Genomic DNA, 55,499 nt, shown 5'->3' on the forward strand with positions numbered 1-55,499 from the left:
TCGGTGTACAACTCCATGCCCTTGCCGGAGGTGCAGATGAACCCGTCCCCCGCCCGACCCGCATACCGCGCCACCACAGGGCCACCCGCGGCGATGTACACCGGGATGCCGCCCTCGGGCACGTCATAGATCGACGCCCCCACCGTCCTGTAGAACTCACCGTCGAAATCGACACGCTCACCGGTCCACAACTCCCGCATCAACCGCACCGACTCCCGCAACCGCGCGAACCGCTCCTTGAACTCCGGCCACTCACCCGAGTAGCCGGTGGCGATCTCGTTGAGCGCCTCACCCGTCCCCACCCCGAGCATGACCCGCCCCGGATACAGACACCCCATCGTCGCGAACGCCTGCGCGATCACCGCCGGGTTGTACCGGAACGTCGGCGTCAACACCGACGTCCCCAACTGCAACCGACTGGTGCGCTCCCCCACCGCCGTCATCCACGCCAACGAAAACGGCGCATGCCCACCGTTGTGCCGCCACGGCTGAAAATGATCCGACACCGTCGCCGAATCCATCCCCCGCTCCTCCGCCAGCACCGCCAACTCCACCAACTCCCGCGGACCGAACTGCTCCGCCGACGCCTTGTACCCGAGCTTGAGTGCCACCGTTCCTCCTGGGTGTGATGCAGATTGCAGACCGTCCCTCGCGACGCTAAACGAGATGGGCGCCTCGTGGTGCGGCGGGGTTGCCCGGGCGCCGCAGGTCCCTCACGCCCCGAGGACGGTGACGACGGCGGCGAATGCGGCGACCAGGGTGATCGCGACGGCGAACACCCACAGGTCCCGCTCCTCGGGCATCGGTGCACCGGATTCGAGCGCGCGGCGCACCTGCAGCCAGCGGCGCAGGCCGGCGATCGGGGCGGCAACGGCGAGCAGGATCAGCGTGAGCCCCAACAGGGTCCGCACCCATCCGGTGCTGAACTCGGGGACCAGATGCACCATCGCGATTCCCCCCGCCAGCAGACCCAGGGACGTGCGAATCCACGCGAGAAAGGTCCGCTCACTGGCCAGGGTGAATCGTTCGTCGGGGCGGTCTTCGGGGTCGGCCACGGACTCATCCTCACACCGCGATGCGGCGATGTCCGGCAGGCGCAATCGGGCCGGACGTCGTGTCCACCGCCACGGAGACCGTTCGGTGTCCGAAAGGTAACCTCCTGTCGACCTGCCTCCACCACCGCTGCCCGCCGGGAAGGACACCGCCGATGCCCTCCACGATTCCGGCGGCCCGCAGTCGGGTCCGCGTCGGAACCGTTCTCGGCGGGGCGGGACTGACGGCCCTGGTCGCGTGCGCGGTCGCGCTGCCCCCGATGCTGTCGAAGTCGACGGCGGATCGGCTCCACCGGTTCGCCGCGACCGAGCCGGTCGTCCCGGCAGCCGCGGAGGTGCCGCCACCCGAGCCGAGCCCCGCGGGCCTGATCGCGCTGGCCGCGGCGTACACCCAGGCCGGCAAGGCGTACGAGTGGGGCGGCACCGGACCCGACACCTGGGACTGTTCCGGGCTGGTGCAGTGGGCGTTCCGGCAGGCGGGGGTGGAACTGCCGCGGGTCAGCGAGGATCAGGCACTGGTCGGCGACCCCGTCTCGGTCGCCGACATGGCACCGGGCGACGTGATCACGTTCCGGGACGCCGCCGACCACGTCGGCATCTACGCCGGTGACGGGCAGGTGTTCAACGCCTACGACGACACCGTCCCGATCGGGTTGACGGCGCTCGCGGACCTGCCGCCGATCCACAACGTGCAACGGTTCTGAAACCCCTTTACCTGGCGAGGGGCCCGGTTCGAGCCGTAACGGAAAGTGATCTGTAACACTTTTCCCTCGAATCGTGATCTAACCTCCGACCGCTGCCCGAGGCCGACCAGGAGGACCACGCTCGTGAACTCATCGACCGCACGCGACCAGCGAACACCCCGTCTGCGCCGCGCCCTCGTGGCCGGCACATTGACCGTCTGCGCCGTCACTCTCCCCGCGGCGCCCGCGCTCGCCGTCGGCAGTGCAGGCAGTTCGACCGGTTCGGTCAGCGCCGGCAGTTCGGCGATTCCGCTGCCGATCTCGTCGCCCGCCGGGCTGACCGCACTCGCGGCGGCGACCACCCAGACCGGCAAGCCCTACCTGTGGGGTGGGACCGGCCCGAACTCCTGGGACTGCTCCGGGCTCACCCAGTGGGCGTTCCGGCAGGCCGGCGTGCAGTTGCCGCGGGTCAGTCAGCAGCAGGCCTGGGTGGGAACGCCGATCCCGTTCGCGGCGATGGCGCCCGGCGACATCATCACCTTCCGTCCCGAGAACGATCACGTCGGCATCTACGCCGGTTTCGGTCAGGTGTTCAACGCGTACGGCGCCGGGGTGCCCATCGGGTTGACACCGCTGTCGGAGATGCCGCCGATCAACCAGATCCGTCGCTTCTGACTGGACGCGATTCTGACTGGACGCGATGAGTTCGGGCGACGACCCTGGTCTGTACGTGTGAGGACATCCACCCGAGAGACCGACACGTCATGGAGGACCGATCCGTCATGCAGAAGATCACGCCCTGTTTGTGGTTCGACTCGCAGGCCGAGGACGCCGCGGCCTTCTACACCGGCATCTTCAAGAACTCGTCCATCGGTGAGATCAGCCGGTACGGCGAGGGCATGCCCAAGCCCGCCGGTACCGCGATGACGGTGGCGTTCACCCTGAACGGTCAGGACTTCACCGCGCTCAACGGCGGACCCGAGTTCTCGTTCACCGAGGCGATCTCGTTCCAGGTCGACTGCGCCGATCAGGCCGAGGTCGACGAGTACTGGGACGCCCTCACCGCCGACGGCGGGCAGGAATCCCAATGTGGTTGGCTCAAGGACAAGTTCGGGGTGTCGTGGCAGATCGTGCCGTCGGCACTGCCCGTCATCCTCGGTGGCCCCGACCCGGCCGGGGCGCAGCGCGCGGTCGCCGCGATGATGCAGATGCGCAAGATCGACATCGGGGTGCTGCAGAAGGCATACGACGGCGAGTAGGCGAAGCCACACACCTTTTCGCGCGTCCGCAGAGGCGATCGAGGTCGAACGCCCCTGTGCGAGCGGGTGAGGGTGTGTGCACGCCCATCCCGGCGCGCTGCGACCGGGCGCGTCAGGCCGCGCGCAGCCCGAGTCCCCATTCCCGCGCCAGCAGCTCGTACGACCGCAGCCGGTCCTCGTGCCGGTGGGTCGCCGACGTCACGACGAGTTCGTCGGCGCCGGTGACCCGCTGGAGCGCCGCGAGCCGGTCGGCGACCGTGTCAGGGGCGCCGACGAACTGCGTCACCAACCGGTCCTCGACGAGTTCGCGTTGGCTGTCGGTGAGTGCGGGGGTGGTGACCGGGTCCGGGTACGGGATCGCGCCCTGCCCCGAGCGAATGCTGTGGGTCCAGTGCCCGTACGTGGAGGCGAGATTCCGCGCGTCCCGGTCGGTGTCGGCCACCACCGCGTCGGCGGAGACCACCACGTACGGCTCGTCGAGCACCGCGGACGGCCGGAACGCGGCCCGGTACGCCTCGACCGCTTCGACCGTGGTGCCCGGGCTGACGTGGTAGTTCGCTCCGAACGGCAGTCCGAGGCGGCCGGCGAGTTCGGCGGACGGCCCTGCGCTCGAACCGAACACCCAGGTCTGCACGCGGGCGCCCGCACCGGGGACGGCGTGCAGGTCGATCCCGTCGGGCGTGGTGTAGGTGCCGTCGAGCAGGGCGAGGATCTCGTCGACCTGCTCGCCGAAGTCCGGTGACTGCGCGCCCGGCTGCTGCAGAGCCGCGAATCCTGCCACCAGTCGTGGCGACACGAGCAGTGCGTCCGGGAAGAACGGCGGCGGAATGACCAGTCCGTCACGAACTTCCGTGGTGGTGCGTCGCACCGGCGCCGCCGGTCCGCCCTGCGCCGCCTTCAGTGCATCGGCGCGCCGCTGCCCGGACCGCCCGATCCCGAGGTCGATCCGACCCGGGTGCAGGGCGTCGAGGGTGCCGAACGCCTCGACCACCGCGGCGGCGGTGTGGTGTCCCAGCTGCACGGCGGCGGCGCCGACCCGGATGGTGTCGGTGGCGGCGGCGATCGCACCGATGAGCACCGCCGGGGACGACGACGCGACGGCGACGGCGACGAAGTGGTGCTCGGCGACCCAGTAGCGGCGGTAGCCCCACTGCTCGGCGTGGCGCGCGAGGTCGATGGTGTTGCGCAGGGCCTGTGAGGCGGTGCTGCCGGCGCTGATGGGCGACAGGTCCAGTACCGACAGGGGAACGCGGCTCATGCGGTCAGCTCCTGGCTCTCGGGACGACTCGGGATACGCGGGTTGCGCTCCCCCGCTTCGACGGCGAAGGGCAGTCGGTTGTCTGCCGGCGCGATCGGGCAGGTCGCGGCGTCGGTGAACGCGCAGGGCAGGTTCTCGGCCCGGTTGAAGTCGAGGATCACCGTGCCGTCCCCGGCCGGCGCCGCGATCTGCAGGATGCGGGCCGCCGGGTAGGTGGTGACGCCGCTGGTGGCATCGGTGAACAGCACCCGGGTCGGACCGCTGCCGTCGCCGAACACGGTGAGGGTGTGCTCGGCGCCCCCACGATCGAAGCTGACGGTCCCGACCGCCGGGTGGTGGTGCTCGAGCCCGTCCACGACGGCGCCGGTGGTGACCGTGCGACGCTCGGGGAACGGGGCGAGCCGGGCGGGGACCACCCAGCCGGGATCCGGCTCGTACGTGGGAATCCCGGTGAATTCCGCGAGGGCGGGCGCCTTCGGATCGTGGATGCGGACCGCGAATCGGCCGGTGCGGCGGATGATCTCGGCGTCCCGGTCGCCGAGGCGGATCCGCACACCGGGTGCGCCCTCGGCGGGTGTGAGGATCCCGGCACCGGATGTGCCGCTGTGCACCACGGTGTCGCCGTCGACGTGCCACAGGCCCGGAACCTCGTCGAGCACGGCCGGGTGCTCGTCCAGCCAGTGCAGTGCCGTCAGGCCGAGCCAGCCGTCGGGGTCCGACAGTGCCGCCTCGCGGGCCGCGCGCCAACGCTGCCAGTCCTCGTGGAACCGGTCCTGCTCCGATGCGGTGGTCATGAGGCTCGAACTCCTTCGGTGTGGGTGTGCGTGTCGCTTTGGGTCGCGGGACGCGGTACGTCGAGACCGAGATGGCCTCGCAGGGTGGTGCTCTCGTATGCGGTGCGGAAGCTGCCGCGCTCCTGCAGCAGCGGCACCACTGTGTCGACGAATTCGTCCAGACCACCCGGCGTGAGGTGCGGGACGAGAATGAAGCCGTCGCTGGCGTCGGTCTGCACGTAGGTGTCGATCTCGTCGGCGACCTGCTGCGCGGTGCCGACGAACTGCTGGCGGGCGGTGACCTCGATGATCAGTTCGCGAATGCTGAGGTTCTCGGCCTCCGCCTTCTGCCGCCACGCCACCGCGACGGCTCGAGGGTCCTTGGCGTGCCGGACACGTCCGCGGGTGATGTCGACGTTGTCCTCGGGCTCGACGTCGGGCAGCGGACCGTCGGGGTCGCAGCCGGACAGGTCGCGGCCCCAGACCTGTTCGAGGAAGGCGATCGCGGTCTGCGGACCGACCTGCTGCAGCCGGATGTGGTGGGCACGTTCTGCGGCGTCCTCGGCACTGTCCCCGAGGACGAACGTGGCCGCGGGCAGGATCTTCAGGTCGTCGCGGCGCCGCCCGTACCGGGCGAGACGGCCCTTCACGTCGGCGTAGAACGCCCGCGCGTCCTCGATCGTCCCGTGCCCGGTGAAGATGGCGTCGGCCTTGGCGGCGCCGAACTCGCGGCCCTCGTCCGAGTCCCCGGCCTGCAGGAGCACCGGGTGTCCCTGTGGGCTGCGCGGCACCTCGAAGCGTCCGGCGATGTCGAACTGGGTGGTGTGGATGTCGAACGGGGCGATGTCTTTGTCGGAGGCGAAGATCCCGCGTTCCCGGTCCACGAGCGGGGCGCCGGGGCGCCAGCTGTCCCACAGGGTTCGGGTGGCGTCGATGATCTCGTTGGCGCGCACGTACCGCTGGGAGTGGTCCAGGAAGCCACCGCGGCGGAAGTTCTCGCCGGTGAACGCGTCCGACGAGGTCACCATGTTCCATGCGGCACGGCCACCCGACAGGTGGTCCAGCGTCGCGAACTGCTTTGCCAGTTCGTATGGTTCGTTGAAGGTGGTGTTGATCGTCCCGGCCAGCCCGAGGTGCGTGGTGGCGCCGGCGAGTGCTTCGAGGACGGTCAGCGTGTCGGGCCTGCCCACCACGTCGAGGTCGTGGATCCGGCCGCGGTGTTCCCGCAGGCGCAGTCCCTCGGCGAGGAAGAAGAAGTCGAACAGTCCGCGTTCGGCGGTGCGGGCGAGATGCAGGAACGAGTCGAAGTCGATCTGACTCTTGGACTCCGGGTCCGCCCACACAGTCGTGTTGTTGACGCCGGGAAAGTGCGCGGCGAGGTGCACCTGCTTGCGGGCAGTGGTGCGTGACATCGTGATCGATCCCTTCAGTGAGTGGTGGCGTAGCGGCTGGCGGGACGGGGCAGGCCGAGACGCTCCCCCACGGTCGTGCCGCTGTCGCGTGGGGTGGTCCGCAGCGCGGGCAGTACCCGGGATGTGAGCAGGTCGAGCGTTGACGCCAGCGCGAGCGGCCGCAGGACGACGCCGTCGATGCCGTGCAGACCGTCGAGCACGGCGACGAGCCCATCCGCTCCCCCGCGGTGGAACAGTGAGCGCGGGCGGTACGCGGCTCCCGCCCAGTCGTCCAGCCGCGCGAGAGCTGTCGCAGCCGCCGCGTCGTCGTCGGCGAGCAGGATGTCGATGTCGAGAAGGACGGTCACGGACCGGCCCGCGGCCCGCGCCCGCACCCGATCGGCAAGAGCGGACGCGGATTGCGCGTCCGGAGCGGAAACGCGTACGAGATCGGCTCGGGCGGCGGCGAATCCGAGCGACTCCTCGTCCTCCACCGAAACCGCCACGACCGGCCGCCCCTGCGGGGACCGCGGGGTGATGGACGGACCCTTGACAGAGAAGTACTCGCCTTCGAAATCGATGTAGTGCAGCTTGTCGCGGTCGACGAAGCGCCCGGTTGCGACGTCCCGGATCTCGGCGTCGTCCTCCCAGCTGTCCCACAGCCGCACGGCGACCTCGGCGACCTCGTGCGCTTCCTCCCACAGCGATACCGGGTCCTGGGACTGCTTGCGCCCGAACAGTGCTGCCTGGTCCTCCCCGCTGGACACCGCGACCTGCCACCCGGCGCGACCACGAGTGGTGTGATCGAGGCTCTGGATCGCCTTGGCCACGTGGAACGGCTCGGTGTGGGTCACCGTCGCGGTGGGGATCAGGCCGATCCGGGACGTGACGGCGGACAGGCGGGCGGCCACCCCGACGGCCTCGAGCCTGCCGCGGACGGTGTCCCGGGCGGTGGCCACCCCGAACCGGTCCGGCAGGAACGCCAGATCCGCTCCCGCGCGGTCGGCGGCGCCGATCAGGTCGGACCAGTAGCCGCCGGTGAAGAGATCCTCGGCGCGCGAGTCGTCACGACGCCACGAGGCGGGATGCGCGCCGGTACCGGCGAACTCGATTCCCACCAGCAGTTCCGAGGTGGGCAGTTCTGAATTATCGGACATGTCGAACCTTCCCGGGGATCGCATCGAGCAGCACCCTGGTGTACTCGCGTTGCGGGTTGTCGAAAATATCTGCGGTGGAGCCGGATTCGACGATCTCACCGGACCGCATCACGGCGACGTTGTCGCTGATCTGCCGGACCACCGCCAGGTCGTGTGAAATGAACAGGTAGCTCAGCCCCAACTCGTCCTGCAGGTCGGTGAGCAGGTCGAGGATCTGTGCCTGTACCGACACGTCGAGTGCGGAGACGGGCTCGTCGAGGACCAGAAGTTCCGGCTGCAGGGCGAGTGCACGGGCGATCGCCACCCGCTGGCGCTGGCCGCCGGAGAGTTCGGCCGGGCGACGGTCGAGATGCGCCGCGGACAGCGCCACGTGGTCGAGCAGTTCCTCCACTCGGCGGGCACGGTCACGCGTGGTGCCGATGCCGAAGGCACCGAGCGGTTCGGCGACGAGGTCCCGGATCCTCAGCTTCGGATTCAGTGCCGCGTACGGGTTCTGGTGCACGATCTGCACCCGCCGCCGCAGGGCCCGCAGATCCCGTCCCCGCAGCCCGGTGATGTCCCGGCCGTCGAACCGGACCGTCCCGGACGTGGCGGTCTCGAGCCGGATCGCGATCCGCGCGACGGTCGACTTCCCCGACCCCGATTCGCCGACCAGGGACAGCGTCCGCCCGCGCGGAACCTCGAAGGAGACGCCGCGCACCGCGTCGAGCGAATGGCGGCGGTCGATCCGGAACGTCTTCGACACCCCGGACACGCTGAGCAGAGGTTCGGCCGCACCTCTCTCCGGGCGCACCGGCCCGTCGGCGAGACTCGGTGCGGCGGCGAGCAGCGACCGTGTGTACTCGTGCTGCGGGTTGTCCAGGACCTGCGAGGCCGGTCCCGTCTCCACGACCCGGCCCCGCTGCATGACGACGATGCGGTCGGCGCGGTCGGCGGCGACACCGAGGTCGTGGGTGATGAGCAGGACCGCGGTGCCACGCTCGGCGATACGTGCCTCGAGGTGGTCGAGGATGCGACGCTGCACGGTGACGTCCAGCGCGCTGGTGGGTTCGTCGGCGATGACCAGGTCGGGGTGGCAGGCCAGCGCGATGCCGATGAGCACACGCTGCCGTTGGCCGCCGGACAGATCCTGTGGGTACTGACCGGCGCGCAGTTCGGGATTGTCGAGGCCGGCCTCCTCGAGGATCCGCAGCGCCTCGATCTTCGCGGAACGGCGGTCCGCGAGGCCGTGGATGCGCAGCGTCTCGGCAATCTGGTCCCCGACGCGGATCACCGGATTCAGCGACGTCGTCGGGTCCTGCGGGACCAGACCGATGCGGGCCCCGCGCACCTTCTCGAACGCCCGGTCGGGCAGGGTGTCCAGGCGCTCCCCGTCGAACGTGACGGCGCCGCCGGTGACACGGCCGCTGCCGGAGAGCAGACCGAGGATTGCGTGCGCGGTCGTCGACTTGCCGGAGCCCGACTCGCCGACCACGGCGACGACTTCGCCGCGGGAGACGGTGAGGCCGACCCAGTCGACCGCGACGACGGGGTCGTTCGCGTCGCCGTACGCGACCCGGAGGTCGTCGACCCGCAGGAGCGCTGACCCGGTTCCGGCGGTGTCGGCGCTCATCGTCCGCTCCGATCCTCGATCGCGTGACCGATGCGGTGCGCCGCCAGGACGACGGCGATGATGACGAGACCGGGCAGTGTCGTCATCCACCACGCGGTGGCCAGGTAGTTGCGGCCCTCGGAGATCAGCGACCCCCATTCGGGTGTGGGCGGCACCGCTCCGAAACCGAGGAAGCTCAGGGAGGACACCGCCAGCACGGCCATCCCGAATTCGACTGCCGCCAGCGCTATCACCGGGGCATAGGCGTTGCGCAGCACGTGGCGGTACAGCACGGTGGGCCAGCGGACGCCGGAGGCGAGGGCGGCCTCGACGTACAGCGCCCGCCGCACCCGCAGCACCTCCGAGCGCATGACGCGGGCGAAGTTCGCGACGAGTCCGACACCGACGGCGATCGCCACGTTGACGGTGCCGAAGCCGAGTGCGGTCACCAGGGCGAGCGAGAGCAGCAGCGCCGGAATCGACAGCAGCACGTCGACGATGCGCATCAGCACCGCGTCGACCGCTCCCCCAGCCGCACCCGACAGCAGGCCGACGATCGAGCCGACCACCAGGGCGATCCCGACCGCGAGGAACGTCGCGGTGAGCGAGAGCCCGGCGCCGTGCACGACCCGCGTGTACACGTCGCGGCCGATGTTGTCGGTGCCGAACCAGTGCGCGGCGCTCGGGCCCTGCAGCTTGTCCGCGGGCACGCCCTGCAGCGGGTCGCCGGACGCGAACACCGACGGGAACAGCGCGAACCCGATCGCGAGGAGCAGCACGACCGCGGAGAGCGCCACCACCCAGTTGCGGCGGAGCCCGCGGACAGCGGTGCGGAGCGCCGCGGTGCGGCCGGGCGCAGCCGACTCGGCGGAGCCACGGCGGCGCACCGCGGTGGCGGCCGCGACCTCGACAGGTTCCCGGATCAATGTGTCAGACATGGGCCTTCACCTCCACGGTCTCGTCCTGCGATGTGGCATTCGGGTTCGTGGTGTTCGGCGACGGGGAGTTCGGGGCGCCGCCGGCGGCCGATCCTCGCCTGCCTGCCGCTCGGCGGCCGCCGTCGACGATCCGCGGATCGATCAGCGGATACAGCAGATCGACGGCGAGGTTGACGAGCACGAACACCAGCGAGCTGAACACCACGGCGCCCTGCACCACCGGTATGTCCTGGGCCATCACCGACATCTGGGTCAGCCGGCCGAGCCCGGCGCGGGAGAAGACCGTCTCCACGACGACTGACCCGGCGAGCAGCGTCCCGACCAGGACACCGGCGATGGTGAAGGCCGGGATGCTGGACAGCCGCAACGCATGCCGGGTCTGGATCTGCCAGCGGGACGCTCCCTTCGCCCGCGCCGCCTCGATGAACGGCTGCCGCCAGGTGGTCTGCAGGCTGGCCGCGAGCACCTGCGCGATGACCGCACCCGTGGGCAGGGCCAGGGTGATCGCGGGCAGCACCAGGTGGGAGAGGCCGCCGTCGCCGAACGCGGGGAACAGCGTGAGGGCGAACGAGAACACCTGCAGCAGAATCAATCCGACCCAGAATGTGGGGACCGCGACACCGAGCGGCGGCAGCGAGAACAGGAGGCTGCGCAACCGGGTCGATCGCGTGTAGGTGGCGAGGAACGCGACGGTCGTGCCGAACACCACGGCGAGCACCAGGGCGGTGAATGCCAGCGCCAGGGTGCCCGGAACCGCCGAGGCGATCGCGTCCGTCACCGACTGGCCGGTGGAGATGGACGTGCCGAAGTCACCCCTGACCGCGGCCGTGAGCGCGTTCCAGTACTGCACCCACACCGGCTGGTCCAACCCGTATCGGGCCTGCAGCTGCGCGACCGCGTCGGCGTCGATCGCGGCACCGCTGGCGGCGGCGGAGTCCACGGCCATGCTCACCGGGTCGGACGGCAGCAGGTACAGCACGACGAACGACACGGTGAAGGCCGCCCACAGCACGCCGATCGCCTGCAGCACACGGGATCCGAGATATCGAGTCATTGGTTACTCGCTGAGCCAGGTGTCGAAGAATTGCAGGCGTGCGGATGCCTCGAACTTGAGGTCCTGCACGGTGGCACCGGCACCGATGGCCTGGGACAGCTCGACGGTGGGAAGCCACAATCCGTTGTCGAGGACCAACTGCTGCGCCCTCTCGATCAGCTCTCCCCGCTGCGCCGGCTCGGTGGTCCGCAGCTGGGCGGCCAGCACCTCGTCGAGCTCGGGGATCGGGCCGCGGGCGTTGAGGTTTCGGCCGTCGATGCCGAAGGCGGTGCGCAGGATGTCACCGTCTGCGCGGGTGCTGTTGTAGTAGGTGGAGTCGTAGTCCTTGGTCGACTGCCGTGCCGTCTGCTCCGCGGTCGAGACAAGTTCGAGTCGCAGGTCGACACCCACGGCCCGCAGCTGCTGCTGGACGAGCTCGAGGATGGCCTGGTTGCCGGCGAACACGCTGCTGAAGGTGACCGAGAAGCTCAGCGGGGTGCCGTTCTTGACGCGGATGCCGTCCGGCCCGGGCGCCCAGCCGGCCTCGTCCAGGATCTTCTTCGCGGCATCCGGGGCGTAGGTGACCTCCGAGAGCTGGACGTAGTCGGGTGTGCGGGAGGCGAGCGTGCTGGTTGCGGGCCGGAAGTCCGGGCCGAGCACCGTGTCCACGAGTTCCTGCCGGTTGATCGCGGGGACGATTGCGGCGCGCACCGCCGGGTCGGCGAGGACGCCGCGGGTCACGTTCGGCTGGAATCCGAAGGGAATACCCGGGTTCGACGTGGTGAGGATCCGGCCGCCGGCGCCCTCGATCTGCGGAGCGTCCTGGGGAAGGGCATCGGAGACGGCGTCGAGCTGGCCGGACGCCAGCGATCCACTGCGCACGCCGGATTCGGGCACGATGGTGAACTCGATCTTGTCGAGATAGGCCTCACCGTCGTGCGCGAACACGTCCGAACCCCAGGCGTAGCCGGCGCGCTTGGCCAGGGTTGCCGACTTGTCCTGGACGTAGCTCTCGTAGACGAACGGGCCGGTACCGGACAGATTGCCCGCGCACCGCTGCTCCGCGGTCTTCGCGACGTCGGTGTCGGACAGGAAGCCGAGCTGCACCGTGGAAGTGGCCTGCAGGAACTGCGAATTCGGCGACGAGAAGGCGACTTGCACAGTGCGTGGGTCCACCACGGTGGCGCCGGTGTAGCCCGACAGGTAGCTGGCAGCCAGAGGCGCCTTCGCCCCGGTCAGTGTGTTCAGGATCGAGTCGAAGTTCCTCTTGACCGACTCCGCGGTGAACGCGGAGCCGTCACTGAAGGTCACCCCGTCGCGCAGGTGGAAGGTGAACGAGGTCGCGTCGGCATTGACGTCCCAGCTCTCCGCGAGCCACGGCTTCGGTTCCCCGGTCTCGGGGTCCTGGTCGGTGAGCGAATCGACGACCTGCCGGGCCACGTAGATCGTTTGGTTGGAACCGGATTGGGCCGGGTCCGCGCAGGTCGGGGCGCCCGAAAGCCCGTACCGCAGGGTGCCGCCCGCATGTGGGGTACCGGCATCGGTCCCGCCGGCCGCGTCGGCGGACCCGCACGCGGTCAGGCCCGCGGTCAGTGCCGCGGATGCGGCCAACGCGAGCGCGGCTCGACGCCGGCGATGGGCAGAAGTTGACGACAAGAACACCGAGGGCTCCATTTTCTCTACACGCACAGATCGCTGCACGGCGCCGGGGCACCGCGTGTGCGGTGCCCCGGCACCGAAACGGGGGCTGATCCGATCAGGACTTCGGGGCGAACGAGGCTGTGGACGAACAGGTTCCGGAAGCGACACGGCACAGGTCGATGTGCAGCCGCGCCCATGCGGTCACGAAGCCCATGCCGATCATGCCAACGCCTCCATCGTTCCCGGCGGTAGCACCCTCTCCTGACGATCAGGGGGTTGCTGCGACGTCGTCGAGCCGGGTCTCTCGGTCGCTCTGGATGGTCGATGCCGATGTTAATGATCCACCTGTCCCTGACAAAGCCTTAACGTCAGCGCGATCGAAACCCTTCTCCGAGATGCCATGTCGATACGTTGGGGTCGGTTGATCGCCCGAGGGTGTGCGCCTCGCGCATCTGCGCGATGTCACCTTCGGAAGTCGCATCCGGCTGTCACCGATGTCTCGGTACACGGCCGTCGCCGGTGTTCCCGGCGACTGGGCCTGAACCCCACGCTCGACCCGCAAAACCAAACGAGCAGGCCGAGCAGATCCACGAATCTGGTCAATCTGTCGGACACCCGAAGTAGAATTCGAACATGAGTTCGGCAATCGGGAGCGGGGGAGTTGGCCAGGTGGAACACCACCTGGCCGCCCTCGATGCCGCCGTCGACGGCCTGCTCGGGGTGGGACTGGTCGGACTGTCGGACGGTGACGTTGTAGAAGTGATGCAGCGGTTCGAGACGTCGCTGAGGAAGGCCTCCTCGGTCGGGAACCGGCTCGTCGTCGAGGCCGGCGAACGCTCACTTCCGGGAACCCTGGGCTGCCGATCGATCAACGAATTCCTCGTCCAGACACTGCGAATCTCGGGAGGCGACGCGGCCGCGAGGGTCAAGCGGGCACGCAAGACCGGGGTGTGGCACACCGTCGTGGGGGAACCGATGGAACCCACCTTGCCGGAAACGTCCGCCGCACTGACCGACGGCGCGATCGGTGTCGATCATGTCCGGGTGATCGCGCAGGTGATGCGCAAGGTTCCGCACGGAACCGACGTCGACAAGATCGAGGTCGCCGAACGGATCCTCGCCGACACCGCCCGCTCCACCACTCCCGAAGACGTGACGATGATCGGCGTCCATCTGCTCGCGCACCTGGCGGCCGACGGCGACGTTCCCGACGAGAAGGATCGCAAACGACGCCGCGGGCTGCGGATCGGGAAGCAGGGCCCCGATCTCATGACGCCGGTCTCCGGACTGCTCGATCCGGAGTTGCGGGCGATGTTGGAGCCGGTGCTGGCGAAACTCGCACGACCCGGCATGAACAACCCCGACGATCCCGAGTCGCCCAGGGGCGACGTGGACTCGCCGGACCTGGATCGCACCGCACTCGCGAAGGCCGCCGCCCGCGACACCCGCACTGCGGTGCAACGCAACCACGACGCCATGAAAGCCGCTCTACGACAACTACTGTCGTCGGGCGTGCTCGGTTCTCATCGGGGATTGCCGGTGACCGCGATCATCACCATGACCCTGAAGCAACTCGAACAAGCGACGGGGATCGTGACCACCGCATCCGGTGGCATCGTCCCGATCGCCGATGCCCTCCGTATGGCAGAGAACGCACACCCGGTGCTCGTGTTGTTCGACCATCGTGGCCGGCCGCTGCACCTGGGGCGGTCGAAGCGACTCGCATCCGGCGACCAGCGGTTGGCATTGATCGCAGCGTCCGGTGGCTGCACACGCCCCGGCTGCGACGCACCCGCCTCGATGACCGCCGTCCATCACATCCGTGAGTGGAAGGACGACGGGCGCACCGACATCACCAACGAGGACCTCGCCTGCGATGCCTGCCACGCCCTCGTCCACGACGGACCGGGCGGCTGGAAGACCCGCACCGCACCCGACGGCACCGAGCACGCCGGGCGGACCGAGTGGATCGCACCGAGACACATCGACCCGGAACAAGGACCGAGGGTCAATCACAGACATCACCTCGACGAGATCATCGCCGAGTCCGTCAAACACGCCCGCGCCCGCCGCGAAGCCGAAGTGCGCGAACATCACCGCCGCTGGCATCGCTACGGGATGAGCGGTGTCGACCATGGTGGCGGTGACGACGACGCGCCGTGACCCGAGGTCGCCCACTCCGGGTGGAAAGCAACGGTCACCCAGCGGAACCGGCTATCCGACGGTGACGGGGTGCGCCGGAACAGGCAGAGCGAGGTTGTCGCGCAGTGTCGTGCCCGTGTACTCACTGCGCAGGACGCCGCGGTCCTGCAGGTGCGGCACGACCTGATCGACGAACTCGTCGAGGCCCGTGGGCACCAGGTACGAGCCGATGATGAAGCCGTCGGATCCGTCGCTGCGCACGAAGGTGTCGATCTGCTCGGCGATCTGTGCGGCGGTCCCGACGATCGGGCCGCGCTCGAACTGATCGGCCACGGTCTCGCGCAGTGTCAGCTTCTTCTCCTCCGACACCGCACGGAGTTTCGCCACGGTGTCGAAGCGGTCCTGGTGGATGAACGCGCGGCCCTGGATGATCGGCGGTGCCTCCGGGTCGGGGTCGATGTCGGGGATCGGCCCGTCCGGGTCGTACGCCGACAGGTCTCGGTTCCACAACTGCTCGAGCAGGATCAATGCGGTCTGGCCGGTGACCTGCTGGTCTCGGATCTCCAGGTACTTCTCGCGGGCGTCGGCTTCGCTGTCGCCGATCACGAAGCTCGCCGACGGCAGGATCTTCAGATCGTCCGCGCTGCGGCCGGCGGCGACGGCGCGAGCCTTGACGTCCCGGTAGTACTCGGCCGCCTCCGGCAGGCTCCCGTACGGCGAGAAGATCGCGTCGGCGTTGGCGGCAGCGAAGTCGCGTCCCTGCGGCGACACCCCGGCCTGCAGGAGTACCGGCCGGCCCTGCGGGCTGCGCGGAACCGTGAAACGGCCACGGATGTCGAACTGGTTGCCGTGGAACTCGAACGCACCGGCGTCCGGCCGGTTCAGGAATCGGCCGCTGCCCCGGTCGGCGACGATGTCGTCTTCCCGCCACGAATCCCACAGCTGCCGCACGGCTTCGACGGCTTCCTCGGCGCGGACGTACCGCTGCGAGTGCGGCAGGAATCCCCCACGACGGAAGTTCCGGCCGGTGAACGCGTCGAACGACGTGACGACGTTGCACGCGGCACGACCGCCGGACAGTTGATCGAGCGTCGCGAATTGGCGGGCCAGCTCGTACGGTTCGTTGAACGTGGCGTTGATCGTTCCGGCGAGGCCGAGGTGTTCGGTGACCGCGGCGAGGGACGCGAGCACCGTGAAGGTGTCCGGGCGGCCGATGATGTCCTGGTCGAAGATCTCGCCGGCGCGTTCGCGCAGCACGAGACCCTCCGCGAGGAAGAAGAAGTCGAACTTGCCGCGTTCGGCGGTGCGGGCGGTGTGCTCGAACGAGTCGAACTCGATCTGGCTGCCGGCCTCCGGATGCCACCACGCTGTGTGGTGGTTGACGCCACCGAGGTAGGCGCCGAGGATGACCTGCTTCTTGGGTGTGCTCATGGGTCCGTCTCTCCTGGGATCAGGCTGCCGGAGTTCCGGCCGCGTAGCGGTTGGGGACGTCGGTGGGCAGACCAAGAAGCCCGCGCAGCGAGGTGTCGGGATAGTCGGTGCGGAAGAGTCCGCGCCGCTGCAGTTCCGGCACCAGCACCGTGGTGACGGCCTCGAGATCGTCCACCGCGACGCCCGGGCGAAGCCGGAATCCGTCGAAGCCCTGCTGCTGCCACGATTCGAGTCGATCGGCGAGCTCGCCCGCGCTGCCCGTGAACACCGTCGCGTCCGTGACGAGCTCGCGGCCCGCGAGGCGGTCGAGCCGCCGCAGCCGGTCGGCACCGAACTCCCGGTCCGTGTCGAGGAAGACGAGGACGTCGGCGTACACCTGCAGCGGAACACCTGGGCGCCCAACGCGCTCGGCGGCCGCCGAGACGTCGGCGAGCACCGCGGGGCCGTTGGTGTCCGTGGGTGTCACGAACACCAGATCCGCCGTGCGCGCGGCCAGTTCGTACGCGACGTCCCGGTGTGCAAGAGCTGTGACCACCGGCTGCCCCTGGGGCGGGCGGGGGGTGATGGACGGCCCACGCACGCTGAAGAAGCGCCCCTCGAAGTCGACGTGATGCAGCTTGCCCCGGTCGATGAACCGGCGCGTGGCGACCTCGCGGATCTCCGCGTCGTCCTCCCAGCTGTCCCACAGGCGACGGACGACCTCGACGACGTCGGCGGCCTCGTCGAACAGTTCCAGGGCGAACGCGGGCAGCGCCCCGGTCGCCAGCGCCTCCCTGTCCCGCTTGTCCAGTCCGGGAACGTCCCGGCGCCCGAAGTGCGCCGCCTCTTGTTCCGACGACGACACCTTGACCTGCCAGCCCGCGCGGCCGCGTGACGTGTAGTCCAGCGTCGCGACCGCCTTCGACACGTGGAACGGCTCGGTGTGGGTGGCGGTGATCGTCGGGATCAGTCCGAGGCGCCGCGTCCGCGGGGCAATCCGCGCGGCGACGAGGTGGGCATAGAGCCGCGCGCGCACGACGTCCACCGCATCCGGGTCCTGGGCGACGTATGGGTTGGCGGGCACGGCGAAACTGTCCTCGATGGTCACGAAGTCGAGCAGTCCACGCTCCGCAGTCGCGGCGAGGTCTGTCCAGTAGGAACCCGAGAAAAGTTCCCGGGGCCGTGAATTCGGCTCCCGCCAGGCTGCGGGATGCCAGCCGGCGCCGTCGAGGGCGACGCCGAGGTGGACGGGGTGGGTCGGGGACATCGGGTGAACTCCTGTGGTCGGTGGTGTGTGGGGCTCCGACGAAACCGGCGAAGCGTGGTGGGGGCACATTCGGCGGCGATCTCAGGCCACCGCGACGGAGTCGCGGTGCGGGATCACCTGCCGCAGCACCGGAGCCACTTCCCCCTGGAACAGTTCGAGGCTCGCGCGCTGTTCGGCGGTGGACAGCCCGCCCCGGTCTGCGGTGACGTGCGTGACCTCGTGTCCGAGACGGTCGTGGTAGCGCAGGACCTTCTCGACCACCTGCTGTGGACTGCCGATCAGGGCGGAACTGCGCTCCACGAAGTCCTCGACCGTCTCGAAGACCACCGGCAGACCGCTGTCCCGGGCGAACCGCAGTCGCGCCTCGAACAGCGGGCGGTAGCGCTGCACCGCCTCCTGCGACGTGCGCGCGACATGGAGTCCCGCGGTCCCGGCACCGACGCGGGCGTCGGCGGGGTCGTGCCCGTACGCCTGCCATCGCTCGCGGTAGTGCTCGACGAGCTCGGCGTAGGGCTCGATCGGGTTGGTGACGTTCGCGGAGAACACCGGATCGCCGTACCTCGCTGCGAGGTCGACGGATTCCCGGCTGGTCGCGCTGCCGTGCCAGATGGTCAGGCGCGGTTGCAGCGGGCGCGGCACGGTGACCGCATCGGTCAGGGCGGGCCGGAATCGTGCATCCCAGGTGACGGTCTCGTTCTCCCACAGCGCCCGGAACAGTTCGTAGCCTTCACGATTGCGTTCCCACTGGTCCTCGGGACTCACGTGGAACAGGTCCGCCTGGGCGGTGCCGTTGCCCTTCCCGATCATCAGCTGCAGTCGGCCGCCCGACAGGTTGTCGAGCGTGGAGTAGTCCTCGAAGGCGCGCACCGGGTCGAGCAGGCTCAGCGTCGTCACCCCGGTCCACAGTTCCAGCGTGCTCGTGCGGGCGGCGATGTTGCTGAGCACGACCGGCGGTGACGACGCCAGGAACGGCCGCTCGTGGCGTTCACCGACGGCAAAGCCCTCGAAACCGAGTTCCTCCGCGAGAACGGCGGTGTCGACGACCTCCTTCAGGCGGGCGGCCGGATCGAGCCACTCCCCCGTGACCGGGTCGGGCTGGTGGGTGATCAGACTGAGGAGCAGGAACTTCACGCGGAGTCGGCCTTTCGGATCAGGTACTTCTCGAACGGGTGCGGCCCGATCTCCTCGGATGGGCGCGTCGGGTCGAACAGTGCGGTGTAGCCGGCCGCCAGATACAGCGCGACCGCCTCCGGCTGACGCCAGCCGGTCGTCAGGTAGATGCGGGTGTAGCCCCGCAGCGCCGCCTCCACCTCGAGTTCCTCGAGGACGATGCGCCCCAGCCCCCGGCGCCGGTGCCTGCTCGAGGTCCAGATCCGCTTGAGTTCCGCCGTCGCCTGGTCGTAACGGCGGAAGGCCCCGCCCGCCACCGGTTCCCCGTTCTCGACGACGACCAGCAGCACCCCGTCCGGTGGCGCGAACTCGTTGCCGGGATGAGTGGTCAGCGCCTCGAACTGCTCCTCGAACGGGCGCTCGTAGCGCGTGCTGTACTCGACGGCCAGCTCCGCGAGGAGCGGAGCGGCGAGCGGGTCGTCCTGCGTCACCGTGTGCACCTGCAGGCGCCGCGTCCGGCCCGTCACGCGACCTCCGCCCGCCGCGTCCCGAACCGGAACGGCTCGGGCGCACGAACGTCGCCCGCGACCAGTCCCGCGACCAGATCGCCGATGGCAGGCGCGAATTTGAATCCGTGCCCGGAGAATCCCGCCGCGACCGTCACGTCCCCGAGCCGATCGACGACGAATCGACTGTCCGGAGTGGTGGTGTAGAGGCAGGTGTCCGCGACCGCGGATGCCGCATCGACACCCGGCAGCCATGCCGCGGCATAGTCGACGAGGCGCTGCACCCCGGCCGGATCCGGCCGGAAGTCGCGGGTGTCGGGGTGCACTTCGGGCCCGGTGCCGTGCTCACCGATCTTGATGCCGGACGCGGAGCCGAGGCCGTAGATGCCTTCGCCGGCCAGCTCGGCACCGGGGTGGTGGACGAAGCTCGGCCACTCCGCACCGGTCACGGGTGCGAAGTGGGCGGGCTGTTCCTGCGTGGTGCGCAGCGCCGGCAAGGTCGGGGCGGGCCGAATTTCGTTACCGGCGAGCAGGGTTCGGGTCCAGGCACCCGCCGCGAGGACGACGTGCCTGGCCCGGACAACACCGACGTCGGTGACCACGTCGACGCCCGATCCGGTGCCGTGGATCTCGCGGACCGCGTGGCGATACCGGACGTCGGCGCCGGCCCGCTGCGCTGCCAGCTGCAGCGCACGCACCGCCCGATCCGCGTGCAGCCGTCCCGCCCCGCGATGGTGGAGCACGGTGGTGTCGAATCGCATTCCGGTCCAGCGTTTCTCCGCTGCCGCCGGTTCGAGCAGTTCGTGTGGGACGTCCAGCCCCGAGAGCGTTCGGGTACGGGCCGCCACCGCCACGGGATTGCCGTGGTCGACTGCCCCGGTGAGAGTGAGTACATCGGTGCCGCTGATCTCCTCCAGTTCCCGCCACAGCGGCAATGCGCGCCCGGCGAGCACGGTGTGGAACTCGTCGTCGTACGCCTGCCGGTAGATCCGGGAGGTGCCGTGGGAGGCCCCGCGCCGGTGGTCCGGTTCGAACTGCTCGAGCAACACCACCGACCGGCCCCGCGCGGCCGACCGCCACGCCGACGCCGAACCGATGACGCCACCACCGACGACCACGACGTCCACCGGGCCCTGCACCTGCGTCATGTTCTCTCCCTGCTCGTCTTCTCGCCGCTGGTATCGGGACTACTGCTTCTTCGGCAGGCCCGGTGGGTTGATCTGCGAGGATTCGACCGCCTCGCTGCTGATGCCCCAGCGGTCCAGAACCTGGGCGTAGGTGCCGTTGTCGATGAGATGGTTGAGCGCGGCATGGATCGCCCCGATCAGCCCGTTGTCCTTCTTCGTCAGGACGGCGATCTCCCCTTGCAGGTCGTAGCCCGCTCCGGAGAAGGTGCCTGCGACCTCGGTCTCGCCGGTCTGCAGGGCGTGGAAGGCCGACGACGGGTTGGGGCCGACGTACGCGTCGATCCGGCCCGAGCCGAGTGCGAGGTAGTAGTCGGTTGCCTGCTGGTAGTAGAGGATCTCGGCCGGCTCGAGCCCGGCCTTGACGTTCTGTTCGTTCCACGCGACGAGCAGCGCCTCCTGGTTGGTCCCCGAGCCGACGCCGATCTTCAGGCCCGCGATGTCCTTCGGACCGGAGAACGTGATGCCGCTGCCCTTCTTCACCTCGACGGCGAGACTGTCGAGCCGGTACGTGGCGAAGTCGTACTTCTCCTTGCGTTCCTCGGTGACGGTGACGTTGGAGATGAACGTGTCGGCCTCACCGGAGTCGACCCGGACGAAGTTCTGCGCCCAGTCCGCGGCTGTCAGTTCGACGTCGAGGCCGAGGACGTCGCCGATCAGGTGGGCGAAGTCTGTCTCCGATCCGATGATCGTCTTGTCGTCGTCGGCGTAGAAGCGCAGCGGCGGTGCCGTGCCTGCCGACCCGGTGACGATCAGCTTCCCTCGGTCCCGGATCGCCTGCGGCACCTGCGCCGCGATCTCGGGGACCTCGTCGGTGGTGATGCGGTTCTGCTCGGCGGTCAGGTTGTAGCCGGCGGCGGTGGCCGCGTCGGTCTCGGCGGCATCGCTCGAACTGCACGCGGAGCCCGCCAGCAGGGCGACGGCGGTCAGTGCCGAGGCGAACAGCCTCGTGTGGCGGGTGAGGGCGGACATCATTTCCTTCCAGGGTCTTTCGCGATGAATGAGGGGGTCAGAGCACTCGGGCCAGGAAGGCGCGGGTACGTTCGTGGGTGGGTCGGTCCAGCACCGCGTCCGGCGGGCCCTGCTCGACGATCACACCGCCGTCCATGAACACGACGGTGTCGGCGACCTCGCGGGCGAACCCGATCTCGTGGGTCACGATCACCAGCGTCGCACCGCCGTCGGCGAGGTCACGGATCACCTCGAGGACCTCACCGACGAGTTCGGGATCCAGCGCCGAGGTGGGCTCGTCGAACAGGATCACCTTGGGGCGCAACGCGAGTGCACGCGCGATCGCGACACGTTGCTGTTGTCCCCCGGACAGCTGCTTCGGATACCGGTCGGCCTTGTCGGCGACCCCGACCCGTTCGAGCAGCTGCCGCGCCAGGGCCGTCACCTCGGCGCGGTCGCGGCGCTGCGCGGACACCGGAGCCTCGATCACGTTCTCGAGGACGGTCAGGTGCGGGAAGAGGTTGAAACTCTGGAACACGAACCCGATCCGGGACCGCTGTCGCAGCACCTCTCGGTCGGACAGTTCGTGCAGGGTGTTGCCGCGGCGGCGGTAGCCGATCAGTTCTCCGTCGATCCGGATCGTGCCGCGGTCGACCTTCTCGAGGTGGTTCAGGGTGCGCAGGAGGGTCGACTTCCCGGAGCCCGACGGCCCGAGGATCACCGTCACCTCCCCCGTGCGAACCGACAGATCCACGCCTCTGAGCACTTCGAGCGCGCCGAAGGCCTTGTGCACGCCCCGCACGTCGACGGCGTATGGGTCACCGATGGCGGTCATCGGGTGGCCCCTCTCGGCGCGCCGGTACTGCCGTCACGGATCTCCCGGTACTTGGCGACGACCTTCTGCCACGGCGTGAGTGGCAGCGCGCGGGCGGATCCGCGGGCGTAGTGCCGTTCGATGTAGTACTGGCCGACGGACAGCACGGTGGTCAGGACGATGTACCAGACGGTCGCGACCATCAGCAGCGGCACCACCCGGCCGTTGCGACCGAAGATCACCTGGACCTGGTAGAACAGCTCGGCGATCGCCATCGTCGACACGATCGAGGTGCCCTTGAAGAGGCTGATGACCTCGTTCGCCGCGTTCGGAAGAATCGACCGCATCGCCTGCGGCAGAACGATCTTGAACAGCTGACGGGTCCGCGGGATACCGAGTGCGTTGGCGGCCTCGATCTGGCCGTGGTCCACGGAGATGATGCCCGCGCGGATGATCTCGGCGGAGTAGGCCGCCTGGTGCAGCGCGAGCCCGATGACCGCGGCGGTGAACCCGGAGATCACGCCGGTGACGTTGAACTCGAGGAATCCCGGGCCGAACGGAATGCCGAGGGACATCGTCTGGTAGAGGTAGGCGATGTTGAACCAGAACAGCAGCTGCACGATCAGTGGAATCGAGCGGAACGCCCAGACGTAGATCCACGAGATCACCTGCAGCACCGGATTGTTCGACAGCCTCGCCACGGCGAGCAGCACGCCGATCCCGAACCCGAGGACGGTGCCCCAGATGGTGAGTTCGATCGTCGTCCACAGCGCGGACAGCACCGACGGGGCGGTGAAGTACCGCGCGAACGTCGCCCAGTCCCAGCCCGGGTTGACCACCAGTCCGTGCACGAACTGCGCGACCAGGACCAGCGCCGCCGCTGCGACGACCCAACGCCAGGGATGGCGGGTGGGAGCGACGCGCAGGTCGGCGTCGTCGGACGATTCGGCCACTGCCGCCTGCGGCGGACTGGTGGCCGGGGCGCTCACGAGCGCACTCCGAAGTCGGACATCGAGAAGCCTTTCACGGGTCGGGACCGGGCGCTCGTCGCAGCCCTGTCGCGGAGTCCATCGGTCCCGGCGGTAGCACCCGCACCCACACTCGGGGGGGTTGCTGCGACGTCGTCGATCCGGGTCTCTCGGTCGCTCTTGATGGTCAACACTCGAGCTGTACTGTCCCGCAACCAGATCCCGCGGTCACCTATTGCGTTCGGGCTGATCCGAATGGCGGGGACGAATGTGTGCCGTGCGACATCCGGCGCGTCCGAGCCGACGTGCGGGTCTCCGGGCGCGCACAATGGGGCCATGGCGAACACCGACGAGAAGACCCCCGGTTGGACGTATCTGATGGACATGGACGGGGTCCTGGTGCACGAGGAGCACCTGGTACCGGGCGCCGACGCGTTCCTCTCGGAACTGCAGGAGTCCGGAACTCCGTTCGTCGTGCTCACCAACAACTCGATTCGCACCCCGCGTGACCTGCGGGCACGACTCCTGCAGTCCGGCCTGGACATCCCGGAGAAGTCGATCTGGACGTCCGCCCTCGCGACGGCGACCTTCCTGCACAATCAGCGGCCGAACGGCACCGCCTACGTCGTGGGCGAGTCCGGGTTGACCACCGCGCTGCACGACATCGGGTACGTGCTCACCGACAACGATCCCGACTACGTGGTGCTCGGCGAGACGCGCACCTACTCGTTCGAGGCGATCACCACCGCGATCCGCCTCGTCGAGCGCGGTGCCCGGTTCATTGCGACCAACCCGGACGCCACCGGCCCTTCGCGTGACGGCTCGCTACCCGCGACCGGTTCGGTGGCCGCGCTGATCACCCGCGCGACGGGCCGCGAGCCGTACTACGTCGGCAAGCCGAACCCGCTGATGATGCGCTCGGCGCTGCGGGCGATCGGCTCCCACTCCGAGCACACCCTGATGATCGGCGACCGGATGGACACCGACATCGTCTCCGGCCTCGAGGCGGGCCTGCAGACGATCCTGGTGCTCACCGGCATCTCCAGCCGCGAGACCGTCGAGGCGTTCCCCTACCGCCCGACACTGGTGCTGAACTCGGTCGCCGAACTCGTCGGCCGCACCCAGGACCCGTTCACCGCCGCCTGACCCCCACCCCGGGGTGGGCACAATGTCACATCGTGCGCACCCAACGAGCACACTGTGACATTGCGCCCCACCGGCGGGAGGGGCGAGCGGCGCGTCAGCGGAGCGGGAGCGGGCGTCCTGCGACGACGAGGATCACCGACTCGGACTCGGCGGCGACGGCGGCGTTGAGCCGGCCGAGGGCGTCGCGGAAGCGGCGGCCGGAGGGCGTCGCCGGGACGACGCCGCTGCCGACCTCGTTGCTCACCGCGACGACGGGCACCGTCGCCGTGCGCCACGCGACGAGAAGGGCTTCGACGTCGGCCTGCACTGCCACCCAACCGGATTCGTCGTCCCACGCGCCGTGGCGGTCGATCCGGCGGGTGAGCCAGGTGCCGAGGCAGTCCACGAGGACCGGACCGGTCGCGGACCCCAGCGCCCCGCAGAGGTCGTCGGTCTCGACGGTGCGCCAGGAGGCGGGACGCGACGCCCGGTGCGCGGCGATCCGGGCCGCCCACTCCGCGTCGTCGCCGGGAGGTCCGCCGGTGGCCAGGAAGGTGACATCGTCACGGTCGGCGAGCAGACGCTCCGCGTGGGTGGACTTGCCCGCGCGGGCGCCGCCGAGCACGAGGGTCCGCCGAGGTCGGTCCGGACGCGCCGTCACCGCACCCACCGCGACGGTTGCGCCGTCGTCGAGCACCCGAACGCCCCAGGGCCGCAAACGGTCCGGTAAGTCGACCGGGTTGTGGTGACTCAGGTGGACGGCGATCACGTCGGTGCCCTCGACGACCGCCTCGGCCTCGCGCAGCGCGGCCAGCGCCCGCGGGAAGGTGTGCAGGTCGAGGTGGTCGGGTTCGTGGTCGACGAGGTCGCCGAAGGTCTCCTCGAGGAACACCACGTCGTACCGGGCGCCCCGCACCGCGTCCAGGGTCGCGGCGGGCAGCGGTCCGGTGTCCGTTGCCCACAACAGTTTCCGACGGTCCGGACCCGCGATCTCGTACAGCACCGCGTCGCCGTCGCGAAACACCCGGTGCGCGGCAGGCAGCGCCCGCACCGTGTACTCGCCGACCCGCAGCGCCTCCCCCGGCGCGATCGGAATCCACCGCACCGGGTCGTCGGGGCCGACCCAGTCCCGGCACAGGTCCAGCGCCTCCGGCGGCCCGATCACGTCGAGGGGTTCCTCGCGCACCACCCAGGACCGCATCAGCAGCGCCAGCGGTCCGGTGTGGTCGGGGTGCGAGTGGGTGAGCAGCAGATGCCGCACCCCGGACAGCGACCTCCCCGCGTGCGCGGCGGCGCGCGGTACCTCCGGCCCGCAGTCGAGCAGCAGCACGTCGTCGACGAGCGCGGCGGTCTGGGCCCGAACCTCGCCGCGCCGCAACGCGGTCAGGCAGGACGCGCAGCGGCAGAACGGGTTGGGCCACCCGTCGGCGGCACCGGTGCCGAGCAGCACGACCTCCATCAGGACGCTCCCCCGGGCGGTCCCACCGGCAGCACCACCGGGCCGCCGGGCCGGTCGAGGACCTCGACCCGCGCGTCGTACACCGCGCCGATCCGCTCCGCGGTCAGCACCTCGGCCGGGGTGCCGTCCGCGACGACGCCGCCGTCGGCGAGCATCACCACCCGCCGCCCGTACTGGCCCGCGAGGGTGAGGTCGTGCATCGCCGCGACCACCGTCAGCCCGTCCGCCAGGCGCAGCGCCTGCACGAGGTCGAGCACCTGCTGCTGGTGCCCGATGTCGAGGGCGCTGGTCGGTTCGTCGAGCAGCAGCACCCGCGGCTGCTGCGCCAGCGCCCGGGCAAGCACCACTCGCTGCAGTTCACCGCCGGAGAGCGCGGTCACGGCCCGGGAGGCCAGCGCGCGCAGTTCGAGTCGGTCCAGGAGGTCGTCGACGATCTCGCGGTCGTGGGGGGTTTCGGTGCCGAACCGGGACAGGTGAGGGGTGCGACCGAGCGTGATCAGCTCGTGCACGCTCACCCCCTCCGGGACGACGGGCCGCTGTGGCATCAGCGCCACCGTCCGCGACATCACCCGCCGCGGCGTCCGGGCCGGGTCGTGACCGTCGACCCTCGCCTCGCCGGTCGCGGGCACCAGCCCGGCCAGCGCGTGCAGCAGGGTCGTCTTGCCGGCACCGTTCGGGCCGACGATCGCGACCCATTCCCCCTGCGCCACCGTCAGATCCACGCCGTCGAGGACGGTCGTCCGGCCGAGGTCGACTCGCAGGCCGCGGCAAGTGATCACGTCGTCCGCCCCCGTCTCAGCACCAGCAGGAAGAACGGGGCGCCGATCGCGGCGGTGACCACGCCGATCGGCAGCTCCGCCGGCGCCATCACGGTCCGCGCGAGGACGTCGGCGAGCACCAGGAACGCCGCGCCCACCATCAGCGACAACGGCAACAGCAGACGGTGCCCGGGACCGACCAGCAGCCGTACGGCATGCGGGATCACGATGCCGACGAATCCGATCAGTCCACTCGCCGAGACCACCGCGGCAGTGCCGAGCGTCGCGACGCACACCAGGACCATCCGCACCCGGGCGGCGTTGATTCCCAGGCTCCCCGCTTCGACGTCACCGACGGCCATGACGTCGAGGGTGCGGCGGTGCAGCGCGATGATCGCGACGGAGACGACGACGTACGGCAGCACCGTCACCACCTCCGACCACCCGTCGGTCGAGAGCCGCCCGAGCATCCACGAGTACACCTGACGCAACGTGTCGTCGTGCAGTTGCATGAAGAACGTCTGGATGGCGTTGGCGAACGCCGCGACCGCGACACCGGCGAGGATGACGACGACCTCGGTGCGTCCGCTGCCCACCGTGCGCCCCAGCGCGTAGGTCGCTGCGACGGCGATCAGGCCACCCGCGAACGCGGCGAGGGGCACTCCGGCGAACCCCGCGGCGCCGCCGACGACGATCGCGAGGGTCGCGCCGAGCCCGGCGCCGCTGGACACGCCGAGCAGGTACGGATCGGCGAGCGGGTTACGGAAGACGCCCTGGTAGGCGGCGCCTGCGATCGCGAGCATCGCCCCAACCAGCGCACCGAGCACGACACGCGGCATTCGGATGTTCCACAGGATGGCCTGCTGCCGGGTGGTCAGCCCGGAGTCGACGTCGACGAACGGCACCCTGTCGAGGATGTCGAGCAGCACGCCGCGCGGCGTGAGCCCGGCGGGACCGACCAGGATGCCCACGAGCATCGCCGCGACGAGGACGAGCGCCGCGCCACCCAGCAGGAGCGCGCGGCTGCGCGGCGCGGTGATCACCGGGCGGGCGGGGCGGCGGGCCGGTCTGCGGGGATGCCGTTCACGATCCCGGCGAGCTCACGCACCAGGTCCACCACGCGCGGTCCCCACCGGCTGGCGAGGTCCTCGTCGAGCACGTGGACGTGCCCGTCGCGGATCGCGGTGAGCTCGCCCCAGCCCGCCCGCTTCGCGACCGCCTCGGGCGTGACGCCGCAGCACTCCCCGTCGGCGAGGAAGATCGCGTCGGGGTTCTGTTCGACGATGTACTCGGCCGACAGCTGCGGATAGCCGTCACCACCACCGGCGGCAATGGACCGGAGGCCGAGCATCGCGTAGATCTGGCCGATGTAGGTGTCATCGGTGACGGTGTAGAAGGTGTCGTCGAGTTCGTGGTAGTAGCGCAGCGGCACCTCCCGCGGGGGCACGGCCGCGACGATGTCGTCGATCTCGGTCCGCATCCGGGAGACGAGCTCGGCGCCCTCGGCGACGTGGCCGGTCGCGGCACCGACCTGCTCGATCTGCGCATACGTGTCGTCGAGGGTGCGGGCAGCGGGCAGCAGCAGCGTCGGGACGCCGGCCTTCTCGAGCCCGGCGACGAGGCCGCCGTTGTCGTCGGTCGCGACGACGAGGTCCGGTTCGTACCCGAGGATCGCCTCGACGTTCGGGGTGTAGCCGGACAGGTTGGTGACGGGCACCCCCGCCGGGTAGTCGGACCGGTCGTCGACCGCGACCACCTGATCGCCCGCGCCGACCGCGTAGAGCATCTCCGTGGAGGTCGGGCTCAGCGACACGATGGCCTGCGGGGTGTCCGCCGCGGCGTCACCGGAAGTGCCCTCGTCGCTGCTGCCGCAGCCGGCGACCAGCAGGGCGAACGCGGCGATTCCTGCGGTGAGGAACCGGCGGGAAGTGTGGATCACAGCCATCCTCCGTGGCTCGGAGGACGAGGGCAGCACGGCCGCGAACCGCGAAGGTTGCCGCCCGACACCGTCCTTCGTCCGAGGACCAGTTCGTGCCCGCGGCGCCGGCTGACCTGGCTCACCCGGGCCGGGCCGGGCTCACAGTTGCGGGACAGCGCCGGACTCGCACCGGCTTCAGCGTGACGCTGCGGATACCCCGACGAACGGTCAGGGCATCCGCAGCCTAGCCCACGGTGCGAGCGCGTCAGCGCAGCGCCTGCGCGAGGTCCTCGAGCAGATCCTCCGGGTCCTCGAGCCCGACCGAGAGCCGCACGACACCGTCGGACAGCCCGATCGCGGCACGTCCCTCCGGTCCCATCGCGCGGTGCGTGGTGGTCGCCGGGTGGGTGATCAGCGACTTGGCGTCGCCGAGGTTGTTGGAGATGTCGACGACCCGCAGCTTGTTCAGCAGCTCGAACGCCTTCTTCTTGCCCTCGCCGTCGGCGGCGGCCAGCTCGAAGGTCACCACGGTGCCGCCGCCGCTCATCTGCGACGTCGCGAGGTCGTACTGCGGGTGCGACTCGAGGAACGGGTACTTGACCCAGCTGACCGCGTCGTCGGCCTCGAGGAACCGGGCGATCCGCAGCGCGCTGTCGACGGAGTGCCGGACGCGCAGCGGCATCGTCTCGAGCCCCTTGAGCAGGGTGTGTGCGTTGAACGGGCTCAGTGCCGGACCGGTGTGGCGGATCAGCTGCTGCACCGGTCCGTCGATGTAGTCCTGCGGGCCGAGGATCGCGCCGCCGAGGACGCGGCCCTGGCCGTCGATGTGCTTGGTGCCCGAGTACACGATGACGTCGGCGCCGAGGTCGAGGCTGCGCTGCAGCAGCGGGGTGGCGAAGACGTTGTCCAGCACCACCTTCGCGCCCGCGGCGTGCGCCATCTCGGAGACCTTGCGGACGTCGACGAGAGTCTGCATGGGGTTGGACGGCGTCTCGAAGAACACCGCGGTGGTCGGCACCGACAGCGCCTGCTCCCACTGGTCGAGGTCCTCGCCGTCGACGAACACCGTCTCGACGCCCCAGCGCGGCAGGATCTCGTTGCACACCACGAAGCACGAACCGAACAGGCTGCGGGCCGCGACGAGGCGGTCGCCGTTGCCGAGCAGGGCGGCCAGCGCGGTGAACACCGCAGACATGCCGGACGCGGTGGCGTAGCAGCCCTCCGCGCCGTCGAGCAGCCGCAGCCGCTCCTCGAACATCTTCACCGTCGGGTTGCCGTACCGGGAGTAGACGAAGTGGTCGACCTCGCCGGTGAACGCCTGCTCCGCGGCCTCCGCGGACTCGTAGACGAACCCGGAGTTGAGGTAGATCGCCTCGGACGTCTCCTCGAAACCGGAGCGCAGGGTGCCGCCGCGGACACCGAGCGTCGCCGGTCGCACCGAGTCTGGCAGGGACCGCGAGAACGCGCCGCCGCTGGGAATGTTGCTCACGACTGCCTCCACGCGAGTCCGACGGCACGCCAGCCGGCACCCCCGCGGTGACCGCCCTCGTCGAGGCCACCTTCGAACCCGTCGAGCACGTTGTAGGCCGGGCCGATGCCTGCCGCGGTCGCCGCCTCCGCGGCGCCGATGGAACGCTGCCCCGACCGGCACAGGAAGATGACCTCGGCGTCCTCGCCACCGGTGACGCCGGCTTCCTGGAGCTGGGTGACGAAGTCGGCGTTGCGGGTGCCGTCGTAGGACACCCACTCGATCGTCAGCAGTTCGCGACCGAGTTCGGCGGTGTCGGGGACACCGACGAAGCGCCATTCGGCATCGGTGCGGACATCGACCAGGACAGCCCGGGGATGCTCGCGCAGCAGGTCCCATGCCTGCTGGGGGGTGAGGTCGCCTGCGTAGCTCATGAACCCAGTTTTTCACAAGTGCCGGAGCGGGCCGACGGCGCGGCTGCCTGCTTGATCGCCTGCCCCACCCGAGAACGCAATTCGGCGAACCGCGCCGAGCCGCGCAGCTCGTCCGGGTCGACACCGGTGCGCGGCAGATCGACGGGCAGGTCCAGCGCGATCCGACCCGGGCGGGCACCGAGGACGACGATCCGCGACCCGAGGAACACCGCCTCGTCCGCGCTGTGGGTGACGAACACGCTGGTGCGGGCGGAGCGGGCGGCATCGGCCCGCAGGTCCTCCTGGAGCTGCTCGCGGGTCAGCGCGTCGAGGGCGGCGAACGGCTCGTCGAGCAGCAGCAGCGACGTCGGGGCGGCGAGGGCACGGGCGATCGCGACGCGCTGCTGCTGGCCGCCGGAGATCTGCCAGATGCGCCGGTCGGCCAGCCCGTCGAGTCCCACCCGGGCCAGCAGTTCGGCCCGGCGCCCGGCACGCTGCGCCCGCGGCACACCCGCGTAGTCGAGGGCGAGGTCGACGTTGCCGCCGACGGTCCGCCAGGGGAACAGCCGCGGCTGCTGGAACACCACACCGGCGCCGGTACCCGGGGCGGGGGCGGCACCGGCCACCAGAACCCGGCCCTCGGTGGGCTCCTCGAACCCGGCGATCAGCCGAAGCAGGGTGCTCTTTCCGCAGCCGGACGCCCCGACGAGCACCAGGAACTCGCCGTCGGGCACGTCCAGCGACAGCGGCCCGACCGCGGCGACCGACCCGTAGTCGTGCCGGACGTCGGTCAGCCGGATCCGCGGCTCCGCCGCCCGTGATTCCTTCTGGCCCGTCTGGGGGCCGGAAGGACTCACGGGATCAGCGTGCGAGAACACCGGGCAGCCCCGTCACGTACAACCCGTCCTGGAAGTCCGCGAGTTCGGGGGCGGACGGGATCTGCTTCTGCTCGGCGAGGAACTGCGCCGCCGAGTGCAGGTTGTTCGCCAGGTTGCCGGGCGCACCGTCGGTGCCCAGCCACTGCGGAGACGCGACCTGCTCGGGCGTGAGGAACACCGCCTGCGTCAGTTGCGACGCGGCCTCGTCCGCGGTGATCCCCGCCTCCGCGGCGACGGCCTTCGCGGCGGCGGCCGGATCCGCCGCGATCGTCGTCAGCGCGCGGGCCTGTGCGCGACGCCAGGTGTCCACGACGTCGGGGTGCTCGGCGGCGAACCCGGTGGCGACGACCGCGAGATCGAGCGTCGGCTTCCCGACCTCGGCGAGTTCGCGGCTGGTGACCAGGGTCGTGCCGCCCTTGCGGATCTCGTCGAGCGTCGGCAACCACGTGTAGACGGCGTCGACGTCGCCGCGCTGCCACGCCGCCAGCGACGCCTGCGGCTGCAGGTCGATCAACTGGACGTCCGCCGCCGACAATCCGGCCCGGTCCAGGGCGGCGAGCAGGCTGTAGTGCGCGGTCGAGGCGAACGCGGTGGCGATCTTGCGGCCGCGCAGGTCCTCGACCTTCGCGACACCGGTGCCGTTGCGGGCGACGAGGGCCTCGTTGTCACCGGCGACGTCGAGAATCCACGCCACCTGGTAGGGAATCCGCAACGGATCGGACAGCCCGCGAGCGACGGGGCTCGAGCCGAGCGCCCCGAAGTCGAGTTCGCCGGCCACGAATGCGGTGTTCACGTCCGCGCCGGAGTCGAACTTCGTCCACTTGATCGTGTAGTCGGGCAGTTCCGCCTCGAGCCAGCCACTGTTCTTGACGATCAGGTCGCCGCTCGGAAAGGTCTGGTAGCCAACACGAATCACGGGCCTGTCGCCGCCGTCGGAGTTGCCGTCCACCGAGCACGACACGACCGACAGCGCGGCAAGCGTCACCGTCGCCGCCGCGGTCAGGGCCCGGCGGACACGACCGATCGTCTTCATGTGTTCCTCTCTCATTGCTTGCCCCGCCAGGGGACCGCGCGCCGTTCGACGACACGGAGCAGGGCGTCGATGGCGAGCCCGGACAGGCCGATGGCGAAGATCCCCACCAGCACGACCGGGGTGTTGTTGTAGTTCGAGGCGTCCTTGACCATGCCGCCGACGCCGGGCAGGCCGTTGAACAGTTCGGCGGCCACCACCGACGAGTAGGCGATGCCGACGGCGAGCCGGATGCCGGTGAGGGTTTCGGGCAGGGCGGCGGGCAGCACCACGTCCCGCACCGTCTGCGGCCGGGACGCGCCGAGCGCTCGGGCCGCCTCGACCAACCCGACGGGCGTGGCGAGCACGGCGGTGGTGGTGGCGACGGCGGTCGGGGGCAGTGCGGCGAGCGCGAGCAGCGCGATCTTCGGCGCCTCGTCGATGCCGAGCCAGATGACGAGCAGGAACAGGTAGGCCAGTGGCGGCAGGGCCCGCAGGAACGTCAGCCAGGGTTCGAGGACGCGCCGCAACCAGCCGACGGTGCCCATCGCCAGCCCCAGCGCGACCCCGCCGACGACGCCGATCACCACACCGGCGGCCACCCGGCGCAGTGTCATGTAGACGTGCTCCCACAGCAGGTGGCCCTGGTAGCCGCGGACGCCGTCGTGCGTGGTGGAGGCGTCGACGGCGGCCCGCCACACCGTGGCCGGGTAGGGGACGAACACCTCGCTCCACCACCCGCTCGCCGCGGCGACCTGCCACACAGCGAGGAAGACGAGAACCGACACCAGCGGCAGCCCGAAGGTGCGGGCCAGGCGCAGGCCGGGCCGGCGGGAGGGGCCGGGTTCACGGAGTCGAGGCGCTGCGGTGTCCGGCGCGCCCCGATCGAGCGTCGCGGACATGGTGGGCATTCGACCCCGGCCGAATCGGTGACGCCAGGGTTCGAATCTGAGGTGAGCGCAATGGTTGCCGGGGGTGGCCGGACGCGACGAAAATGAGGGCCACAAACGCGCCTTGTGGCCCCTCAAGGAAGGGTGCCCTAGCGAAGAACGGCGCGAGGGCGGAGTATCGACAATCGAGGGTCCGGTAGAGGTCCTGCACACATGGGTTAGGTACGGCTCAGTAAACTGGGTGGGCACCGGTTCGTCCCACGGCGCACGCTCCGCGATACGGCCCGCACACCGAACCGTCCGTCCGCTAGTCGAAAAGGTAGTTCTTTCGAGATGACTGACCAGAATCGTCCGCTCCGGGTGGCCATCGTCGGCGCCGGTCCGGCCGGCATCTACGCCGCCGATGCCCTCATGAAGTCCGACACCGCCGCCGGTCGCGGCGTCAGCATCGACCTTTACGAGCGCATGCCCGCTCCCTTCGGACTCATCCGCTACGGCGTCGCCCCGGACCACCCGCGCATCAAGGGCATCATCACGGCCCTGCACAAGGTCCTCGACAAGCCGCAGGTCCGTCTGCTTGGCAACATCGACTACGGCACCGACATCACGCTCGACGACCTGCGCACCTTCTACGACGCGGTCATCTTCTCCACCGGCGCCAACGCCGACCGCGCCCTGAACATCCCCGGCATCGACCTCGACGGCAGCTACGGCGCCGCCGACTTCGTGTCCTGGTACGACGGCCACCCGGACGTCCCGCGCACCTGGCCGCTCGACGCCGAGAAGGTCGCCGTTCTCGGCGTCGGCAACGTCGCCCTCGACATCGCGCGCGTGCTCGCCAAGACCGGCGACGAACTGCTCCCCACCGAGATCCCGGCCAACGTCTACGAGGGCCTCAAGGCCAACAAGGCCGTCGAGGTCCACGTCTTCGGTCGCCGCGGTCCCGCCCAGGCCAAGTTCACGCCCCTCGAACTGCGCGAACTGGACCACTCCCCCAACATCGAGGTCATCGTCGATCCCGAGGACATCGACTACGACGAGGGCTCCGAGGCCGCCCGCCGCGCGTCCAAGCAGGTCGACATGGTCGCCAACACCCTGCAGGACTGGGCGATCCGCGACGTCGGCGACCGCCCGCACAAGCTGTTCCTGCACTTCTTCGAGTCCCCGCACGAGGTTCTCGGCGAGGACGGCAAGGTCGTCGGCCTGCGCACCGAGCGCACCGAACTGGACGGCACCGGCAACGTCCGCGGCACCGGCAAGTTCAACGACTGGGACGTGACCGCCGTCTACCGCGCGGTCGGCTACCTGTCGCAGAACATCGCCAAGCTGCCGTTCGACGACCAGGCCGGGACCATCCCCAACGAGGCGGGCCGCGTCATCGACGAGGACGGCACGCACATCGCCGGCACCTACGTCACCGGCTGGATCAAGCGCGGGCCGGTCGGCCTCATCGGCCACACCAAGGGCGACGCCAACGAGACGGTCGCGAACCTCCTCGCCGACGCCCCGTCCTTCGCCGGCGCCGCCAGCCCCGACGAGAGCGCCGTCATCGAGTTCCTCGACGCCAAGAAGCTGCCGTACACCACCTGGGACGGCTGGTACCGGCTCGACGCCCACGAGCGCAGCCTCGGCGAGCCGCACGGCCGCGAGCGCATCAAGGTCGTCGAACGCGAGGACATGCTCCGCGCGTCCCAGCAGTAGTCCACACCTTCACGAGCGTGGCGTCCGGGTACCCGGGCGCCACGCTCGTGTGATCGGCAAGGCATTCTTCACCTGTGTTTGACGCCCACGTGCACATCATCGACCCGCGGTTCCCGCTCGTCGAGAATCACGGCTACCTGCCGGAGCCGTTCACCATCGCCGACTACCGCGCCCGGGTCGCCGGCTTCGGGGTGGACGGCGGCGCGGTCGTGACGGCGTCGTACCAGGGCACCGACCAGGACTACCTGATCGCGGCGTTGCAGGAACTCGGTCCCGGCTGGGTCGGCGTCACGCATCTCGAACCGGACGCCACCGACGAGGACATCCTCGCGCTCGACCGGGCGGGGGTCCGGGCGGTGCGGTTCAACCTGCGGCGCAGCGCCACCGACGTGAAACTGCTGACCACCCAGGCGCTTCGGGCCTGGGAGCTGGTCGGCTGGCACGCCGAGTTCTACGTGGACGCCTCACTGCTGCTGTCGCTGGAGCCGGTGTTCAAGAAGCTGCCCGCCGTCAGCATCGACCACCTCGGCATGTCGACCCGAGGGCTGCCGTACCTGCTCAACCTCGTCGACCGCGGGGCAAAGGTGAAGGCCACCGGTTTCGGCCGCGCCACCATCGACGACGTCGGCGACGCGCTGCGCCGCATCCACGCCGTCAACCCGACCGCGCTGATGTTCGGCACCGACCTGCCCGGTACCCGCGCCCGTCGCGCGTTCGAACGCAATGACCTCGAGATCATCACCGAGGCCGTGGGCGACGGTCTCGACGCGGTCCTCGGCGGCAACGCCCGCACGTTCTACCGCATCTGAGGCGATCAGCCCGCAGCGAGATGCGGCGGGAACCCGCCGGTCGCGATCGGCCCCCATCGGGTGATCGTCAGACGCACGAGCGACTTGCCCTGACGCGTCATCGCCTCACGGTACTCGTCCCAGTCCGGGTGCTCACCGGCGATCGACCGGTAGTACTCCACCAGCGGTTCGACCGAGTCGGGCAGATCGACGACCTCGGCGGTGCCGTCGACCTGAATCCACGCGTCGTCGAAATCGGCTCCGAGCGAGATCAGGGACGCCGCCGGCCGGCGCCGCAGGTTCACCGCCTTCGCACGATCGGGATAGGTCGAGACGAGCACCCGGCCCGCGGCATCGACGCCGTAGGTGACGGGGCTCAGCTGCGGTGAGCCGTCGGCACGCGTCGTCAGCAGCACCGCGTTGCTGCGGCCCCGCAGAAAGCCGAGCATCTCGTCACGCTCCACACGCGTCGTCGTCGCGACCCTGCGGGCCATCGAGTGCCTCCTGAGGGCTCGGTTGACGGTTGGCACCTGCGGTACAAGTATCGCGGACGCCGCGGTCTCGTGCCGACGGATGTCGGCGACACCTCGCCCCGCCCACGATGGCCGAACTTCGGAACGCCGATGCATCCCACCGCATTCGGCGACACCTCACACCAGGATCACCGCGCCGAGCCACACCCCGGCCGCCAGCAGCGCGCCGAGCAGTTCGACGAGGATCGACAGTCCCACGGCCTTGGTCGCGTGCACGGTCGAACGCCAGGCGTCGGCGTGCGTGCGGTGCCGCTGCGCCTCGGACAGGTAGGTGCCGAGCAGGAACCCGAGCAGCAGACCGATCACCGGGACGACGAAGAACCCGACGATGCCGACGAGCGCACCGATCACCAGCGACCGGTTCGGCACCCCGGCGTCGCGCATCCGGCGCCCGGGCCACGTGTACTTGACCACGCCGGAGACAACGAGAAGCAGCGCGGCGACACCGAACACGATCCACCCGGTGGCGGTGCCAACGGCGATCGCCCACACCGCGATCGCGCCGAGCACCAGCAGCGCCCCGGGAAGGATCGGCAGCACGATGCCCACCAGCCCGACCACGATCGCCAGTCCGACCAGGATCTCTCCACCCACGCTCACGGGCGTCACTGTGCCACACCGCGATCCGGCCGCATCGGACGACGGCCGTTGGGGCCACGCCACAATGACGCCCATGGAAATCGGGATCGACACCACCCTGACGCTGCTGGCCGCCGGGCTGATCTTCCTGTTGGCACTCGGGCTCGGGGTGTGGAAGTACCGGCAGATGGCGACGTCGCCATCGCATCTCGCGCACCCGTACGTCGACATCGCGCACCGGGCGGCGCTGCTGTACTCGTTCGCGACCCTGCTGATCGCGGTGTTCGTCGAACTCAGCGCGTGGGCGACGTGGGTGAACCTGACGGCCGCCGCAGTGGTGGTCTTCTTCTTCGTGACCGCGATCGGCAGCTACGTCCTGCACGGCGTCCGGCGCGACACCGACAACCAGTTCGCGCACGCCGGCGCACCACTACACCTGGCGATGGGGGCGCTGATCGTCGGCGAGGTCGGCGGATTCGCCGTCCTGCTTGCGGGTTTCGTCGCCGGGCAGGTGTAGGCGACTGCCGCCTTGTCGGTGGCCGGGGCCACCGGAACGGTGCACGGCCCGTCAGGACTCCTGGTGCAGCGACAGCACGTTGCCGTGCGGGTCGCGGAACCAGGCGATGCGGGTGCCGTCGGGGGCCCGCCACGCGGCGTGCGCGTCCTGGTCCATGCCCAGGTAGTCGACGAACTCGATGCCCCGGCTGCGCAGGTCGTCGACGGTGGCGTCGAGGTCCTCGCACTGCCAGCCGAGCACCGTGTACCCGATGTCGGGCGTCGACTGCACCAGCGTCACGCGCAGCGGCACACCACCCCCACCGTCGAGGACGAGCGCGAACGGTGTCCGCTCCCGCAGGGTCAGGCCCAGGGTTTCGACGTAGAACATCGCCGAGACGTCGAGGTCGGTGCTGGGCACGAAGGCCACGAGGGAACCGGGAAACGTCATGGATTCACTGTGCGCCCCCCGCCCGGTGAGGGCAAGCATCGCATCAGGGGTGACCCCGGGCACACCTCGCGCCCGCCACGCGTTAACTTAGCGGGAGTTAAGCACGGTAGGACGCCCCGACGAATCTAGGAGAATCGTGACCGCAGAGAACCACACCAGCAAGAGCGGCCCGCTCGCCGGAATCCGGGTTGTCGAGTTCGCGGGCCTCGGGCCGGGACCGCACGCGGCGACCCTGCTCGCCGACCTCGGCGCCGACGTCGTGTGCGTCCAGCGGCCGGGACAGATTCCGCCCGCGGGCGGCCGCCGCAGCCAGATCCAGCGTGGTCGCCGGGTCGTCGAGGCGAACCTCAAGGACCCCGCCGACATCGAGAAGGTCCTCGGGCTGCTCGAGCGGGCCGACGTGCTGATCGAGGGCTTCCGTCCCGGTGTGACCGAGCGGATGGGCCTGGGCCCGGACGTCGTCCTCGAGCGCAACCCGCGGCTGGTCTACGGCCGGATGACCGGCTGGGGCCAGGAGGGCCCGCTGTCCCAGGCCGCCGGCCACGACATCAACTACATCTCGCTGACCGGGGTGCTGCACGCGATCGGCCGCAACGGGGAGCGCCCGGTGCCGCCGCTGAACATGGTCGGCGACTTCGGTGGCGGCTCGATGTTCCTGGTGTTCGGCATCCTCGCCGCACTCGTCGAGCGCCAGACCTCCGGCCAGGGCCAGGTCATCGACGCCGCGATGGTCGACGGCACCCTCGCCCTCTCGCACATGATCTGGAGCTTCCGGGGCACCGGACTGTGGTCGGACGAGCGCGGCGTGAACATGCTCGACACCGGCGCCCCCTACTACGACACCTACGAGACCGCCGACGGCAAGTACATGGCGGTCGGCGCGATCGAGCCGCAGTTCTACGCGGAACTGGTGCGGCTGCTCGAACTGGATCCCGCGTCGCTGCCCGGCCAGAACGACCGGGACGGGTGGCCGGAACTGCGGAAGGTCCTCACCGAGACGTTCCTGTCGAAGACCCGCGACGAGTGGGCGGCGATCTTCGACGGCACCGACGCCTGCACGTCCCCGGTGCTCACCTTCGCCGAGGCCCCCGCGAACGCGCACATCGCCGCGCGCGGCTCCCTCGTCGAGCTCGACAACGTGGTCCAGCACCGCCCGGCGCCGCGGTTCTCCCGCACCCAGCCGGGTCTGCCGACCCCGCCGGCCAGCGAGGCCACCGACGTCGACACCCTCTGGCGCTGACCCACTGGGTGCACTCACGGATGCCCGGGCGTCCGTGAGTGCACCACGGATTTCCAACCGATCTCGGGCCAATCCTATTGCGCGAATTGTGGTCTCGGCACCCTTCGGCGCACCGGACACTTCTCGGGCGTCCTCCGCAGTGACACCGCCGCGGACCCGTCTCCGGGTTCGACCCGCACCGACGCCCACGCCGCGGCGTAGTCCCCCGTGGTGGGAGCCCGCCCTTCGGCGCCTCTGACGCATCTCCCCAGCAAGACGCCGATTTCGCCACACAGCGGCGGTTCCCGCCCCAGGTGGCGACCCGCTGGGTGGGATGGCCCGGTGACCTGGCAGTTCACCCCGCCATAGCGTGAATTCGTCACGAGAACCGTGACATCCGGTCCGATTCCGGGCCCGGACGATTCACGCTCGTGGAAGGACATTGAAGTGAACGGACAGGATTCGGCAACCGACGTCACCGCCCGGTTCGACGTCGTCGTGGTCGGCGCAGGCATCGCCGGCGTGTATGCCGTGCACCGATTCCGTCAGCAGGGCCTGACGGTCCGCGCGTTCGAGGCCGCCTCCGGCGTGGGCGGCGTCTGGTACTGGAACCGCTACCCCGGCGCGCGCTGCGACGTCGAGTCCGTCGACTACTCGTACTCGTTCTCCCCCGAACTCGAGCAGGAGTGGGACTGGAGCGAGAAGTACGCCACCCAGCCCGAGATCCTCGCCTACATCAACCACGTCGCCGACCGCTTCGACCTGCGCCGCGACATCCGGTTCGACACCCGCGTCACCTCCGCCACCCTCGACGAGGACACCCTGCGCTGGACCGTGCGCACCGACCGCGGCGACGTCGTCTCCGCGCGCTTTTTCGTCGTCGCCGCCGGACCGCTGTCGAACGCCAACACCCCCGACTTCGCCGGCCTCGACACCTTCGCCGGCGACGTCTTCCACACCGCGCAGTGGCCGCACACCGGCGTCGACTTCACCGGCAAGCGCGTCGGCGTGATCGGCACCGGATCGTCCGGCATCCAGTCGATCCCCCACATCGCCGAACAGGCCGAGAAGCTGTTCGTCTTCCAGCGGTCCGCGAACTACAGCGTCCCCGCCGGCAACGCCGCCCTCGACGACGCCACCCGCGCCGAGCAGAAGGCCACCTACGCCGAGCGCCGCCGGCTGTCACGGGAGAGCGGCGGCGGCTCCCCGCACCGTGCGCACCCCAAACTGACACTCGAGGCATCCGAGGAAGAGCGCCGCGCCGCCTACGAGGAGCGCTGGAAGCTCGGCGGCGTCCTCTACTCGAAGACCTTCGCCGACCAGCTCACCGACCGGGCCGCGAACGACACCGCCCGCGAGTTCTGGGAGGAGAAGGTCCGCACCGTCATCGACGACCCCGCGATCGCCGAACTGCTCATCCCGAACGATCACGCGATCGGCGCCAAGCGAATCGTCACCGACAGCGGCTACTACGAGACCTACAACCGCGACAACGTCGAACTGGTCAACCTCAAGGCCGCGCCGATCGTCGGCATGGACGAGACCGGCATCAACACCACCGACGACCACTACGACCTCGACGCGATCGTCCTCGCCACCGGATTCGACGCCATGACCGGCTCGCTCGAGAAGCTCGACATCGTCGGCCGCGGCGGACAGAGCCTCAAGGAGAAGTGGGCCGCCGGCCCCGAGACCTACCTCGGCCTCGGCATCGACGGCTTCCCCAACTTCTTCAACCTCACCGGACCCGGCAGCCCGTCGGTGCTTGCAAACATGGTCCTGCACTCCGAACTCCACGTCGACTGGGTCGCCGACGCGATCGCCTACCTCGACGACCGCGGGGCCACCGCCATCGAGGGCACCCCCGAAGCGGTCAGCGGCTGGGTCGAGGAATGCCGCACCCGCGCCGAGGCGTCGCTGCTGAACACCGCGAACTCGTGGTACCTCGGTGCCAACATCCCCGGCCGCCCAAGGGTTTTCATGCCTTTCCTCGGAGGCTTCTCCGCCTACCGCGAGATCATCGGCGAGGTTGCCGAATCCGGCTACAAGGGCTTCGTGATCCACGAGTGCTGACGCTCGGCCGGTGAACGTGCCGGCGCCCCATCGGGAACACCGACGGGGCGCTGGCACCGTCGCCGTCCTCCCGCTGGCACCCTCGCCGTCCTCCACCGACACCGAGACGCGGCGCGCACACGTGGCGGGCCACTACACGGTGCGGTATCGACGCACACCGCCCGGATGGCGGAACGCGCACCGGCCGGAGGCGGCGGTTCGACGCGACCGCAGCTGGTTCCACTCGTACTGACGCAGATCGAGGCCGTGTTCGGGCACTTCACCCGAACACGGCCTTCGCTGTTTCCCGGGGCCAGGTGGTCAGTTCCGCCCGTCGAACAGCGCGTCCGGGCGCAGCTTCTCGCTCAGCACCCGGGCGCGTTTGGACGCGAGACGCTCGAACGCCTCGGGGTGCGTCAGGATCCAGAAGTCGTCGCGGGCGATGCCGTCGAACAGCAGTTTCGCGGCCTCGTCCGGACCCATGCCCTCCCGGATCTGGTCGCGCCAGAATCCGGCGTCGGCGGCGGTCTGCTCGTGCACCGGCGCGTCCTCGAAGATCCGGGTCGCCACCTGTCCGGGGCTGAACACCGACACCGCGATCTGCGGAAACGCCTCGGCGCACTCGAGATACACGCTTTCGGTGAGCGCCTGCACGCCGTGCTTCGACGCCGCGTACGCCGTCATCCGCGGAGTGATCGCGATGCCGCCGACCGAGCACGTGTTGACGATGTGCGACGGGCGCGGGTCGGCACCCATCCGCGGCACGAACGACCGGATGCCGTGGAAGACACCGAGCAGGTTCACGTCGATCACCCGGCGCCACTCGTCGGCGGGCACCTCCCACGTGAAACCGAGCGATTCGAGACCCGCGTTGTTGAGCAGCACCGTCACCTCGCCGAATTCGGCATAGGCGGAATCGGCGAGCGCATCGACGGCGGCCGCGTGGCGCACGTCGGTCGGCACCGCGAGCACGGCGGCGCCACCGGCCCGCAGATCCGCGGCGACCGCGTCCAACCGTTCGGCCGCGACGTCGGCGAGCACCACGTTCATTCCGAGCGAGGCCGCATGCCGCGCGGCGCTCTCCCCGATTCCGCTGCCTGCGCCGGTCACGACCGCCGTACGGCCCCGCAGATCCTCGAGCCTCACAGGGCTCCTCCTACTTCACGCAGTGGCCGGCATCGACCGGCAGCGTGACGCCGGTGATGTAGCGGGACTCGTCGGATGCGAGGAACAGGCTCGCGTTGGCGATGTCCTCGGGTTCGATCATTGCGACCGGCAGCAGGTGCATCGACTGCGTTCCCGCCTCGAACTGTTCCTGCGTCGGTTCCTCGACGCCCGGGCAGAATGTCCGCATCGTGGACGGGTTCTGGATCATCGGGGTCCGCGTGTTCGCCGGGTGGATCGTGTTGACCCTCACGCTGTGCGGCGCGAGCTCGTTCGCGAGCGACTTCATCAACCCGACCACACCGTGCTTGGCGGCGGTGTAGTGCCCGACGCTGACCAGCCCGCGCAGACCCGCGATGGAGCTGATCAGCACGATCGAGCCGCCGCGGCCGCCGTCGACGATGTGCGGAATGCCGGCCTTGCAGGTGCGCCACACGCCGGTGAGGTTTACGTCGAGCATGGTCTGCCAGCGCTCGGACCCCATCTCCACGGCGGGCCCCGACGAGCTGATGCCTGCGGTCGCGCAGATGACGTCCAGACGCCCGAGCGCCTCGACGCCCTCCGACACCGCGGCGTCGAGCGCCTGCTGGTCCCGGACGTCGGCCTCGAACGCGCAGATCTTGCGGCCGAGCGCCTCGACCTGACGCACCGTCTCCGCGAGGTCCTCCGGCGACGCACCCGGGGTCGTCGAGTGTTCGACGGGCGCGCACACGTCGACGGCGATGACGTCGGCGCCCTCCTGGGCGAACCGCACCGCCTGTGCGCGGCCCATCCCCCTTGCCGCACCGGTGATCAGCGCGACCTTGCCTTCGAGACGTCCGCTCATCACGCCACCTTCTGGGTCTGACCGGCGTCGATGACCATCTGCAGGCCTGTGACGTACCGGGATTCGTCCGATGCCAGGAACAGCACCGCATTGCTCACGTCGATCGACTCCACCCACGGCACGGGCAGCAGCATCCGCTGCGAGAGCACCTCGGCGACGTCGGCCTCGGTGGGGTTCTCGAGGTCGGGCCGCAGACGGGCGAACGTCGTCGGGTTGATCGTCATCGGTGTCGCGACCGCACCGGGATGGATCGTGTTGACGCGGATCGACCGCTTGCCCAGTTCGTTCGCGAGTGTCTTGGCGAGTCCGGTGATCGCGTGCTTGGCCGCGGAGTAGTGCGACGCGCCGGGAACCGCCTTGATCGCGGCCGTGGAACTGACGATGACCACCGATCCTCCCGCCGGATTCAGTTCCGCGACACCCGCCTTGACGGTGTGCCACGTCCCGGTGACGTTCACGTCGATCGACCGGTTCCAGACGCCGTCGTCGATCGTCCACGACGGCCCGGGGTTGTCACAGATGCCGGCGTTGGCGACGACGACGTCGAGCGGACCGAGTTCACGCACCCCCGCCTGCACCGCCGAGGTGAGCGCGTCGAGGTCGCGGATGTCGGCGGTGCCGACGACCGCGCGCCGCCCCAGTTCCTCCACCAGGCGGGCCGTCTCGGCCAGATCGGCCTCGGACTGCCGCCCGGGCAGGTCCAGCGCGAGAATGTCCGCGCCTTCCTCAGCGAGACGGACCGCGTGTGTGCGGCCCATCCCCTTCCCCGCGCCCGTGACGAGCACAACCTTGCCGGACATTCGTGTCATGGTCACTCCCTTCGCCGAGTCGCGACGCTGCCACCGCATCGGGGGCGGCGGCAGGGGGTCCTCCCGCGTGATGGGAGGCCCGACCCCGGTGTCGCGGACCGGCCCGCGACTCCCTGCTCGCCACACCGACCTGCACTTCGCCGACGATGCCGGGGCCGTTCCATCCAGCGGGAGAACCCCCTTCCGCCCGACAACGCCGCCGAGTTCTATGAGGCGGATCACAGGACAGCCCCCTGATGGCACGGAGGACCCCCATGTCACTCGACACCACTTCCACGAACGGCTCGGCCGACCAGAACGAGATCCGCGAGATCGAGGCCGCGGCCGCCCCCGCGCGGTTCGCCCGCGGTTGGCACTGCATCGGACTCCTCCGGGACTTCCAGGACGGGAAGCCTCATCCGATCGAGGCCTTCGGCACCAAGCTCGTCGTGTTCGCCGACAGCAACGGCAAGCTCAACGTCCTCGACGCGTACTGCCGGCACATGGGTGGCGATCTGAGCCGGGGCGAGGTCAAGGGCGACTCGATCGCGTGCCCGTTCCACGACTGGCGCTGGGGCGGCAACGGCAAGTGCACGGACATCCCGTATGCCCGCCGCGTGCCCCCGCTGGCGAGGACCCGTGCGTGGACGACGCTGGAGCGCAACGGCCAGCTGTACGTGTGGAACGACCCGCAGGGCAACCCCCCGCCTGCCGACGTGACGATTCCCGAGATCGCAGGCTACGGAAGCGACGAGTGGACGGACTGGAGCTGGAAGACCCTGCGCATCAAGGGTTCGCACTGCCGCGAGATCGTGGACAACGTCGTCGACATGGCGCACTTCTTCTACATCCACTACTCGTTCCCGCGCTACTTCAAGAACGTCTTCGAGGGCCACACCGCGACCCAGTACATGCACTCGACCGGTCGCGAGGACGTCATCTCCGGCACCAACTACGATGACCCGAACGCCGAGCTGCGCTCGGAGGCAACGTACTTCGGCCCCTCGTACATGATCGACTGGCTCGAATCGGACGCGAACGGCGTGACCATCGAGACGGTCCTCATCAACTGCCACTACCCGGTGTCGAACAACGAGTTCGTGCTGCAGTACGGCGCGATCGTCAAGAAGCTGCCGGGCCTGTCGGACGAGGAGGCGGCCGGTATGGCCGCGCAGTTCGCCGAGGGCGTGGAGATGGGCTTCGAGCAGGATGTCGAGATCTGGAAGAACAAGGCCCCCATCGACAACCCGCTGCTGTCCGAGGAGGACGGCCCGGTGTACCAGCTGCGCCGCTGGTACCAGCAGTTCTACACGGACGTCGAGAACGTCACCGAGGACATGACCAAGCGTTTCGAGTTCGAAATCGACACCACCCGGGCGATCGCGAGTTGGCAGAAGGAAGTCACGGAGAACCTCGCGAAGCAGTCCGAAGGTTCCGCGGCGACCTCGTAGTCGGCCGTAGAACCCCACCACCAGAAGGAAACACAACATGAGCTACGAAGTTCTGGCCCGCATCGAGGCCGCCGCCGACGACATCTTCGTCGAGGGCGTCGAGGCCGAGCGCATCGGCAAGGTCGCCGACGCGACCGCCAAGCGCATGAAGGAGGCGGGCTCGATCCGGATGCTCCAGCCCAAGGAGCACGGCGGCCTCGAGGTCCATCCGCGAGAGTTCGCGGAAACCGTCATGCGGATGGCGTCGCTGAACCCGTCGGCCGGCTGGGTGCACGGCATCGTCGGTGTGCACCCGTGGCAGCTCGCGTTCGCCGATCCCAAGGTGCAGCAGGAGGTCTGGGGCGAGGACCAGGACACGTGGCTCGCCTCCCCGTACATGCCCGGCGGCATGTGTGTTCCCGTCGACGGCGGCTACAAGTTCTCCGGCAAGTGGTCGTTCTCCTCCGGTACCGATCATTGCGACTGGGCGTTCCTCGGCGCGATGGCGTGCAACCCGGACGGCAGCATGGAGATGCCGCCCCGCATGCTGCACGTGATCATTCCCCGCACCGACTACGAGATCATCGAGGACTCGTGGGACGTGATGGGCCTGCGTGGCACCGGTTCGAAGGACGTCGTCGTCAAGGACGCGTTCGTGCCCGATTACCGGGTCATGGACTGTGACGAGGTCATCGACGGCACCGCCGTCCGCAAGTACGGCCGCACCGAGACCGTGTACCTGATGCCGTGGTCCACCATGTTCCCGCTCGGCATCACCTCGGCCACGATCGGCATCTGTGAGGGTCTGCTGCATCACGCCAACGAGTACCAGCGTGAGCGGATCAACCCGCAGGGCACCGCCGTCAAGGACGACCCGTACACGATGTTCGCGATCGGCGAGGCCGCCGCGAAGCTGCGGTCGGCCCGGGATTCACTGCTGGCCAACGTCGATCGCATGTGGGACCTCGTCGACGCAGGGAAGACCCCGACCTTCGAGCAGCGCGCGGCCGGTCGCGAGACCCAGGTCAACGCGGCCTGGCAGGCCGTCACCGCGATGGACCAGGTCTACGCGCGCTGCGGTGGCAACGCACTGCGTATGGACAAGCCGATGCAGCGCTTCTGGCGTGACGCACACGCCGGTCTGCACCACGCGATCCACGTCCCGGGCACCGTCTACCACGCCGCGACCCTGAGCGGCCTGGGCGTGGACCCGCAGGGTCCGCTCCGGGCGATGATCTGATCCACCGGATCCAACACAACTCGAATCAAGTACGGAGACAACGGATGACCAACCCCAATGTCGGCGGCTTCGGAACAGACGTCCGCGGCCTGGGCTACGTGAAGATCCAGACCAACGACATCGAGCGCTGGCGCACGTTCGCATTCGACGTCCTCGGCTTCGCCGAGGGCACCGGACCGGACGAGAACGCCCTGTACCTGCGCCTGGACGAGCGCAGCGCACGCATCGTGGTCGTGCCGGGGGACGACGACCGCGTCGTCACCGTCGGCTGGGAGGTTCGTGACCACGCCGCACTGGTCCGCGTCCAGGCTGCCGTCGAGGCCGCCGGCGTGGCGGTCAAGCCGCTCTCGGTCGAGGAGGCGGACGCCCGCCGCGTCGAGGAGGTCGTGACCTTCGAAGACCCCAGTGGCGCAACGCTCGAGGTCTTCCACGGCCCCGTCCTCGATCACAGTCCGGTCGTCACCCCGTTCGGCGCGAAGTTCGTGACGGGGGCGCAGGGTCTCGGCCACGTCGTGCTGCCGGTGACCGATGTGAACGGCACGTTCGAGTTCTACACCGAGGTCCTGGGCTTCCTGCCGCGCGGCGCGTTCCGTCTGCCGGCTCCCCCGGAGTTCGGCCCGGTGCGCCTGCGCTTCCTCGGCGTGAACCAGCGTCATCACAGCCTCGCGCTGATCCCGGCACCGCACGGTGGCGCCCCCGGCCTGATCCACCTCATGGTGGAGGTCGACACGCTCGACGCCGTCGGCCAGGCACTCGATCGTGTCGTGAAGGACGGCTTCTCGGTGTCGTCGACGCTGGGCCGCCACACGAACGACAAGATGGTGTCCTTCTACGTCCGCGCACCCGGCGGCTGGGACATCGAGTTCGGCACCGACGGCAAGCTGGTCGACGAGACCTTCTACACGGCCGAGGAGATCACCGCCGACAGCTACTGGGGCCACGACTGGTCCGGCAGCGAACCGCTCGCCGCAATGTAGCGAACCGCGTCCACAACCGCACTCTCTCCCACCAGGGGGAACCCCCCGTCCTGCCGAGGACGGAGGGTTCCCCCTTTCGGCATTTCCCGAGCGCAGGTGATCCACTTCACAAATCGTCGAACCTGTGTCATTATTTCTAATCGAAATACCCATGTCAGGTGGGTATAGCAGCGATGTTCGACAGAAGTGAGGGAGACATCGATGACCGCAGCAACCACCGCGGACGCCACCCCGACCTCGATCCTCGAACGGGTTTCACTCGTCCTGGACACCTTCGACGGCCCCGGCCGGCTCACCCTTGCCCAAGTCGTCGAGAGGACCGGCCTGCCGCGGTCGTCGGCGCATCGAATGCTCGAACGCTTCGTCGAGATGCGGTGGCTACGCCGCGAGGGCAGCGACTACGAGCTCGGCACCCGACTGATGGAGCTCGGCTCGCTCGCGGTGCACCAGAACCGCCTGCATGCCGCGGCCAGACCCATCGTGCAGGAACTCCACCGCGTCACCGGGTACGTCGTACATCTCGGCGTCCTGGCCGGCAACGACGTGCTCTACCTCGACAAGATCGGCGGCCGACTCGCGACCGAGTTGCCCACCCGGGTCGGCAGCCGCTACCCGGCGCGCAGCTCCGCGATCGGCAAGGCCCTGCTCGCCTTCACCCCGAGCCGCACCGACGACCTCGCCGGGTTCACCCCCGAACTCCGCAAGGTTCGGGAGGTCGGTGTCGCGTACGAGGTCAGCCAGATCGCCGGCGGCATCAGCGTCATCGCCGTCCCCATTGGGCTGGCGGGGGATGTGGTCGCGGCCCTGTCGATCTGCGGCCCCTCCAGCCACCTCAAGTTCGATCACCGTCACACCGCCCCGGTTCGGATGGCCGCCAACGCGATCCTGCAGACACTCAACGGGCACAGCAGCGGCGCGGCACCGATCACGCACCGCAACCGGCTCCAGAGCCTGCCCACCGCCGCGCTCCGCCAGCGCGTGCGGTCCGCCTGACCACCCCAACCGATCGAGGAACACCATGCCGATCGACCCCGAGGTCCAGTCGATGCTCGAGATCCTCGACACCGGCTTCCCCTGCGTCGAGCAGATGACCGGCCCCCAGGCGCGGGCCGCGATCCGGGCCCGTCTCCAGCCGGTCCCGAACCCCGAACCGGTGGCATCGGTCCGGAGCATCGACATCGACGGACCCGCTGGGCCGATCCCGGCCCGCGTCTACCAGCCCGAAGCCGAAGCCACCGAACCGCGTCCGGTGGTCGTGTTCGCACACGGCGGCGGATTCGTCTTCTGCGACTTGGACACCCACGACGGTCTGTGTCGCGCCCTGTCGAACGGCGTGGGCGCCGTCGTGGTGTCCGTCGACTATCGCCTCGCACCGGAGCACCCGGCGCCGGCGGCACTCGAGGACGTATATGCCGCGCTGATGTGGACGAAGGCGAACTGTGCGGCACTGAACGGGGATCCGTCCCGGCTGGTCGTCGCGGGCGACAGCGCCGGCGGCAACCTCGCCGCCACCGTCGCGCTGGCCGCGCGTGATCGTGGCGGTCCGGCGCTCGCCGCGCAGGCCCTGCTGTACCCGGTCATCGACGACGATTTCGACACCGACTCGTACCGCACCTACGCGGAGGGCCACTTCAACACCCGCGCGGCGATGCAGTGGTACTGGAAGCAGTACGCGCCGGGCGGCGCCGACAGCCCGCTGGTCTCCCCCGCCCGCGCCGAGACCCTCGCCGGACTGCCCCCCGCCGTCATCGTCACCGCCGGTCGCGATCCGCTCTGTTCGGAGGGCGACGCCTACGCCGCGCGGCTCACCTCGGAGGGTGTACCCACCACCCATCGCCGGTACGACGACCTGTTCCACGGGTTCATGACGGTCGCAGCACTGTCGGTCACACAGGTGGCGCGAAAACAGTTGTGGGAGGACCTGACCGACGTGCTGGGCGCCGACGGTCGGTGATCGCCCGCCTCGAGTGGTGCTGGGCGGTCAGTTCCGCTCGCGCCGCTCGAGGCCCTGGACGAAATCCTCGACATCACGCCAGGACCCGGCCACCTCCGGGATCGGGTTGCCCAGTTCGTCACGCTCCCGCACCCGGGAGTACGTCTCGGCGGCATCGTCGATGTCGTCGAGGATCTGCCGGGCCAGGTCCATCTCCGCCTGGAAGTAGCGCTCCGCCCAGATCAGGCTCATCTTCGAGAACGCCCAGGACGGTTCACGCGTCGCGTGGTCGCCGTGCAGTTTCGCCTGCTCGCGCATCGACTCCATGTTCTCGATGTGCGACCGGACCAGGGCCTTGAGCTGCTCGGGCTCGTTCAGGTGCCCCATCCACAACCGCAGCATCAGACCGTGTTTGAGCACGGGCTGCTCCACCGGCGAATCGCGTGACCAGTTCCGCACCGCACGCGTCCCCCGTGCCGTGATGCGGTAGATCCGCCGGCCGCGCTCGCCCGGCTCCGAGACCATCTCCGACTCGACCAGACCGAGCTTCTCGAGCTTCTTCAGCTCGGCGTAGATCTGACTGATCGACGGACTCCAGTAGAAGTAGCCGATGCTCCAGTCCGCCCACTTCTTGAGGTCGTATCCGGTGAGCCCCTCGCCGTACGTCAGCATGCCGAGAACCGCCCAGCTGGTGGCGGGCAGCGACGGGTAGCCGTCGTCGGCAGCCGGTGCGGCGGAATCGGTCTCGGACATGACCGAAGACTAACAGCCCAGGTCGGTGCCGCCGGCGGCTCGGCGAGTTCGACCCGCTCATCGGGAGAACTTGTCCCACTCCACGGAATCGAAGGCGCGTGAATCGCCGAACTGTGACTACCGTCACGAATCGAACCAGGGAGGTCCGATCATGGAAAGCGTCCGCTGCAACAGCTGCAGCAACCGCGTCCTCGTCGAGAAGTACAGCGAGGCACACACCAGCATCCAGTGGCTCGAGGACGCTGACAGCGCGTGTCCCGAATTCGCCGAGTCGCGAACGACGAACGGGCGCGCCTGTGTCCCCACGTGCCGCAAGCTGCAGGAGACGATCGACGAACTGATCCTGTCCGGGCAGATCGGCATGTCCCTGCGCAGCTACCCGGTCCCCGGTCGCCTCGAGTGAACCGGCGAGTCCTGTTGACGCCCCTCGCGTCTCGCAAATACGCTGCCGCCTGAGCGAGCGTTCGATAAATCAGCTTGCTTCACAGCCGGGAGGCGGAACCGATCAGAAGATCGCTTCCGTCCTGGCCACAACATATCCAACCAAACCAAGCAAATGCTTGGTTTGGCGTTTTTCGGGTGTCCTAGGAGGGCAGTCATGGGAAATCGGCGTCCAGTTGTCGTCGCAGTCGCAGCGGTTGCTGCAGCGTCCGTTCTGACTCTCGCGGGGTGCGGCAGTGCCGACTCCGCCGAGTCCGGCGGTGCCGATCAGCCGTACCGCGTCCTCGTCACCGGCGGCATCAGCGCGCAGGGCGTGCTCGCGGCCAACGCGCAGACGTCGATCCTGGCGACCAAGGCCGGTGTCGAGGTGCAGAACCAGGCCGGCGGCATCGGCGGTCGCCAGATCGAGCTGACCGTCGTCGACGATGCCGGTGACGCCACCATCGCGGTCACCAAGGTGCGCGAGGCCATCAACAAGCAGAAGCCCGACCTGGTCCTCAACTCCGGTCCGTCCTCCGTCGGCGCCGCCGTGCTGCCGATCCTCAAGCAGAACGACATCCTCTCGTTCAACGTCGCACCCACGCCGGGTTCGACGGACCCGTCGAAGTTCCCGCTCAACTTCGACCTCGCTCCCGGTGCCACCGACAACGCTCGCGGCATCGTCGGCCACGCGAAGGAGAAGGGCTACGACAACATCGGCGTCATCCACGGCAGCACCGCGTACGGCGAGCTGTTCGGCGAGGAGATGACTTCGGCGCTGGAGAAGGCGGGCCTGAAGCAGGCCGGTAACGAGGAATACGAAGCCACCGCGCTCGACATGACCGCGCAGCTGCAGTCGCTCAAGAACGCCGGCGCCAAGGCCATCGCACTCGACGCGTACGGCGCACCGCTGGGCTACGTCCTGCAGAGCATGCAGCGACTGGGCTGGGACGTCCCGCTGATCGGCAACACCTCGGTCTCAAGCACCAGCCTCGTCGCCAACGAGCCGCCCAACGGCGTCCTCGGCACGCCGGAGGTGAAGAACCTTGTCTCGCAGGTCTTCACGAGCACCGTCTACGACCCGAACAACGCGGCCGTGAACCAGATGGTCGACACGATGGCCTCGCTCGGCACGATCTCGTCGACCCTGATCATCGCCGACAACTACGACGCGTTCCCGCTCGTCGCCGCCGCAGCCGAGAAGGCAGGCACCACGACCGATGCCGAGAAGCTGGCCGAGGCACTCGAGACCGAAGAGGTCCAGAAGAGCGCCAAGACCGCCTTCCTGTCGCGCTACAACTTCACCGCCGACAACCACGGCCCGAACCCGGCGCAGGACGAGATGAAGTTCATCGCGCCCACCAAGGTGGTCAACGGTCAGTTCGGAAACCCGCAGGCATGAGTTCGAGGATCGTCGTTCCCCGTTCGACGCGGAAGAGGTACTCGCGGTGACGATTCTGTGGTCGGGGCTCGCCCTCGGCGCTGTCTACGTGCTCGTCGCGATCGGGTACAACATCGTGTTCGTCTCGTCGAACACGTTCAACTTCGCGCAGGCGCAGTTGATGATGGTCGGCACGTTCGTCGCGTACACGGGTCTGGTGACGCTGAAACTGCCCGTCCTGGTGGTCGCCGTCATGGCCACCGTGACCGTCATGATCCTCGCGGCGATCGAGGAGGTGGTGGCGATCAGGCCGGTCGCGGACCATCAGAACCAACTCGTCACGACACTGGGTGTGGCGACGCTGCTCAACGGTGCGACGCAGTTGATCTGGGGCAGTGAACCGTTGACGGTTCCGTTCTTCGGCTCCAACGACCCCATCACTCTCCTCGGTGGGCGCACCTACCCGGTCGAGATCGCCCTGTTGGTGCTGTCGATCGTGCTGGTGATCGTGCTGGGTCAGCTGAGCAAGCGGACCATGACGGGACTGGCGCTGATGGGCGTCTCGGAGGACCGCGAGGCCGCGATGCTTCGCGGTGTGAACGTGCGCCGCATCGCGATGGGCGCGTTCGCCTTCTCCGGCGCGCTCGCCGGTGTCCTGGGACTGTTCGTGGGCCCCAAGACCTTTGCGGTTGCGACGCTGGGTGCCGCGCTGGCGCTGAAGGGGTTCGTGGCACTCGCGATCGGCGGGTTCGGGTCACTGCCGGGTGCGCTGATCGGCGGCCTGACCGTGGGCCTGGTCGAGTCGTTCACGGCGCTGTGGGCGGGTAGCCAGTACAGCAACATCGCGGTGTTCCTGGTGCTGATCATCATCCTGATGGTGAAACCGGCCGGCTTGTTCGGCACGGTGAAGGAACGGGTGGTGTAGCCATGCAGATCTGGCGGACTCTCCGCGCGATCCCCAGTTGGATCTTCGCGCTCGTCTTCGGCGCCGTGGTGTTCCTCGCGCCGATCCTCGGATTGGACGCGACCAACACGCGTCAGCTCCAGCTCGCGTGCATCCTGGCCCTGGTGGTCAGTGGCCTCAACCTGAGCCTCGGGTACGCGGGTGAACTCGCGCTCGGTCAGGCCGCGATGTACGCGGCCGGTGCGTACACGGCCGGTCTGATGTCGCAGGCCGGGCACACCGAGATCCTGCTGCAACTGGTGGCCGCGGGTGCGGTTGCACTGGTGGTGGGCATCGTGACCGGCGTTCCCGGTCTGCGACTGGGCAGTTGGTCGCTCGCGATGACGTCGTTCTTCCTGATCCTGCTGGTGCCCGACATCCTCGCGATCTTCGGCGGCAAGACCGGCGGCCGAAACGGCCTGTCCGGCATGGAGCCTCCGACGCTGTTCGGGCAGGACGTCGACAAGGACTTCTACTACGTCGTCGTCGCGGTGACGATCCTGTGGTTCGTGGTGATGCGGAATCTCGTGGTCTCCCGCCACGGCATCGCGTTCCGCACGCTCAAGCAGTCGCCGGTCCTCGCCCAGTCGCAGGGCGTGTCGGTGTACCGGATGAAGCTGCTCGGATACGCGATCGGCGCCCTGCCCGCCGGACTCGCGGGCGCGTTGTTCGCGAACACCGACCTGTTCATCTCCCCCGAGGCGTTCGGGTTCACGTTCGCGACCGCGGTGCTGGCGGCGTCGATCCTCGGTGGGTCGGCGAGTGTCTACGGCGCGGTGATCGGCGCGGCCGTCATGCAGTTCGGCCCCAACCAGTCGACCGCGTTCCAGGAATACTCGCTGATCTTCTACGGCGGCTTCCTCATCCTCGGTGGCGTGCTGCTCTCGGGCGGCCTCACCAAGGTGTTCCGGAATCTGGCGGCCAGGCTCGACCGCAAGGCCGGCATCGGGGTGGCGGATCGGGGGGCACCGCGGGATCCGAACGAGGTGCCCGTCGTGGCGCCGATCGCCGGATCCACGCTCGAGGTCGACGGCATCTCGAAGGCGTTCGGCGGCAACCAGGCCCTCGAGTCGGCGACGCTTCGCGCCGAAGCAGGCCGGGTCACCGCACTGATCGGCCCCAACGGTTCCGGCAAGACGACGATGCTGAACATGATCTGCGGCTTCTACACCGCGGATGCGGGTCGCATCGTCATCGGAGACACCGAGGTCCAGGCGTTCGCTCCGCACAAGGTCGCCCGTGAGGGCGTGGCGCGCACGTTCCAGACCCCGAACATCCCCGAGAACGTCACCGTCCTCGAGGCGGTCGCGTCGGGCCGGTACATGACCAACCGCGCCTCGATGCTCTCGGCCGTGCTGAGACTGCCGAGCTTCCGGAAGGTTTCGAAGGCGGACATCGACGAGGCCGAGCGGGTCCTCGAACTCGTCGGGATGTCGCACCTGAAGGGCGAGGTCGCGACCTCACTGCCCCTCGGTATGCGGCGCATGCTCGAGGTCGCGCGTGCCGTGATCGCGGAGCCCCGGGTGCTGCTGCTGGACGAGATCGCCTCCGGCATGGACGAGGACGAGCTCGTCCGGCTCGCTGTCCTCATCCGGGCGCTGCGTGACGCCGGCGCCACCGTCCTGTTGGTGGAACACAACTTCCGCCTGGTGCTCTCGCTCGCCGACACCATCGTCGTGCTGGCACAGGGTCAGGTCATCGCGTCCGGTCCGCCCGAGGAGATCGAGCATCACCCGCGAGTGCTCAGCGAGTACCTCGGCATCGACCCCGACGGCGGAGCCGCGGTGGAGCTGGAGAAGGTGAAGTGATGGAACCGGTTCTGAGCGTACGGAATCTGCAGTCCGGCTACGGGGACCTGCGGGTGGTGTGGGACGTCTCGTTCGACGTCTTCCCGGGCCAGGTCACCGCACTGCTCGGACGCAACGGCGCAGGCAAGACGAGCACCCTGCGCGCCATCTCCGGCCTGAACAAGATCCACTCCGGCAGCATCGAGATGAACGGCCAGGACATCTCCGGGGTGTCCGCCCACCAGCGGGTGCGTCGCGGCATGGCCTACGTACAGGAGGGCAAGCGGGTCTTCCACAAGCAGACCATCGAGCAGAACCTGCTGCTCGGCGGCTACACCCGCAAGAAGCGTCGCAGCGCCCTCCGGGCCGACGTGGACCGTATCTACGAGATGTTCCCGATCCTCGGAGAGAAGCGGAACCTGTTGGCGGGCTCCATGTCCGGAGGCCAGCAGCAGATGCTGGCGATCGGCGCGGCCCTGATGGCCAACCCGACGCTGCTGCTTCTCGACGAACCGTCCGGAGGTCTGGCCCCGGTCATCGTCAACGAGGTCATGGAACGCGTCCAGCTGCTCAAGGAGACCGGCCTGGCCGTCCTCCTTGTCGAGCAGGCGGTCGAGGCGGCGATGAGCGTCGCCGACCACGTCACCGTCCTCGACATCGGCAAGGTCGTCATGGACGCACCGGCATCGGACATCGACGACATCGCGGTCCTCAAGGACGCGTACTTCGGTCGCGTCTGACCTACAACACCGGCCGGGAGCTCACGGGTCGTCACGCATTCGACGGCGACCCGTGAGCTCCCGCGCGCGCCCCGTCACACGACGACGGGGACCGCGGTGGCGACTCGGGCCCCACCGCTGAGCGCGTGGTAGGCCGCGGCGATGCCCCGAACCGCGACCCGCAGTTCGCCTTCGTCCAGGGCGTACGGCAACCGGAGGTACCGCTCGAAGGCGCCCTCCACACCGAACCGCGGCCCCGCGGCCAGCTGCACGC

General features: G+C 69.4%; 56 protein-coding genes and 3 riboswitches (1 of these 59 running past the window's edge). Of the genes, 20 read left to right on the top strand and 36 right to left on the bottom strand.

What is annotated here, in order from left to right:
* Positions 1-611 (bottom strand): glucose-6-phosphate dehydrogenase (coenzyme-F420) (gene fgd / locus ACWDUM_RS26680; protein ID WP_450136327.1); only part of this gene is annotated, 611 nt, incomplete at its 3' end.
* Positions 612-713: 102 nt separating this feature from the next.
* Entirely contained in the window at positions 714-1,055 is a 342-nt protein-coding gene (locus ACWDUM_RS26685) for a YidH family protein (protein WP_450114725.1), read from the bottom strand.
* 152 nt (positions 1,056-1,207) lie between these two features.
* Between ACWDUM_RS26685 and ACWDUM_RS26690 the strand changes: the two genes are divergently transcribed.
* The 3 genes from ACWDUM_RS26690 (at position 1,208) to ACWDUM_RS26700 (ending at position 2,994) form a co-directional block, all read left to right on the top strand.
* On the top strand, positions 1,208-1,756 hold the full coding sequence (locus ACWDUM_RS26690; RefSeq protein WP_450114724.1) for an NlpC/P60 family protein: 549 nt from the start codon (positions 1,208-1,210) through the stop codon (positions 1,754-1,756).
* 162 nt (positions 1,757-1,918) lie between these two features.
* Positions 1,919-2,410, top strand: a complete 492-nt coding sequence (locus ACWDUM_RS26695; RefSeq protein WP_450136433.1) for a C40 family peptidase — start codon at positions 1,919-1,921, stop codon at positions 2,408-2,410.
* Positions 2,411-2,517: 107 nt separating this feature from the next.
* Positions 2,518-2,994, top strand: a complete 477-nt coding sequence (locus ACWDUM_RS26700) for a VOC family protein (protein WP_450114733.1) — start codon at positions 2,518-2,520, stop codon at positions 2,992-2,994.
* A 112-nt stretch (positions 2,995-3,106) separates the two neighbouring features.
* Here the strand turns inward: ACWDUM_RS26700 and ACWDUM_RS26705 are convergent, their stop codons facing one another.
* From ACWDUM_RS26705 to ACWDUM_RS26745, 9 genes are all read right to left on the bottom strand, one after another.
* Positions 3,107-4,252 (bottom strand): LLM class flavin-dependent oxidoreductase, encoded by a 1,146-nt coding sequence (locus ACWDUM_RS26705; RefSeq protein ID WP_450136328.1) that lies wholly within the window; start codon positions 4,250-4,252, stop codon positions 3,107-3,109.
* A complete protein-coding gene (locus tag ACWDUM_RS26710) occupies positions 4,249-5,046 on the bottom strand; it encodes a DUF1684 domain-containing protein (RefSeq protein ID WP_450114722.1) in 798 nt (265 codons plus the stop codon). Before ACWDUM_RS26710 ends, ACWDUM_RS26705 begins: the two co-directional genes overlap by 4 nt.
* On the bottom strand, positions 5,043-6,437 hold the full coding sequence (locus ACWDUM_RS26715) for an NtaA/DmoA family FMN-dependent monooxygenase (RefSeq protein WP_450136329.1): 1,395 nt from the start codon (positions 6,435-6,437) through the stop codon (positions 5,043-5,045). Before ACWDUM_RS26715 ends, ACWDUM_RS26710 begins: the two co-directional genes overlap by 4 nt.
* 14 nt (positions 6,438-6,451) lie before the next feature.
* Positions 6,452-7,573, bottom strand: coding sequence for an LLM class flavin-dependent oxidoreductase (locus tag ACWDUM_RS26720; RefSeq protein ID WP_450136330.1), 1,122 nt, complete (start codon positions 7,571-7,573; stop codon positions 6,452-6,454).
* Positions 7,563-9,185 (bottom strand): dipeptide ABC transporter ATP-binding protein, encoded by a 1,623-nt coding sequence (locus ACWDUM_RS26725; protein WP_450136331.1) that lies wholly within the window; start codon positions 9,183-9,185, stop codon positions 7,563-7,565. The genes ACWDUM_RS26720 and ACWDUM_RS26725 overlap by 11 nt, the downstream gene beginning before the upstream one ends.
* A complete protein-coding gene (locus ACWDUM_RS26730; protein WP_450136332.1) occupies positions 9,182-10,102 on the bottom strand; it encodes an ABC transporter permease in 921 nt (306 codons plus the stop codon). Before ACWDUM_RS26730 ends, ACWDUM_RS26725 begins: the two co-directional genes overlap by 4 nt.
* Positions 10,095-11,156 (bottom strand): ABC transporter permease, encoded by a 1,062-nt coding sequence (locus tag ACWDUM_RS26735; RefSeq protein WP_450136333.1) that lies wholly within the window; start codon positions 11,154-11,156, stop codon positions 10,095-10,097. The genes ACWDUM_RS26730 and ACWDUM_RS26735 overlap by 8 nt, the downstream gene beginning before the upstream one ends.
* Before the next feature lie 3 nt (positions 11,157-11,159).
* Positions 11,160-12,809, bottom strand: coding sequence for an ABC transporter substrate-binding protein (locus ACWDUM_RS26740; RefSeq protein WP_450136334.1), 1,650 nt, complete (start codon positions 12,807-12,809; stop codon positions 11,160-11,162).
* A gap of 82 nt (positions 12,810-12,891) precedes the next feature.
* A complete protein-coding gene (locus ACWDUM_RS26745; RefSeq protein WP_450136335.1) occupies positions 12,892-12,999 on the bottom strand; it encodes a putative leader peptide in 108 nt (35 codons plus the stop codon).
* Between the two features lie 7 nt (positions 13,000-13,006).
* A riboswitch (SAM riboswitch) is annotated at positions 13,007-13,100 on the bottom strand.
* A 309-nt stretch (positions 13,101-13,409) separates the two neighbouring features.
* On the opposite strand from ACWDUM_RS26745, the gene ACWDUM_RS26750 reads away from it, so the two are divergent.
* Positions 13,410-14,939, top strand: a complete 1,530-nt coding sequence (locus ACWDUM_RS26750; protein ID WP_450136336.1) for a DUF222 domain-containing protein — start codon at positions 13,410-13,412, stop codon at positions 14,937-14,939.
* Positions 14,940-14,990: 51 nt separating this feature from the next.
* Here ACWDUM_RS26750 and ACWDUM_RS26755 read toward each other — a convergent pair whose 3' ends face one another.
* From ACWDUM_RS26755 to ACWDUM_RS26790, 8 genes are all read right to left on the bottom strand, one after another.
* A complete protein-coding gene (locus ACWDUM_RS26755) occupies positions 14,991-16,349 on the bottom strand; it encodes an NtaA/DmoA family FMN-dependent monooxygenase (RefSeq protein ID WP_450136337.1) in 1,359 nt (452 codons plus the stop codon).
* A 19-nt stretch (positions 16,350-16,368) separates the two neighbouring features.
* Positions 16,369-17,595, bottom strand: a complete 1,227-nt coding sequence (locus ACWDUM_RS26760) for an LLM class flavin-dependent oxidoreductase (RefSeq protein WP_450136338.1) — start codon at positions 17,593-17,595, stop codon at positions 16,369-16,371.
* Between the two features lie 81 nt (positions 17,596-17,676).
* Positions 17,677-18,726 (bottom strand): LLM class flavin-dependent oxidoreductase, encoded by a 1,050-nt coding sequence (locus tag ACWDUM_RS26765; RefSeq protein ID WP_450136339.1) that lies wholly within the window; start codon positions 18,724-18,726, stop codon positions 17,677-17,679.
* Positions 18,723-19,232 (bottom strand): GNAT family N-acetyltransferase, encoded by a 510-nt coding sequence (locus ACWDUM_RS26770; protein WP_450136340.1) that lies wholly within the window; start codon positions 19,230-19,232, stop codon positions 18,723-18,725. Before ACWDUM_RS26770 ends, ACWDUM_RS26765 begins: the two co-directional genes overlap by 4 nt.
* Positions 19,229-20,359, bottom strand: a complete 1,131-nt coding sequence (locus tag ACWDUM_RS26775; protein WP_450136341.1) for an FAD-dependent oxidoreductase — start codon at positions 20,357-20,359, stop codon at positions 19,229-19,231. Before ACWDUM_RS26775 ends, ACWDUM_RS26770 begins: the two co-directional genes overlap by 4 nt.
* Before the next feature lie 39 nt (positions 20,360-20,398).
* Positions 20,399-21,367, bottom strand: coding sequence for an ABC transporter substrate-binding protein (locus ACWDUM_RS26780; RefSeq protein ID WP_450136434.1), 969 nt, complete (start codon positions 21,365-21,367; stop codon positions 20,399-20,401).
* Between the two features lie 37 nt (positions 21,368-21,404).
* Positions 21,405-22,181 (bottom strand): amino acid ABC transporter ATP-binding protein, encoded by a 777-nt coding sequence (locus ACWDUM_RS26785; RefSeq protein WP_450136342.1) that lies wholly within the window; start codon positions 22,179-22,181, stop codon positions 21,405-21,407.
* Positions 22,178-23,149: an amino acid ABC transporter permease gene (locus ACWDUM_RS26790; RefSeq protein ID WP_450136343.1), complete on the bottom strand. Its 972-nt coding sequence runs from the start codon at positions 23,147-23,149 to the stop codon at positions 22,178-22,180. Before ACWDUM_RS26790 ends, ACWDUM_RS26785 begins: the two co-directional genes overlap by 4 nt.
* A gap of 75 nt (positions 23,150-23,224) precedes the next feature.
* A riboswitch (SAM riboswitch) is annotated at positions 23,225-23,318 on the bottom strand.
* A gap of 146 nt (positions 23,319-23,464) precedes the next feature.
* Between ACWDUM_RS26790 and ACWDUM_RS26795 the strand changes: the two genes are divergently transcribed.
* Complete coding sequence (locus tag ACWDUM_RS26795) at positions 23,465-24,274, top strand: HAD-IIA family hydrolase (RefSeq protein WP_450136344.1); 810 nt, start codon at positions 23,465-23,467, stop codon at positions 24,272-24,274.
* A gap of 94 nt (positions 24,275-24,368) precedes the next feature.
* Here ACWDUM_RS26795 and ACWDUM_RS26800 read toward each other — a convergent pair whose 3' ends face one another.
* The 9 genes from ACWDUM_RS26800 to ACWDUM_RS26840 all read right to left on the bottom strand — a co-directional run bounded on the left by ACWDUM_RS26800 (position 24,369) and on the right by ACWDUM_RS26840 (position 33,058).
* Complete coding sequence (locus ACWDUM_RS26800; RefSeq protein ID WP_450136345.1) at positions 24,369-25,712, bottom strand: bifunctional adenosylcobinamide kinase/adenosylcobinamide-phosphate guanylyltransferase; 1,344 nt, start codon at positions 25,710-25,712, stop codon at positions 24,369-24,371.
* On the bottom strand, positions 25,712-26,491 hold the full coding sequence (locus ACWDUM_RS26805; protein WP_450136346.1) for an ABC transporter ATP-binding protein: 780 nt from the start codon (positions 26,489-26,491) through the stop codon (positions 25,712-25,714). The genes ACWDUM_RS26800 and ACWDUM_RS26805 overlap by 1 nt, the downstream gene beginning before the upstream one ends.
* The gene (locus tag ACWDUM_RS26810) at positions 26,488-27,447 is read right to left on the bottom strand and encodes a FecCD family ABC transporter permease (protein ID WP_450136435.1); all 960 of its coding nucleotides are present in this window, start codon (positions 27,445-27,447) and stop codon (positions 26,488-26,490) included. Before ACWDUM_RS26810 ends, ACWDUM_RS26805 begins: the two co-directional genes overlap by 4 nt.
* A gap of 62 nt (positions 27,448-27,509) precedes the next feature.
* Positions 27,510-28,415: an ABC transporter substrate-binding protein gene (locus tag ACWDUM_RS26815; protein WP_450136347.1), complete on the bottom strand. Its 906-nt coding sequence runs from the start codon at positions 28,413-28,415 to the stop codon at positions 27,510-27,512.
* 103 nt (positions 28,416-28,518) lie between these two features.
* A riboswitch (cobalamin riboswitch) is annotated at positions 28,519-28,585 on the bottom strand.
* Positions 28,586-28,653: 68 nt separating this feature from the next.
* Complete coding sequence (locus tag ACWDUM_RS26820; protein ID WP_450114704.1) at positions 28,654-29,877, bottom strand: O-succinylhomoserine sulfhydrylase; 1,224 nt, start codon at positions 29,875-29,877, stop codon at positions 28,654-28,656.
* Positions 29,874-30,290 carry a rhodanese-like domain-containing protein gene (locus ACWDUM_RS26825; protein WP_450136348.1) on the bottom strand — a complete coding sequence of 139 codons (417 nt, stop codon included), beginning with the start codon at positions 30,288-30,290 and terminating at the stop codon, positions 29,874-29,876. The genes ACWDUM_RS26820 and ACWDUM_RS26825 overlap by 4 nt, the downstream gene beginning before the upstream one ends.
* Positions 30,287-31,126 (bottom strand): ABC transporter ATP-binding protein, encoded by an 840-nt coding sequence (locus ACWDUM_RS26830; RefSeq protein WP_450136349.1) that lies wholly within the window; start codon positions 31,124-31,126, stop codon positions 30,287-30,289. Before ACWDUM_RS26830 ends, ACWDUM_RS26825 begins: the two co-directional genes overlap by 4 nt.
* Before the next feature lie 4 nt (positions 31,127-31,130).
* Entirely contained in the window at positions 31,131-32,180 is a 1,050-nt protein-coding gene (locus ACWDUM_RS26835) for a taurine ABC transporter substrate-binding protein (RefSeq protein ID WP_450136350.1), read from the bottom strand.
* Positions 32,181-32,191: 11 nt separating this feature from the next.
* On the bottom strand, positions 32,192-33,058 hold the full coding sequence (locus ACWDUM_RS26840) for an ABC transporter permease (protein WP_450114700.1): 867 nt from the start codon (positions 33,056-33,058) through the stop codon (positions 32,192-32,194).
* Positions 33,059-33,379: 321 nt separating this feature from the next.
* Between ACWDUM_RS26840 and ACWDUM_RS26845 the strand changes: the two genes are divergently transcribed.
* Complete coding sequence (locus tag ACWDUM_RS26845; protein WP_450136351.1) at positions 33,380-34,747, top strand: FAD-dependent oxidoreductase; 1,368 nt, start codon at positions 33,380-33,382, stop codon at positions 34,745-34,747.
* Positions 34,748-34,821: 74 nt separating this feature from the next.
* Positions 34,822-35,556 (top strand): amidohydrolase family protein, encoded by a 735-nt coding sequence (locus ACWDUM_RS26850; protein WP_450114698.1) that lies wholly within the window; start codon positions 34,822-34,824, stop codon positions 35,554-35,556.
* Between the two features lie 5 nt (positions 35,557-35,561).
* On the opposite strand, the gene ACWDUM_RS26855 is transcribed toward ACWDUM_RS26850, so the two are convergent.
* Both ACWDUM_RS26855 and ACWDUM_RS26860 read right to left on the bottom strand, forming a co-directional pair.
* Positions 35,562-36,029 carry a PPOX class F420-dependent oxidoreductase gene (locus tag ACWDUM_RS26855; RefSeq protein WP_450114697.1) on the bottom strand — a complete coding sequence of 156 codons (468 nt, stop codon included), beginning with the start codon at positions 36,027-36,029 and terminating at the stop codon, positions 35,562-35,564.
* A 156-nt stretch (positions 36,030-36,185) separates the two neighbouring features.
* On the bottom strand, positions 36,186-36,668 hold the full coding sequence (locus ACWDUM_RS26860; protein ID WP_450136352.1) for a DUF456 domain-containing protein: 483 nt from the start codon (positions 36,666-36,668) through the stop codon (positions 36,186-36,188).
* Between the two features lie 73 nt (positions 36,669-36,741).
* On the opposite strand from ACWDUM_RS26860, the gene ACWDUM_RS26865 reads away from it, so the two are divergent.
* On the top strand, positions 36,742-37,164 hold the full coding sequence (locus tag ACWDUM_RS26865) for a hypothetical protein (RefSeq protein ID WP_450136353.1): 423 nt from the start codon (positions 36,742-36,744) through the stop codon (positions 37,162-37,164).
* Between the two features lie 51 nt (positions 37,165-37,215).
* Here the strand turns inward: ACWDUM_RS26865 and ACWDUM_RS26870 are convergent, their stop codons facing one another.
* A complete protein-coding gene (locus tag ACWDUM_RS26870) occupies positions 37,216-37,593 on the bottom strand; it encodes a VOC family protein (protein ID WP_450114694.1) in 378 nt (125 codons plus the stop codon).
* A 136-nt stretch (positions 37,594-37,729) separates the two neighbouring features.
* On the opposite strand from ACWDUM_RS26870, the gene ACWDUM_RS26875 reads away from it, so the two are divergent.
* Complete coding sequence (locus ACWDUM_RS26875) at positions 37,730-38,833, top strand: CaiB/BaiF CoA transferase family protein (RefSeq protein ID WP_450136354.1); 1,104 nt, start codon at positions 37,730-37,732, stop codon at positions 38,831-38,833.
* A 426-nt stretch (positions 38,834-39,259) separates the two neighbouring features.
* Positions 39,260-40,885 carry a flavin-containing monooxygenase gene (locus ACWDUM_RS26880; protein WP_450136355.1) on the top strand — a complete coding sequence of 542 codons (1,626 nt, stop codon included), beginning with the start codon at positions 39,260-39,262 and terminating at the stop codon, positions 40,883-40,885.
* Between the two features lie 300 nt (positions 40,886-41,185).
* On the opposite strand, the gene ACWDUM_RS26885 is transcribed toward ACWDUM_RS26880, so the two are convergent.
* The 3 genes from ACWDUM_RS26885 to ACWDUM_RS26895 are packed head-to-tail and all read right to left on the bottom strand — an operon-like array spanning position 41,186 to position 43,663.
* Positions 41,186-42,010, bottom strand: a complete 825-nt coding sequence (locus ACWDUM_RS26885; RefSeq protein WP_450114691.1) for an SDR family NAD(P)-dependent oxidoreductase — start codon at positions 42,008-42,010, stop codon at positions 41,186-41,188.
* Positions 42,011-42,020: 10 nt separating this feature from the next.
* Positions 42,021-42,854 (bottom strand): mycofactocin-coupled SDR family oxidoreductase, encoded by an 834-nt coding sequence (locus ACWDUM_RS26890; RefSeq protein ID WP_450114690.1) that lies wholly within the window; start codon positions 42,852-42,854, stop codon positions 42,021-42,023.
* Positions 42,854-43,663, bottom strand: coding sequence for a mycofactocin-coupled SDR family oxidoreductase (locus tag ACWDUM_RS26895; protein WP_450136356.1), 810 nt, complete (start codon positions 43,661-43,663; stop codon positions 42,854-42,856). Before ACWDUM_RS26895 ends, ACWDUM_RS26890 begins: the two co-directional genes overlap by 1 nt.
* A gap of 254 nt (positions 43,664-43,917) precedes the next feature.
* On the opposite strand from ACWDUM_RS26895, the gene ACWDUM_RS26900 reads away from it, so the two are divergent.
* The 5 genes from ACWDUM_RS26900 (at position 43,918) to ACWDUM_RS26920 (ending at position 49,243) form a co-directional block, all read left to right on the top strand.
* Positions 43,918-45,093 carry a Rieske 2Fe-2S domain-containing protein gene (locus ACWDUM_RS26900; RefSeq protein WP_450136357.1) on the top strand — a complete coding sequence of 392 codons (1,176 nt, stop codon included), beginning with the start codon at positions 43,918-43,920 and terminating at the stop codon, positions 45,091-45,093.
* Positions 45,094-45,130: 37 nt separating this feature from the next.
* Positions 45,131-46,312: an acyl-CoA dehydrogenase family protein gene (locus ACWDUM_RS26905; RefSeq protein ID WP_450114687.1), complete on the top strand. Its 1,182-nt coding sequence runs from the start codon at positions 45,131-45,133 to the stop codon at positions 46,310-46,312.
* Positions 46,313-46,356: 44 nt separating this feature from the next.
* Entirely contained in the window at positions 46,357-47,289 is a 933-nt protein-coding gene (gene bphC, locus ACWDUM_RS26910) for a biphenyl-2,3-diol 1,2-dioxygenase (protein ID WP_450114686.1), read from the top strand.
* Positions 47,290-47,490: 201 nt separating this feature from the next.
* The gene (locus tag ACWDUM_RS26915) at positions 47,491-48,282 is read left to right on the top strand and encodes an IclR family transcriptional regulator (RefSeq protein WP_450114685.1); all 792 of its coding nucleotides are present in this window, start codon (positions 47,491-47,493) and stop codon (positions 48,280-48,282) included.
* A 25-nt stretch (positions 48,283-48,307) separates the two neighbouring features.
* Complete coding sequence (locus tag ACWDUM_RS26920) at positions 48,308-49,243, top strand: alpha/beta hydrolase (RefSeq protein WP_450136358.1); 936 nt, start codon at positions 48,308-48,310, stop codon at positions 49,241-49,243.
* Positions 49,244-49,270: 27 nt separating this feature from the next.
* Here ACWDUM_RS26920 and ACWDUM_RS26925 read toward each other — a convergent pair whose 3' ends face one another.
* Positions 49,271-49,975, bottom strand: a complete 705-nt coding sequence (locus ACWDUM_RS26925) for a PadR family transcriptional regulator (protein ID WP_450114683.1) — start codon at positions 49,973-49,975, stop codon at positions 49,271-49,273.
* Between the two features lie 151 nt (positions 49,976-50,126).
* On the opposite strand from ACWDUM_RS26925, the gene ACWDUM_RS26930 reads away from it, so the two are divergent.
* The 5 genes from ACWDUM_RS26930 to ACWDUM_RS26950 all read left to right on the top strand — a co-directional run bounded on the left by ACWDUM_RS26930 (position 50,127) and on the right by ACWDUM_RS26950 (position 55,246).
* Positions 50,127-50,378, top strand: coding sequence for a hypothetical protein (locus tag ACWDUM_RS26930; RefSeq protein WP_450136359.1), 252 nt, complete (start codon positions 50,127-50,129; stop codon positions 50,376-50,378).
* A 195-nt stretch (positions 50,379-50,573) separates the two neighbouring features.
* The gene (locus tag ACWDUM_RS26935; protein ID WP_450136360.1) at positions 50,574-51,797 is read left to right on the top strand and encodes an ABC transporter substrate-binding protein; all 1,224 of its coding nucleotides are present in this window, start codon (positions 50,574-50,576) and stop codon (positions 51,795-51,797) included.
* Positions 51,798-51,843: 46 nt separating this feature from the next.
* On the top strand, positions 51,844-52,701 hold the full coding sequence (locus tag ACWDUM_RS26940; protein ID WP_450136361.1) for a branched-chain amino acid ABC transporter permease: 858 nt from the start codon (positions 51,844-51,846) through the stop codon (positions 52,699-52,701).
* A 2-nt stretch (positions 52,702-52,703) separates the two neighbouring features.
* Positions 52,704-54,527, top strand: a complete 1,824-nt coding sequence (locus ACWDUM_RS26945) for a branched-chain amino acid ABC transporter ATP-binding protein/permease (RefSeq protein ID WP_450136362.1) — start codon at positions 52,704-52,706, stop codon at positions 54,525-54,527.
* The gene (locus tag ACWDUM_RS26950) at positions 54,527-55,246 is read left to right on the top strand and encodes an ABC transporter ATP-binding protein (protein WP_450136363.1); all 720 of its coding nucleotides are present in this window, start codon (positions 54,527-54,529) and stop codon (positions 55,244-55,246) included. Before ACWDUM_RS26945 ends, ACWDUM_RS26950 begins: the two co-directional genes overlap by 1 nt.
* Positions 55,247-55,320: 74 nt before the next feature.
* Here the strand turns inward: ACWDUM_RS26950 and yczR are convergent, their stop codons facing one another.
* Positions 55,321-55,499, bottom strand: the 3' end of a protein-coding gene (yczR, locus tag ACWDUM_RS26955; RefSeq protein WP_450136364.1) for a MocR-like transcription factor YczR. 1,300 nt of this gene lie beyond the right edge of the window; 179 of the gene's 1,479 nt are visible here — the last part of the coding sequence; the start codon falls outside the window, past its right edge; its stop codon occupies positions 55,321-55,323.

It is taken from the genome of Rhodococcus sp. NPDC003322 (assembly GCF_053589555.1).

What these genes read in the sequence shown, in the direction of transcription:
- ACWDUM_RS26690 (WP_450114724.1), top strand. Translation starts at nt 1,208, where the DNA reads ATGCCCTCCACGATTCCGGCGGCCCGCAGTCGGGTCCGCGTCGGAACC.
- ACWDUM_RS26700 (WP_450114733.1), top strand. Translation starts at nt 2,518, where the DNA reads ATGCAGAAGATCACGCCCTGTTTGTGGTTCGACTCGCAGGCCGAGGAC.
- ACWDUM_RS26705 (WP_450136328.1), bottom strand. Translation starts at nt 4,252, where the DNA reads ATGAGCCGCGTTCCCCTGTCGGTACTGGACCTGTCGCCCATCAGCGCC.
- ACWDUM_RS26710 (WP_450114722.1), bottom strand. Translation starts at nt 5,046, where the DNA reads ATGACCACCGCATCGGAGCAGGACCGGTTCCACGAGGACTGGCAGCGT.
- ACWDUM_RS26715 (WP_450136329.1), bottom strand. Translation starts at nt 6,437, where the DNA reads ATGTCACGCACCACTGCCCGCAAGCAGGTGCACCTCGCCGCGCACTTT.
- ACWDUM_RS26720 (WP_450136330.1), bottom strand. Translation starts at nt 7,573, where the DNA reads ATGTCCGATAATTCAGAACTGCCCACCTCGGAACTGCTGGTGGGAATC.
- ACWDUM_RS26725 (WP_450136331.1), bottom strand. Translation starts at nt 9,185, where the DNA reads ATGAGCGCCGACACCGCCGGAACCGGGTCAGCGCTCCTGCGGGTCGAC.
- ACWDUM_RS26730 (WP_450136332.1), bottom strand. Translation starts at nt 10,102, where the DNA reads ATGTCTGACACATTGATCCGGGAACCTGTCGAGGTCGCGGCCGCCACC.
- ACWDUM_RS26735 (WP_450136333.1), bottom strand. Translation starts at nt 11,156, where the DNA reads ATGACTCGATATCTCGGATCCCGTGTGCTGCAGGCGATCGGCGTGCTG.
- ACWDUM_RS26740 (WP_450136334.1), bottom strand. Translation starts at nt 12,809, where the DNA reads ATGGAGCCCTCGGTGTTCTTGTCGTCAACTTCTGCCCATCGCCGGCGT.
- ACWDUM_RS26745 (WP_450136335.1), bottom strand. Translation starts at nt 12,999, where the DNA reads ATGATCGGCATGGGCTTCGTGACCGCATGGGCGCGGCTGCACATCGAC.
- ACWDUM_RS26750 (WP_450136336.1), top strand. Translation starts at nt 13,410, where the DNA reads ATGAGTTCGGCAATCGGGAGCGGGGGAGTTGGCCAGGTGGAACACCAC.
- ACWDUM_RS26755 (WP_450136337.1), bottom strand. Translation starts at nt 16,349, where the DNA reads ATGAGCACACCCAAGAAGCAGGTCATCCTCGGCGCCTACCTCGGTGGC.
- ACWDUM_RS26760 (WP_450136338.1), bottom strand. Translation starts at nt 17,595, where the DNA reads ATGTCCCCGACCCACCCCGTCCACCTCGGCGTCGCCCTCGACGGCGCC.
- ACWDUM_RS26775 (WP_450136341.1), bottom strand. Translation starts at nt 20,359, where the DNA reads ATGACGCAGGTGCAGGGCCCGGTGGACGTCGTGGTCGTCGGTGGTGGC.
- ACWDUM_RS26780 (WP_450136434.1), bottom strand. Translation starts at nt 21,367, where the DNA reads ATGTCCGCCCTCACCCGCCACACGAGGCTGTTCGCCTCGGCACTGACC.
- ACWDUM_RS26785 (WP_450136342.1), bottom strand. Translation starts at nt 22,181, where the DNA reads ATGACCGCCATCGGTGACCCATACGCCGTCGACGTGCGGGGCGTGCAC.
- ACWDUM_RS26795 (WP_450136344.1), top strand. Translation starts at nt 23,465, where the DNA reads ATGGCGAACACCGACGAGAAGACCCCCGGTTGGACGTATCTGATGGAC.
- ACWDUM_RS26800 (WP_450136345.1), bottom strand. Translation starts at nt 25,712, where the DNA reads ATGGAGGTCGTGCTGCTCGGCACCGGTGCCGCCGACGGGTGGCCCAAC.
- ACWDUM_RS26810 (WP_450136435.1), bottom strand. Translation starts at nt 27,447, where the DNA reads ATGCTCGTGGGCATCCTGGTCGGTCCCGCCGGGCTCACGCCGCGCGGC.
- ACWDUM_RS26815 (WP_450136347.1), bottom strand. Translation starts at nt 28,415, where the DNA reads ATGGCTGTGATCCACACTTCCCGCCGGTTCCTCACCGCAGGAATCGCC.
- ACWDUM_RS26825 (WP_450136348.1), bottom strand. Translation starts at nt 30,290, where the DNA reads ATGAGCTACGCAGGCGACCTCACCCCCCAGCAGGCATGGGACCTGCTG.
- ACWDUM_RS26835 (WP_450136350.1), bottom strand. Translation starts at nt 32,180, where the DNA reads ATGAAGACGATCGGTCGTGTCCGCCGGGCCCTGACCGCGGCGGCGACG.
- ACWDUM_RS26840 (WP_450114700.1), bottom strand. Translation starts at nt 33,058, where the DNA reads ATGTCCGCGACGCTCGATCGGGGCGCGCCGGACACCGCAGCGCCTCGA.
- ACWDUM_RS26845 (WP_450136351.1), top strand. Translation starts at nt 33,380, where the DNA reads ATGACTGACCAGAATCGTCCGCTCCGGGTGGCCATCGTCGGCGCCGGT.
- ACWDUM_RS26855 (WP_450114697.1), bottom strand. Translation starts at nt 36,029, where the DNA reads ATGGCCCGCAGGGTCGCGACGACGACGCGTGTGGAGCGTGACGAGATG.
- ACWDUM_RS26865 (WP_450136353.1), top strand. Translation starts at nt 36,742, where the DNA reads ATGGAAATCGGGATCGACACCACCCTGACGCTGCTGGCCGCCGGGCTG.
- ACWDUM_RS26870 (WP_450114694.1), bottom strand. Translation starts at nt 37,593, where the DNA reads ATGACGTTTCCCGGTTCCCTCGTGGCCTTCGTGCCCAGCACCGACCTC.
- ACWDUM_RS26890 (WP_450114690.1), bottom strand. Translation starts at nt 42,854, where the DNA reads ATGAGCGGACGTCTCGAAGGCAAGGTCGCGCTGATCACCGGTGCGGCA.
- ACWDUM_RS26895 (WP_450136356.1), bottom strand. Translation starts at nt 43,663, where the DNA reads ATGACACGAATGTCCGGCAAGGTTGTGCTCGTCACGGGCGCGGGGAAG.
- ACWDUM_RS26900 (WP_450136357.1), top strand. Translation starts at nt 43,918, where the DNA reads ATGTCACTCGACACCACTTCCACGAACGGCTCGGCCGACCAGAACGAG.
- ACWDUM_RS26905 (WP_450114687.1), top strand. Translation starts at nt 45,131, where the DNA reads ATGAGCTACGAAGTTCTGGCCCGCATCGAGGCCGCCGCCGACGACATC.
- bphC (WP_450114686.1), top strand. Translation starts at nt 46,357, where the DNA reads ATGACCAACCCCAATGTCGGCGGCTTCGGAACAGACGTCCGCGGCCTG.
- ACWDUM_RS26915 (WP_450114685.1), top strand. Translation starts at nt 47,491, where the DNA reads ATGACCGCAGCAACCACCGCGGACGCCACCCCGACCTCGATCCTCGAA.
- ACWDUM_RS26920 (WP_450136358.1), top strand. Translation starts at nt 48,308, where the DNA reads ATGCCGATCGACCCCGAGGTCCAGTCGATGCTCGAGATCCTCGACACC.
- ACWDUM_RS26925 (WP_450114683.1), bottom strand. Translation starts at nt 49,975, where the DNA reads ATGTCCGAGACCGATTCCGCCGCACCGGCTGCCGACGACGGCTACCCG.
- ACWDUM_RS26930 (WP_450136359.1), top strand. Translation starts at nt 50,127, where the DNA reads ATGGAAAGCGTCCGCTGCAACAGCTGCAGCAACCGCGTCCTCGTCGAG.
- ACWDUM_RS26935 (WP_450136360.1), top strand. Translation starts at nt 50,574, where the DNA reads ATGGGAAATCGGCGTCCAGTTGTCGTCGCAGTCGCAGCGGTTGCTGCA.
- ACWDUM_RS26945 (WP_450136362.1), top strand. Translation starts at nt 52,704, where the DNA reads ATGCAGATCTGGCGGACTCTCCGCGCGATCCCCAGTTGGATCTTCGCG.
- ACWDUM_RS26950 (WP_450136363.1), top strand. Translation starts at nt 54,527, where the DNA reads ATGGAACCGGTTCTGAGCGTACGGAATCTGCAGTCCGGCTACGGGGAC.